Annotated in this window: 56 protein-coding genes and 2 pseudogenes (2 of these 58 running past the window's edge); 11 read left to right on the forward strand and 47 right to left on the reverse strand. The window is 63.4% G+C overall.

Annotation, left to right across the window (positions count from 1 at the left end; genetic code table 11):
• Both AC56K1_RS18330 and AC56K1_RS18335 read right to left on the reverse strand, forming a co-directional pair.
• Positions 1–79 carry the beginning of a hypothetical protein gene (locus AC56K1_RS18330; protein WP_497159232.1) on the reverse strand. It extends 323 nt beyond the left edge of the window, so the window shows 79 of its 402 coding nt (coding positions 1–79); its start codon is at positions 77–79; the stop codon falls past the left edge of the window.
• A 166-nt stretch (positions 80–245) separates the two neighbouring features.
• Entirely contained in the window at positions 246–578 is a 333-nt protein-coding gene (locus AC56K1_RS18335; protein ID WP_497159233.1) for a hypothetical protein, read from the reverse strand.
• Positions 579–1,215: 637 nt separating this feature from the next.
• Between AC56K1_RS18335 and AC56K1_RS18340 the strand changes: the two genes are divergently transcribed.
• A complete protein-coding gene (locus AC56K1_RS18340) occupies positions 1,216–1,479 on the forward strand; it encodes a hypothetical protein (protein ID WP_497159234.1) in 264 nt (87 codons plus the stop codon).
• On the opposite strand, the pseudogene AC56K1_RS18345 reads toward AC56K1_RS18340, so the two are convergent.
• The 4 genes and pseudogenes from AC56K1_RS18345 to AC56K1_RS18360 all read right to left on the reverse strand — a co-directional run bounded on the left by AC56K1_RS18345 (position 1,472) and on the right by AC56K1_RS18360 (position 5,233).
• Positions 1,472–2,647 (reverse strand): annotated as a pseudogene (locus AC56K1_RS18345) (IS3 family transposase). The gene AC56K1_RS18340 and the pseudogene AC56K1_RS18345 sit on opposite strands and share 8 nt — an antisense overlap.
• 230 nt (positions 2,648–2,877) lie before the next feature.
• Complete coding sequence (locus AC56K1_RS18350; RefSeq protein ID WP_497159235.1) at positions 2,878–3,207, reverse strand: SMR family transporter; 330 nt, start codon at positions 3,205–3,207, stop codon at positions 2,878–2,880.
• A gap of 134 nt (positions 3,208–3,341) precedes the next feature.
• Positions 3,342–3,734, reverse strand: a complete 393-nt coding sequence (locus AC56K1_RS18355) for a hypothetical protein (protein WP_497159236.1) — start codon at positions 3,732–3,734, stop codon at positions 3,342–3,344.
• Between the two features lie 416 nt (positions 3,735–4,150).
• Positions 4,151–5,233 carry a S41 family peptidase gene (locus tag AC56K1_RS18360; RefSeq protein ID WP_497159237.1) on the reverse strand — a complete coding sequence of 361 codons (1,083 nt, stop codon included), beginning with the start codon at positions 5,231–5,233 and terminating at the stop codon, positions 4,151–4,153.
• 434 nt (positions 5,234–5,667) lie between these two features.
• On the opposite strand from AC56K1_RS18360, the gene AC56K1_RS18365 reads away from it, so the two are divergent.
• On the forward strand, positions 5,668–6,690 hold the full coding sequence (locus AC56K1_RS18365) for an IS110 family RNA-guided transposase (protein WP_497159238.1): 1,023 nt from the start codon (positions 5,668–5,670) through the stop codon (positions 6,688–6,690).
• Positions 6,691–7,175: 485 nt separating this feature from the next.
• Here the strand turns inward: AC56K1_RS18365 and AC56K1_RS18370 are convergent, their stop codons facing one another.
• From AC56K1_RS18370 to AC56K1_RS18395, 6 genes and pseudogenes are all read right to left on the reverse strand, one after another.
• Positions 7,176–8,327 (reverse strand): sensor histidine kinase, encoded by a 1,152-nt coding sequence (locus AC56K1_RS18370; protein WP_497159239.1) that lies wholly within the window; start codon positions 8,325–8,327, stop codon positions 7,176–7,178.
• Positions 8,328–8,698: 371 nt separating this feature from the next.
• Positions 8,699–9,049, reverse strand: a pseudogene (locus AC56K1_RS18375) (transposase); the annotation flags it as partial.
• 162 nt (positions 9,050–9,211) lie between these two features.
• Positions 9,212–9,523 carry an antibiotic biosynthesis monooxygenase family protein gene (locus AC56K1_RS18380; protein WP_497159240.1) on the reverse strand — a complete coding sequence of 104 codons (312 nt, stop codon included), beginning with the start codon at positions 9,521–9,523 and terminating at the stop codon, positions 9,212–9,214.
• Positions 9,524–10,114: 591 nt separating this feature from the next.
• Positions 10,115–10,456: a YciI family protein gene (locus AC56K1_RS18385; RefSeq protein WP_497159241.1), complete on the reverse strand. Its 342-nt coding sequence runs from the start codon at positions 10,454–10,456 to the stop codon at positions 10,115–10,117.
• 225 nt (positions 10,457–10,681) lie between these two features.
• Positions 10,682–11,215 (reverse strand): DinB family protein, encoded by a 534-nt coding sequence (locus AC56K1_RS18390; RefSeq protein ID WP_497159242.1) that lies wholly within the window; start codon positions 11,213–11,215, stop codon positions 10,682–10,684.
• Positions 11,216–11,316: 101 nt separating this feature from the next.
• Positions 11,317–12,219 carry an alpha/beta fold hydrolase gene (locus AC56K1_RS18395; protein ID WP_497159243.1) on the reverse strand — a complete coding sequence of 301 codons (903 nt, stop codon included), beginning with the start codon at positions 12,217–12,219 and terminating at the stop codon, positions 11,317–11,319.
• Between the two features lie 260 nt (positions 12,220–12,479).
• Between AC56K1_RS18395 and AC56K1_RS18400 the strand changes: the two genes are divergently transcribed.
• Positions 12,480–13,316: an alpha/beta fold hydrolase gene (locus tag AC56K1_RS18400; RefSeq protein WP_497159244.1), complete on the forward strand. Its 837-nt coding sequence runs from the start codon at positions 12,480–12,482 to the stop codon at positions 13,314–13,316.
• A gap of 12 nt (positions 13,317–13,328) precedes the next feature.
• Here AC56K1_RS18400 and fliR read toward each other — a convergent pair whose 3' ends face one another.
• The 13 genes from fliR to fliF form a co-directional block, all read right to left on the reverse strand.
• On the reverse strand, positions 13,329–14,162 hold the full coding sequence (gene fliR, locus AC56K1_RS18405; RefSeq protein WP_497159245.1) for a flagellar biosynthetic protein FliR: 834 nt from the start codon (positions 14,160–14,162) through the stop codon (positions 13,329–13,331).
• A gap of 10 nt (positions 14,163–14,172) precedes the next feature.
• Positions 14,173–14,442, reverse strand: coding sequence for a flagellar biosynthesis protein FliQ (gene fliQ / locus AC56K1_RS18410; protein WP_171082344.1), 270 nt, complete (start codon positions 14,440–14,442; stop codon positions 14,173–14,175).
• A 9-nt stretch (positions 14,443–14,451) separates the two neighbouring features.
• A complete protein-coding gene (gene fliP, locus AC56K1_RS18415) occupies positions 14,452–15,201 on the reverse strand; it encodes a flagellar type III secretion system pore protein FliP (protein WP_489875958.1) in 750 nt (249 codons plus the stop codon).
• Positions 15,191–15,922: a flagellar biosynthetic protein FliO gene (gene fliO, locus AC56K1_RS18420; protein WP_497159246.1), complete on the reverse strand. Its 732-nt coding sequence runs from the start codon at positions 15,920–15,922 to the stop codon at positions 15,191–15,193. The genes fliP and fliO overlap by 11 nt, the downstream gene beginning before the upstream one ends.
• 125 nt (positions 15,923–16,047) lie before the next feature.
• Positions 16,048–16,485 carry a flagellar motor switch protein FliN gene (gene fliN, locus AC56K1_RS18425; RefSeq protein ID WP_497159247.1) on the reverse strand — a complete coding sequence of 146 codons (438 nt, stop codon included), beginning with the start codon at positions 16,483–16,485 and terminating at the stop codon, positions 16,048–16,050.
• Positions 16,486–16,576: 91 nt separating this feature from the next.
• Positions 16,577–17,560: a flagellar motor switch protein FliM gene (fliM, locus tag AC56K1_RS18430; protein ID WP_497130531.1), complete on the reverse strand. Its 984-nt coding sequence runs from the start codon at positions 17,558–17,560 to the stop codon at positions 16,577–16,579.
• 12 nt (positions 17,561–17,572) lie between these two features.
• Positions 17,573–18,094 (reverse strand): flagellar basal body-associated protein FliL, encoded by a 522-nt coding sequence (gene fliL / locus AC56K1_RS18435; RefSeq protein ID WP_497159248.1) that lies wholly within the window; start codon positions 18,092–18,094, stop codon positions 17,573–17,575.
• A gap of 134 nt (positions 18,095–18,228) precedes the next feature.
• The gene (locus AC56K1_RS18440) at positions 18,229–19,536 is read right to left on the reverse strand and encodes a flagellar hook-length control protein FliK (RefSeq protein WP_497159249.1); all 1,308 of its coding nucleotides are present in this window, start codon (positions 19,534–19,536) and stop codon (positions 18,229–18,231) included.
• A 35-nt stretch (positions 19,537–19,571) separates the two neighbouring features.
• Positions 19,572–20,015, reverse strand: coding sequence for a flagellar export protein FliJ (fliJ, locus tag AC56K1_RS18445; RefSeq protein ID WP_497159250.1), 444 nt, complete (start codon positions 20,013–20,015; stop codon positions 19,572–19,574).
• 40 nt (positions 20,016–20,055) lie between these two features.
• Positions 20,056–21,456, reverse strand: coding sequence for a flagellar protein export ATPase FliI (fliI, locus tag AC56K1_RS18450; RefSeq protein ID WP_497159251.1), 1,401 nt, complete (start codon positions 21,454–21,456; stop codon positions 20,056–20,058).
• The gene (locus AC56K1_RS18455) at positions 21,456–22,178 is read right to left on the reverse strand and encodes a flagellar assembly protein FliH (protein ID WP_497159252.1); all 723 of its coding nucleotides are present in this window, start codon (positions 22,176–22,178) and stop codon (positions 21,456–21,458) included. The genes fliI and AC56K1_RS18455 overlap by 1 nt, the downstream gene beginning before the upstream one ends.
• Positions 22,178–23,182 carry a flagellar motor switch protein FliG gene (gene fliG, locus AC56K1_RS18460; protein WP_497159253.1) on the reverse strand — a complete coding sequence of 335 codons (1,005 nt, stop codon included), beginning with the start codon at positions 23,180–23,182 and terminating at the stop codon, positions 22,178–22,180. The genes AC56K1_RS18455 and fliG overlap by 1 nt, the downstream gene beginning before the upstream one ends.
• A complete protein-coding gene (fliF, locus tag AC56K1_RS18465) occupies positions 23,175–24,860 on the reverse strand; it encodes a flagellar basal-body MS-ring/collar protein FliF (RefSeq protein WP_497159254.1) in 1,686 nt (561 codons plus the stop codon). The genes fliG and fliF overlap by 8 nt, the downstream gene beginning before the upstream one ends.
• Positions 24,861–25,033: 173 nt before the next feature.
• Here fliF and fliE point away from each other — a divergent pair, with 173 nt between their 5' ends.
• Together fliE and AC56K1_RS18475 are read left to right on the forward strand one after the other, a co-directional pair.
• Positions 25,034–25,402, forward strand: a complete 369-nt coding sequence (fliE, locus tag AC56K1_RS18470; RefSeq protein ID WP_497159313.1) for a flagellar hook-basal body complex protein FliE — start codon at positions 25,034–25,036, stop codon at positions 25,400–25,402.
• 238 nt (positions 25,403–25,640) lie between these two features.
• On the forward strand, positions 25,641–26,177 hold the full coding sequence (locus AC56K1_RS18475; RefSeq protein WP_497159255.1) for a hypothetical protein: 537 nt from the start codon (positions 25,641–25,643) through the stop codon (positions 26,175–26,177).
• Positions 26,178–26,343: 166 nt separating this feature from the next.
• Here AC56K1_RS18475 and AC56K1_RS18480 read toward each other — a convergent pair whose 3' ends face one another.
• From AC56K1_RS18480 to AC56K1_RS18490, 3 genes are all read right to left on the reverse strand, one after another.
• Positions 26,344–27,678, reverse strand: a complete 1,335-nt coding sequence (locus AC56K1_RS18480; protein ID WP_497159256.1) for a diguanylate cyclase domain-containing protein — start codon at positions 27,676–27,678, stop codon at positions 26,344–26,346.
• Positions 27,679–27,759: 81 nt separating this feature from the next.
• Positions 27,760–27,978, reverse strand: coding sequence for a hypothetical protein (locus AC56K1_RS18485; RefSeq protein ID WP_497159257.1), 219 nt, complete (start codon positions 27,976–27,978; stop codon positions 27,760–27,762).
• 306 nt (positions 27,979–28,284) lie between these two features.
• Positions 28,285–30,141: an ABC transporter ATP-binding protein/permease gene (locus tag AC56K1_RS18490; RefSeq protein WP_497159258.1), complete on the reverse strand. Its 1,857-nt coding sequence runs from the start codon at positions 30,139–30,141 to the stop codon at positions 28,285–28,287.
• A 186-nt stretch (positions 30,142–30,327) separates the two neighbouring features.
• Here AC56K1_RS18490 and AC56K1_RS18495 point away from each other — a divergent pair, with 186 nt between their 5' ends.
• Entirely contained in the window at positions 30,328–30,504 is a 177-nt protein-coding gene (locus AC56K1_RS18495) for a hypothetical protein (RefSeq protein WP_497159259.1), read from the forward strand.
• A gap of 57 nt (positions 30,505–30,561) precedes the next feature.
• On the opposite strand, the gene AC56K1_RS18500 is transcribed toward AC56K1_RS18495, so the two are convergent.
• Positions 30,562–31,023, reverse strand: coding sequence for an RrF2 family transcriptional regulator (locus AC56K1_RS18500; protein ID WP_497159260.1), 462 nt, complete (start codon positions 31,021–31,023; stop codon positions 30,562–30,564).
• Between the two features lie 162 nt (positions 31,024–31,185).
• Here AC56K1_RS18500 and AC56K1_RS18505 point away from each other — a divergent pair, with 162 nt between their 5' ends.
• On the forward strand, positions 31,186–31,818 hold the full coding sequence (locus tag AC56K1_RS18505) for a LuxR C-terminal-related transcriptional regulator (RefSeq protein ID WP_497159261.1): 633 nt from the start codon (positions 31,186–31,188) through the stop codon (positions 31,816–31,818).
• A gap of 34 nt (positions 31,819–31,852) precedes the next feature.
• Here AC56K1_RS18505 and AC56K1_RS18510 read toward each other — a convergent pair whose 3' ends face one another.
• The 9 genes from AC56K1_RS18510 to AC56K1_RS18550 form a co-directional block, all read right to left on the reverse strand.
• A complete protein-coding gene (locus tag AC56K1_RS18510) occupies positions 31,853–33,499 on the reverse strand; it encodes a PAS domain S-box protein (protein ID WP_497159262.1) in 1,647 nt (548 codons plus the stop codon).
• A 97-nt stretch (positions 33,500–33,596) separates the two neighbouring features.
• Entirely contained in the window at positions 33,597–34,346 is a 750-nt protein-coding gene (locus tag AC56K1_RS18515; protein WP_497159263.1) for a flagellar brake protein, read from the reverse strand.
• On the reverse strand, positions 34,339–34,698 hold the full coding sequence (locus AC56K1_RS18520; RefSeq protein ID WP_497159264.1) for an EscU/YscU/HrcU family type III secretion system export apparatus switch protein: 360 nt from the start codon (positions 34,696–34,698) through the stop codon (positions 34,339–34,341). Before AC56K1_RS18520 ends, AC56K1_RS18515 begins: the two co-directional genes overlap by 8 nt.
• Positions 34,695–35,858, reverse strand: coding sequence for a flagellar hook-length control protein FliK (fliK, locus tag AC56K1_RS18525; RefSeq protein ID WP_497159265.1), 1,164 nt, complete (start codon positions 35,856–35,858; stop codon positions 34,695–34,697). The genes AC56K1_RS18520 and fliK overlap by 4 nt, the downstream gene beginning before the upstream one ends.
• Positions 35,859–35,881: 23 nt before the next feature.
• Positions 35,882–36,211, reverse strand: a complete 330-nt coding sequence (locus AC56K1_RS18530) for a flagellar protein FliT (protein ID WP_497159266.1) — start codon at positions 36,209–36,211, stop codon at positions 35,882–35,884.
• A 3-nt stretch (positions 36,212–36,214) separates the two neighbouring features.
• The gene (gene fliS / locus AC56K1_RS18535; RefSeq protein ID WP_497159267.1) at positions 36,215–36,670 is read right to left on the reverse strand and encodes a flagellar export chaperone FliS; all 456 of its coding nucleotides are present in this window, start codon (positions 36,668–36,670) and stop codon (positions 36,215–36,217) included.
• Positions 36,671–36,693: 23 nt separating this feature from the next.
• Complete coding sequence (gene fliD / locus AC56K1_RS18540) at positions 36,694–39,351, reverse strand: flagellar filament capping protein FliD (protein WP_497159268.1); 2,658 nt, start codon at positions 39,349–39,351, stop codon at positions 36,694–36,696.
• A gap of 207 nt (positions 39,352–39,558) precedes the next feature.
• Positions 39,559–39,930, reverse strand: a complete 372-nt coding sequence (locus AC56K1_RS18545; RefSeq protein ID WP_497159269.1) for a flagellar protein FlaG — start codon at positions 39,928–39,930, stop codon at positions 39,559–39,561.
• Between the two features lie 88 nt (positions 39,931–40,018).
• The gene (locus tag AC56K1_RS18550; RefSeq protein ID WP_497159270.1) at positions 40,019–41,473 is read right to left on the reverse strand and encodes a flagellin N-terminal helical domain-containing protein; all 1,455 of its coding nucleotides are present in this window, start codon (positions 41,471–41,473) and stop codon (positions 40,019–40,021) included.
• A 430-nt stretch (positions 41,474–41,903) separates the two neighbouring features.
• Here AC56K1_RS18550 and AC56K1_RS18555 point away from each other — a divergent pair, with 430 nt between their 5' ends.
• A complete protein-coding gene (locus AC56K1_RS18555) occupies positions 41,904–42,164 on the forward strand; it encodes a hypothetical protein (RefSeq protein WP_497159271.1) in 261 nt (86 codons plus the stop codon).
• Between the two features lie 37 nt (positions 42,165–42,201).
• Here the strand turns inward: AC56K1_RS18555 and AC56K1_RS18560 are convergent, their stop codons facing one another.
• The 4 genes from AC56K1_RS18560 to AC56K1_RS18575 all read right to left on the reverse strand — a co-directional run bounded on the left by AC56K1_RS18560 (position 42,202) and on the right by AC56K1_RS18575 (position 46,655).
• Positions 42,202–43,770: a GGDEF domain-containing protein gene (locus AC56K1_RS18560; protein ID WP_497159272.1), complete on the reverse strand. Its 1,569-nt coding sequence runs from the start codon at positions 43,768–43,770 to the stop codon at positions 42,202–42,204.
• Positions 43,771–43,904: 134 nt separating this feature from the next.
• Positions 43,905–44,552 carry a response regulator gene (locus AC56K1_RS18565; protein ID WP_497159273.1) on the reverse strand — a complete coding sequence of 216 codons (648 nt, stop codon included), beginning with the start codon at positions 44,550–44,552 and terminating at the stop codon, positions 43,905–43,907.
• Positions 44,545–46,038 (reverse strand): sensor histidine kinase, encoded by a 1,494-nt coding sequence (locus tag AC56K1_RS18570; protein ID WP_497159274.1) that lies wholly within the window; start codon positions 46,036–46,038, stop codon positions 44,545–44,547. Before AC56K1_RS18570 ends, AC56K1_RS18565 begins: the two co-directional genes overlap by 8 nt.
• On the reverse strand, positions 46,035–46,655 hold the full coding sequence (locus AC56K1_RS18575; protein ID WP_497159275.1) for a hypothetical protein: 621 nt from the start codon (positions 46,653–46,655) through the stop codon (positions 46,035–46,037). Before AC56K1_RS18575 ends, AC56K1_RS18570 begins: the two co-directional genes overlap by 4 nt.
• 58 nt (positions 46,656–46,713) lie before the next feature.
• Here AC56K1_RS18575 and greB point away from each other — a divergent pair, with 58 nt between their 5' ends.
• From greB to AC56K1_RS18590, 3 genes are all read left to right on the forward strand, one after another.
• Positions 46,714–47,283: a transcription elongation factor GreB gene (greB, locus tag AC56K1_RS18580; protein ID WP_497159276.1), complete on the forward strand. Its 570-nt coding sequence runs from the start codon at positions 46,714–46,716 to the stop codon at positions 47,281–47,283.
• A gap of 104 nt (positions 47,284–47,387) precedes the next feature.
• Positions 47,388–47,978, forward strand: coding sequence for a biliverdin-producing heme oxygenase (locus tag AC56K1_RS18585; protein ID WP_497159277.1), 591 nt, complete (start codon positions 47,388–47,390; stop codon positions 47,976–47,978).
• Positions 47,979–48,084: 106 nt separating this feature from the next.
• On the forward strand, positions 48,085–48,510 hold the full coding sequence (locus AC56K1_RS18590) for a YciI family protein (protein ID WP_497159278.1): 426 nt from the start codon (positions 48,085–48,087) through the stop codon (positions 48,508–48,510).
• An 84-nt stretch (positions 48,511–48,594) separates the two neighbouring features.
• On the opposite strand, the gene AC56K1_RS18595 is transcribed toward AC56K1_RS18590, so the two are convergent.
• The 5 genes in view from AC56K1_RS18595 to AC56K1_RS18615 are tightly spaced (at most 25 nt apart) and all read right to left on the reverse strand, a layout consistent with a single transcriptional unit that may run on beyond the window.
• Positions 48,595–50,871, reverse strand: a complete 2,277-nt coding sequence (locus AC56K1_RS18595) for an Ig-like domain-containing protein (RefSeq protein ID WP_497159279.1) — start codon at positions 50,869–50,871, stop codon at positions 48,595–48,597.
• A 13-nt stretch (positions 50,872–50,884) separates the two neighbouring features.
• Positions 50,885–51,943, reverse strand: a complete 1,059-nt coding sequence (locus AC56K1_RS18600; RefSeq protein ID WP_497159280.1) for a tetratricopeptide repeat protein — start codon at positions 51,941–51,943, stop codon at positions 50,885–50,887.
• 12 nt (positions 51,944–51,955) lie between these two features.
• Complete coding sequence (locus AC56K1_RS18605) at positions 51,956–52,903, reverse strand: type II secretion system F family protein (RefSeq protein WP_497159281.1); 948 nt, start codon at positions 52,901–52,903, stop codon at positions 51,956–51,958.
• A gap of 25 nt (positions 52,904–52,928) precedes the next feature.
• Entirely contained in the window at positions 52,929–53,900 is a 972-nt protein-coding gene (locus tag AC56K1_RS18610; RefSeq protein WP_497159282.1) for a type II secretion system F family protein, read from the reverse strand.
• Between the two features lie 9 nt (positions 53,901–53,909).
• A protein-coding gene (locus AC56K1_RS18615) for a TadA family conjugal transfer-associated ATPase (RefSeq protein ID WP_497159283.1) crosses the window boundary here: on the reverse strand, positions 53,910–54,881 show its 3' portion. It continues 390 nt past the right edge of the window; the window shows 972 of its 1,362 coding nt (coding positions 391–1,362); its start codon lies beyond the right edge, outside the window — the gene reads right to left on this strand; the stop codon is at positions 53,910–53,912.

Consider the following 54,881-nt stretch of genomic DNA (forward strand, 5'->3'; position numbering starts at 1 on the left):
ACGCAATGGTATTGGTTTCTTGCAATGCACAAGCCGAAAACAAGGAAAGAATGGCAGCAGGTACTATAAAAATGCGCATTTTTGTTTCCTATACGACAAGATTCGACTTCAAGACAGCCGGGTCCAATGTCTGTTCTTGGCCGAACCCGGCCGTTGAGCTCAGCATAACCAGCTCGCCAGCACCGAAAAATTGCAGACTGTCACGGAGGACTGGATCCGACCCTAAGCGGACAGCCACGGGGCAATTATGGTGTCAACATGTAAACTGTGGCAGCGACAACTTGACCCAAAGAATATACGATGCCAAACCAGTGCCAGGCCTTCACAGTCACTCTTCCGTTCCGTGCTCCAAAGCCGAAGTAGAGAAGCCCTGCAATGCAACTTCCTAGGGCGAGCAGGTATGCGAAGTACATCATCATTACTACGCCGATGACGTCAAATCCAACATCCCGACCAGCGGCCCGGCCTTCCCTAAGCGCTGCCATTAGGTAGAGGGTTTGAACACCAGCCAGTGTGTATGGGATGCTGCCAACAATCATCCCTATGCCGAAAGCGGTCGTGGTTTTGCTGTTCTTCATCCGTTAAGTCACTTTTACATTCAGTGTAAAAGGTTCGCTTTTGGCCGAACCCGGTCGTTAGACTCAGGATAGCGCGTGACCAAGACGTAAAAATCGCAGACTGTCACGAAGGTCATAAACCAACCCAAAGTAGGCAGGACAGTGCTCTCGAGCTGACGTGACCGTAATGGTCTCAACAAATACATGCGTAACTTGTTGTTAGGCATGTACATCATTACTGAATCGGTCTATGCGGCCTACCGAACTGACGGGGTGAATAGAGCTGAGTAAAAGTGAGTAATAACAACAACGAATTGCATTATGCAAAAATGGCGTATCAGTTACATAGTGGCGAATCGTCCCAACAAAGAGATAATCGTAGAGTTTCCATTTTTACCAGTTACTACGCGAGAAGTAGCGAGAGCTATTATCAAATATGAGTTCGAGGAGGTAGTTGCACCATTTGGTCCAGGTGGGGGTTTCACCACGGAACAGGCACTGAGAAGGTTTGCGATTTCCGATGTACGCATATCAGCTTTCATTGCCGGCAACGGGCTAGGGTCCGATTGATTTAAAGTTACGAAGAAGTGGTGCAATGTTTTTCAGTCAATAACGAACGGTTGGACGATCAAAATTTTTGTGAATAGGAGAAACGCCAATGAAATTCGGTGTAGACGAACGAGAGTACCTGAACGAAATGCGAATACTAACAACCGACAATGCAGGAAATGAAATCTTTGTTGGTTTGACGGTTGCAGAATCTAGAGAGTACTACGAACTGACCCGGCTGGACCGCGGCGTTAAAGGGGATAGTGAGGCTCGTGACCGTCAGTTAGTTTTGAACGAGAAGCACGAGACGGAACGTATGGCGATACTAGGGGCAGAAGCTGCGGCCCGACAGGATACTGTGGTGGTCAAGTAAATTCGGACACGACGATAGGTTTTTTTGCTGCCATGTTCCGTTCATAGACGGAGGGCGGCAGGTTGCCCAGAACTGAATGCAGGCGTTCGGTATGTAGAAGCCGACGATGTAGGCCCCTATATCGAGCTTGGCTTCCGCGTGGTTGGCATATTCACGCTGCCAGACGCGTTCCATCTTCAGGTTCAGGAAGAAGCGTTCTGCGACGGCGTTGTCCCAACAGTTGCCTTTGCGGCTCATGCTGCAGACGAAGCCGTGACTGCCTAATAGCGCCTGGTACTGGGCACTTGCGTACTGGCTGCCACGGTCCGAGTGAACGACCAAGCCTGCACCGGGCCGTCGCTGCCGAACAGCCATGTGCAACGCGTCGCAGACGAGCTTTGCCGGCATACCCGGCGCCATGGCCCAGCCGACAACCTTGCGCGAGAACAGGTCGATCACGATTGCCAGGTATAGCCAGCCGGCGCCGGTCCGGACACAGGTGATATCTGAAACGTAGGCCTTGTTTGGCGCCGTTAGATTGAATTGGCGGGCCAGCACATTGGCGGCGACCGGCAAATCATGCCGGCTGTCGGTAGTGTGGACGAATTTGCGCTTCCAGAGCGGTTTTAAGCCCGCTTGGCGCATCAAACGGCGCACTTTGTAGCGACCGGCCATGACGCCGCGATCTGCCAGCGCCGCCACAATACGGCGGCTGCCCTAGCTTTGATGACTCGACGCGAAAGCAGCACGCATATGAACGCTGGCTGCGCAAACAATTGGAGTCGCCGCGCGGCGCTTCGCTTCGTAAACGCCGGATCGGCTAACGCCCAGCATGCGGCAGCTACGCGAGACAGGAATAGCCTTCGTTTGCAGATCGTCGATGAGCCGAAAGCTCATTTCAGCTCGCGGGCAAAGAAGGCCGATTTTTTTTTAAGATGGATACGTCTTCTCGCAACTGGCGGTTCTCTTGCTCCAACTGCCGGATCCGCTGTTGCCCGGGTGTCAGGGTTTTGCCAATGCCTTGCTGGCCGGACTGCTCGGCGTCGTACTGTTCCACCCAGCGACAGATGGCGCTCGGGCAAATGCTCATGCTCTCGCTTGCATGCTGAACACTGAGACCCTGTTCCTTGATCATTTTGACGACCTCAAGCTTGAAGCTGGGATCGAAACTACGGCGCTGCCTTGTTATGCAAATCTCCTCGGATGCTGGATTGTCCACCTATCGAGGTATCCTGACAAATTAAATCACTACACCAGCTTCGTTGCCTGACGCCCCATCTCGCAATCTCCGCATCTGCAAGCACTTACATCACGGTAGGCGATGAACCCCTTATGATCAAGGGAGTTTTTCAACGGAATAGACCCAGAGCGGACATTTCGCGAATGTGTTCAAAGCCTGCATCACGCCCAGGTCAGACGTTAGTGAGCAGATCTTGAGAAAACATTCATGACGACGACGCCAGAGATGATCAGGGCTATGCCAATCAATGCTGGACTGTCTAGCTTCTGTCCGAACAGCAGCCACCCAGCTAACGAGATTAGGACGATTCCGACGCCAGACCAGATGGCATAAGCTATTCCAACAGGAATCGATTTTAACGTTAATGACAGGAAATAGAACGCAATTCCATAGCCGATCAGTACCACGATAGAAGGGACGAGCTTCGTAAATCCCTCGCTGGATTTCATTGCTGACGTAGCGATCGTTTCCGCCACAATGGCGATGCCCAGGGCTATCCACTTGTTCATTTAATTCTCCGGTTGACATTGGAGTATGTATAGATATCGATAGCCCGTCTAGTCTATGCAAACGACGAAAGCTGTGAGCAAACCGAGCCATGACAGGGTCTAAAAGCCCAAGTTTGCACCGCTTCTTGTCTACTTCAGGCCGATCTCGGCCGTTCGCGGTACGGCTCCTGACCCGTAACAGACATCTGTTGATTGCTATCCGTTGACAGAACTAACGATCCGCGCATCCATTTGATGAGCGACGGATCAGCACATCCAGAAGCCTCCATAGTCCGCGCTAAATGCTCGTGGTTGGCGTTCATTTCGGGTATCAGCGACGCGAAAGCAAAGTCGTCATTGAAGGCCGGCTCAATGTTCAGTGATATGGCCTTACCTAAACGACGTATCGACGCAGTGACTTGTTCCAGCTCTGCCCCTATCCGGTCGTCGCTATCATCCTTGTTCAGAGATTCCGTGTACGCTTCTAAGCAACCCACCAGCCTTTGATGACCATAGATGCACTGCCCTAATATTTTGTAATCCATCATCCTCTCACTGGGTTAGCGGCACGGCTGAAGCTGCCTTCTCGGCACCGTCCGCTCTTCGCCGGGAGCAGTCTACCAGCGAAGGACCACAACCCATTGCAGACCTTCAACAGCAAGACTATCCGCCCTTCAACAGAGAGACTTTCGGTTGCGTGCGAGAGGGAGTCAGGGTTTCTTTGCCCAAATCGCGGTGGAAACTAGCACAACGGTTTTGAAACTCGACGGTGGGTTGAACATCCAGACCATGGGCCAGCAGTCGACGAAGGCTGCACTGCATACATCAACTCGCTATGCGCGTGTTTGACCCTCCAGGAGTGGGCACTGGTCGCAGGCGGCTGCGCGGTCGAGTTATACCTCTGTCCGCTCCGCCCTACCTGCGCTGGACGCACCGACCGGCGCAGGGCGGTGCGTTGCCGGCATCACTGTCCCGCGGCGGCTGGCGGGGTGTTGCCCTGAAGCTGGCGGTGCAGCAGGTCCCTGGCCATCGCAAGCGCATCGTCCGGTTTTGCCGCGACATCCGGAATGACGCCCAGACCCTCCCAGTTGGTCCGGGTAATCGGACTGATCGTCCGCCGGGCGGGTATCAAGGCAAGGAAATGTTCGCCAAGGCGATAAGGGCGCGTGGGGTGGGCGCCGCCCCAGGTCCGCTCACCGACCACCGTGGCGCGTTTCATGGCCTGCATCGTGTAGGTGAAGTCTTCCCCGGCGGACTTCGTGCCGGCGCCGGCTAGGATGATGACCGGCTTCTTGCCGCCATAGCGTTTGCCGTCGAGCTTGTCTTGCGTCCAATACTGCGTGGAGATGCCGGTATCGCGATCCCAGATGTCGTTGAGGCGCGTGCGCTGGTCGACGAAATAGCTGACCAGTAAGGCGACTGTGTCCGCCCCGCCGCCGCCGTTGTTGCGCAGGTCCACGATGAGGCCGTCGGTATCGGCGAGTTCGTTCATCGCCGCGGCGTACCTTTCTGCCATGAGGAAAGACGGCGGGAAGCCTGACAACTTCAGGTAGCCGATCCTGGGCGTCAGGTGTTCGACCTGTTCCACGCTGCGGTTTGCCATCTGGCGCATGAGCTGGCGCTTGTCGGCGGGCACGCGCTGCTCCCACTCAGCTTGCGACGCGGGTGGCGCTCCGCCTGCATCGTCGGCCGGGAGCGGTCTGGGACTGAAAAATACCGACATATGCAGGTCACGGACAACGGCGCGCACGTCGTCCGTGAGCTGTATTGCAAACTGTTTGCCGTCCGACATGGCGTCGTACTTGCCTTCCCGCTGGTGCTGGCGCACCGCCGTTTCGATCTGCTTGGCCTTGTCAGGGAAAACATAGTGGTCATTCAACTTTTTTACCAGCGTGTCGATCACTTCCAGCCGCGTTGCGTGATCGACCGCCAACGTAGATTCACGCCTGCTTCCTTCACCAGGAGACGGCGGCGTAAGTGGTGCGGCAACTGCGCCAGTGAGAGTCAGCACCAGCAAAGACGTTATGACAATCCATTTCTTTTTCATTTTTTCCTCTGATTGTGGCACGCAGGTTTCGATGTTGGGTAGGCGTATCGGAAACAATTACTTCTTCAATGAGGCATGGAACCGACTCAAGAATAGCATGACAATTGCTATTGAATAGCAATATTCAATGCTTATGCGATGAGCATGACTGTGGCTGATAGTGACGACGGTTCAACGTACTGACAGCAGATGAGTGAGCGGGCCAACAAGAAAAAAGCTTGATGAATGTTCGCGGGACCTTGCACTGGATCCCAATCCAAGGAATTGATGAGGCCACCCGAGGGTTCGTTCAACGATTCACGCCAGCGGCCAATCCGTTCGCGCGCATTTCAGCTGAGACCCCTTTCAATGGGATGGACGCCCCCACCTGTAACGGCATCAGATGTGCCAAAGTGAAAGTGTCAACCAACCACTGAGTCGAGGGGGGCGTCACCATGAAGATTACGACAATCGGCATCGATTTGGCAAAGAACGTGTTTCAGATTCATGGGGTCGATGCGCATGGCAAAGCAGTACTTAAGAAGCAGATTAAACGCGAGGAGATGGCGGTCTTCTTCGCTAACCTGGCACCGTGTCTGATCGGCATGGAAGCATGCGGCGGGGCTCATTACTGGGCCCGGAAGCTGCAAAGCCAGGGTCATACAGTCAAGCTCATGGCCCCGCAGTTTGTTAAGCCATACGTCAAGACCAACAAGCATGACGCGGCTGATGCCGAAGCTATTTGCGAAGCGGTAACCCGTCCGACGATGCGCTTTGTTCCAGTCAAGCATGTCGAACAGCAGTCGGTTCTAGCGTTGCACCGAGCTCGACAGGGTATGGTCAGAGCCCGTACTGCACAGGCAAACCAGATCCGCGGCCTAGTAGCCGAATTTGGACTAGTCATCCCTCAAGGCATTACGCATCTATATCAACGCGTACCGCTGCTGCTCGAGCAAGCGAAAGACGAGCTACCTGGCCTATTCCGACAACTAATACAGCGTCTCATGGCGCACCTGAAAGTACTCGACCGGCAAGTAGATGAGATGGAGCTCGAGATTCAGATGTGGCACCGTTCGAACCCATTGTCGCGCAAGCTAGAAAAGATTCCCGGCATTGGACCCCTCACAGCAAGCGCCATGGTTGCATCAGTAGGCGATGCGAAGAGCTTTGACAATGGGCGTCAGCTCGCAGCGTGGCTTGAACTGGTACCCAAACAGCATTCCAGCGGAGGTAGGCCAACATTGCTGGGGATGAGCAAGCGAGGAGATTGCTACCTTCGCATACTGCTAATTCACGGGGCCAGAGCGGTGATCTATGCGCTCAAGCGCAAACCACCAACGATAGGATGGCTTGCCAACTTACTGGCACGGCGCGATAAGAATATTGTCGCTGTCGCTTTGGCGAACAAGAATGCACGGATCATCTGGGCGCTTCTGGCCCAGGATCGAGAATTCCGATCTGATTACGCAAAACCGTAATCAGATCGGTGAGCGACGACGAAATTAAGGGGCTGTAGGCAGATCAAACCACCGATTGCTCAGGCAAACACGAAGTGATGGCAAGGCAGGTAAGACCGTAGTCGGCAAAGCACGTTTGGGTCGGAGCATGAAAAATGCGCGCTTTCGATTGGGGCGCCGACTAGCAAATCCCATCAGGGACCGCAGTTACTGCTGCACCAAAGTCCGGATGTACGGGTGCAATCTTTACCTTCTGCTGATCATGGAACGAATGCTTGGCAAACCGGGGGTGTCCGTGTACGAACCAAAGTGGATGTGGCGGCCGCAACATTCTATGTAAAGTTCGCCTCTTATCGACGCGCACTCGAGGCACAGTACTCATCTGAATACTCAGGTCCAGCCGTCCGGGCCAGTCAGCCAAAGGTCGAATGACATTAAGAATTGCGCATCGCTAGGCACAGATGAGCGGTCTAGCTTGCATAAAGCGCGCATCTTGGTCAAATCGGTTACGACACGGCGAGATGTTGGCTTGCTTCTTCGACGAAAGGGCGGCAGTCAACTGGAATATCGATGATAAATGTCGTACCCAGTTCTGGCGAGCTGTCTACCGAAACACTGCCGCCGTGGCTCTCCCCCACGGCCTTCACGAACGGCAGTCCAATGCCCCAGCCCGTTGCCGACAGCGGCCCCGGTTCGCGACGAAGGTATTCGAAGATTCGATCGTGCTGCTCCTCGGGGATCGCGTTCCCTTCATTGTGGACGCTGAGCATCAATCGGCCTCGCGTCTGGTGCGCCACGATCTTGATGATGTCTCGGTTGCCATACTTGATCGCGTTGTTGATCAAGTTTTCCAAAGCGCGCCGCAGCGAGGCGCGGCACCAATATCCCATGACTAAATCGCCAGAAATCTCAATGACGACATCGTTGTCTTGGCCATGAGAATATTGCTCTTGCGTTTCTCGCGCCAAGTCGAGGATGTCGAATCGGGTCAGATGCAGGGGAATTTTCGCCGCGCCTTGAAAGGTCAACGCGTCGAGCAGTTCCGCCATCATTTCTTCGAGCCTGTCCGTATTCGCTTCGATCTTGGCCGCGACATTTCGTATCATCGACCAGTCAGATGTGATCCTTAGGAGCTGGGCGCCATTGGCGACTACTGATAGTGGTGTGCGCATGTCATGGGAGAGGGCGGCGGCCACCTTGTGGCGCAGCTCCTCGTGAATGCGCGTGAAGGAGCGGATCGCCTCGCGCGTCGCGGCGTTAATTGACCGGTCGATAATTGCCCACTCGGCCTCGCCCAGTTCCACCCGGCCTTTGGCCACAATGGCGATCGACTCGCGAAGGATTTGATATTCGTGGACCACCTGGTCGGGCCCAAACGGAGTCATGCGCGCACGCTCACTGCCGTGGACGCCGGCCGCGTTCGTACAGCTTGATCCTTGTTCACGAGGATGATCGGGACTCAAGGCCTCCGCGATATTGTCGAAAAATGCTGGAAGCGTGTTGGTCAGCACCGGGCGCAGCAGGTTGCGAGCGCCCTCGACTCGCTCGCGCACTTCCTGCTCCCAATGATCCATGACCGCGTCGCGGATCGCGATGAACTGCAGTCCAGTCGGGGAAACGCCTCGCCCGTAGGAATTTTGGTCAGTTGCCAGTGTCATGCTCTTCTCTCAAAGGAGCCGTTCCAACGTCGCTTCGACGTCGTCTTTCTTGGGCATCGTTGTAAGGTCGCGCGCCGGGCGGCGCAATTTGTGGTGGAATCAACAGAAGTTGGCAGGAGATTGCTGCGCCTCAATTATATAGTGCGGGCCAGCGGCCATGAAATGGGCGATAGCTCATGCAAAGCAAAATCGTTTAACTGTGGCGCGACCGCAACTGGGCGTCATATGTTGACATGCAGAAAGATTTTTCGCTGGAGAGCGATCCATCTTGAGTCTAGCTCCTGGCGCGCTTGCTCGCCGAACCGGCGCTCATCCATGAATCAATGTGAGGGAATACTGGCGCCTTGGTTGAAACTTCGGGAATCCCTGTGTTTGCAGCCGAGTTTGCCACGGTCGGTCGGATTACGGCCCGTATGTTCGCCACCGGCAGGTGCCGGTACGCTAGCGGCGTCAGCGCTGGCTCGATCCCAGATGATCTGGGCGTGCTCGCGGAGCCGTCGCAGAAGCGCCTCATGGATACGCTGCCAAACGCCGGCTTGCATCCATTTGTGAAGTCGACGCCAGCATGTCATGCCACTGCCGCAGCCGAGTTCGCGCGGGAGATACTCCCACGGTATTCCAGTCTTGAGGACAAACCGGATCCCAGTCAGGGTCGCGCGATCTTTGATACGTCGCCGACCGCCCTTCAGCGATCCTCGGTGGGCCGGGAGATGGGCTGCTATGAGCGACCAAAGTCTTCAAGAAGAAGTGCTTGGGCCATGGCATCACTCCGTCTGCGAACACGGCCGCTATCTTAATGCTCGGACTGAGCCTGTGTACTCCGCTATCGACTGCGCATTCAACCGTCACTCGGGCCTGTCAATGCTATCACCAGCCTGTTCCCCTTAGTCGGGAGCTACTGGTATCAGGAGATCGGCAACGACGTCACCCCGAAGTGGGCCATCTACAAGTTCAGCGAATTCACGCATCTGGTTTCGCAGTTCGACCATGCGCGCAGTAGGCTCGGGTTGTGTAGACCAGAAGAGTTCGGACGGCCATTGGGCATACGCAAAATAGTGGCCGTCGGCGCACCGATGCAAACGCGACCCCAGACCGCCTCGCTCATCGCGTATAAGTTCGGTGAGTTCCAGCCAGGCGTGCTCGAAGTCTCGCTCACGACCAGAGGCTACTTTCCATTTAAAGTAAATCGCGTGCATAACATCCTGTCGGGATTGCGGCCGAACCCTGCCGGTGGAAGTGGATACCAGCTTGCCGTTGAGAGTTTAGGCAGCATGGCTCCTTGCTATGTTTACAGTTTACAGCCGCAAAGGACCGCTTCTGGCCGAAGGCGGCTGTTCAGCTCAGCATATCAGGTCGCCAGGGCCGGAAGATCGCAGATTGTCACGAAGGGGGAGCCGGATCCAAAGCGGACGCTCTAAAACCATCGAAAATCAGGGTCGAACAGACGTGGTAAGTGTCATCTCTGAAGCTTCAATAATGATGAGGTCGCCAGACTGCACCTCAATCTCGTAGTGGCCGCTACTCGGCATAGAAAACGAACTTATCGATACCGAACGTCCCTAGCTTTGCTTCCGTGGCAACGTTAGGTGCGACATTGCCGAGAACGTTACAAGGCAGATTCCCAACGTGCCATGGTCTACTTCGACGATACAAATCCCATCTGCCCAATTGACGCGCACGGCTACTAGTGTCGCATCGTGCAAATTCACATCTTCAGTCATAGGTTTCACTCAGCCCTTTCGGTTAGAACTGCATCCCGCTCTTGGCCGACTACAGACTGGGGGTAGTCAGCACTCGGGGTCAAAGTAGAACTCGCGGAGCTCTTGTGTACAGCGGCAGGCGGCAGCCAATTTAGCCGCCCAATGGACAGCGGCCTCCCTGGACGGCAGCTCGAGCAAACAAAACCCGCCGTCCAGCTCTCTCGTCTGCCGGTAAGTCGCGTTCGTACAATGTCTGTCAGCCGACACCATCAGCGGATCTACCTCGCTATTGATTCCGCCGCCGAACACATAAATCCCTGCGGCTTTTGCTTCTCGGATGAGGGCATGCGACGCCTCGCTGACAGCAGCCATGTCCTCGTCGGCTACCACCATCGCGCTTGCAGGAAAGGAGATAAGGAATGTGGTCATTGCCAAGGCCCCGATGACGTTTAATAAGAAAAGGCGTGTGAACTAGGCACGATCAATGCCACGTCAACATTCATATTGGACCTAACTGGCGATAGGCGCAGTTTGACCCGACTGGTTCCCTCTGATGCCGCATTCGCCCTGAAGCAACTCTGCATCCGCTCGGCGCGCGCACATCCTGCCTGACAAGCACCGGCGCTTTTTCCGCTCCGCGAGTGACACCACATGCTAAACGTATTCCGGTATCCACTCGACCAGGTCAGTCACGCCTATATCAATGCCTGATTGGGAAAGCAGCGTACTTGCCTGACCCCGGTGATGCGTCTGATGATTGAACAGGTGCAGCAGCAGGCTCCCAAAATTCTTCCGGAAGCTGCCGCGCGAGTTCTTATACGACAGGGGCTGTGCCAGGTCTTCGTTGCTGACTTCTGCCGCCAGGGCAGTGATGATTGCATCGAGCCGCACACGCAGTGCCAGTAGCAAAGCCAGTTCCTCGCCAAAGGCATGCGCAAGGCTGGTGGGAACAGGCATGTCGGCCATCGCGTTCAGGGACGCAAACTGCGATGGATGCCCTCTGAACCGGCGCAGCCAGATGATGTCCCCGGCGACGATATGGTTCAGGGTGCCAATGGCGGAGCCGAAAAAGGCGCCCCGGTCGGCGCTGAGCACCTCCTTCGGCAGCAGGGCCGCAGCGGCATACAGCTTGCTGTTCATCGACACGTTATAGGCCGCCAGTAGAACGATATCGTCGCGGGTGGGCATCCAGTTTTTCAGATTTGTCGAAACGGTGAAGGAGTGCCGCCATCGTCCGGCCCAGGCCGGACGATGGCAGCACAGGGATCAGGACTTCAGGCCGTGCAGCCTCAGCGCGCCGACAGGAACGCCGCCATCTCGGCCTGGAAGCGCTGTGGCTGGTCCCACATGATGAAGTGGGCGCTATCCGGAATGCGCTTGAGGGTCAGCTGCTTGACCGGCGCATACGCGCCCTTGTAGACGCCGTCGAACTGTTCCGGCGCCAGCGGCACGGTCCTGGGCTGGACGTACAGCACGGTGACCGGCACCGTAATCTTCGGCAGTTCGGGAATCAGGTTCGTGACGATCAGTTCCCGATAGGCGCGGATGCTCACGTCCGGGTCGCTGGCCGCGGAATCTTTGATCGCGACCGGGCGCATCGCCTCGGTGTCGATCATGCCGGCAATGGTGTTGCTGGTGTTCTTGGCGCGCTGCTCCGGCGTGGCGGCGCGCATGCCGGCGCTGATGCGGTCGGCCGCGGCGTCCACCTGGCTCGGGCTCGCGCCCGGACCGGCGAAGAAGGTGCCGAGGAAGGGGAACATGTCGACCACCATCAGGCGCGACAACCGCTGTGGATGGCGGCTTGCCAGCATCATGCCGATGGTGCCGCCCATCGAGTGGCCGATGACTGCCGGCTGCTTGAGGTTCGCCTCGCCGATGTATCGCGCGATCTCGTCGGCGACCGGAGCGGCCACGGTGCCTTCCTTGTTGCCGCCGGCTGGCTGCCCGGCGAATCCGGAGACCTGGACCAGATGGTAGCGGTAGCCCGGGAGCTTCTCGACGGCCGAAGACCACACGCGCGGCGACGAATTCAGGCCGGGGATCAGGACCACGTCCGGCCCGGTGCCTTCGGTACGCACGGTGATGCGCTCCGAGGAAAACGGTGCGGCAAATGCGCCGCTCAGTGGAAGTGCTGCCAGAACTGCTACTGCGCATGCGACAAAGCTGCGGCGCGACATCTTCGTTGAACTCATCCTGTCTCCTGTTGGATATGACATGGGCGCTGGTAGCGCATCGGGGCCGATCACAAGCCGGTCTGCTATCGGTAACCAGCCAGTATATTTGCTTATGCCGAGGCGATTCTCGCACATTGTCACAGGGTGCCGAGGCGATATCTCACGCAATCCCGCTGCCAGCAAACTACCGTTCATCACAGCTTGCGTCGGTCTGTCGCAAATCCGCTCCGCCTGCGCGGCCTTGGCGCGATGCTGGCGTTTTCTTCATGGAGACGCCCGTGTTCAAACCAGTCCTGATCCTGTCCACTCTGTGCCTGTCATTGTGTGGTGCTGCCGGCGTGGCCTGCGCCGCCGCGCCTGCGCCCGTCGTCGACACCATCGGCGGGCGCCAGGTCGAATCCTTGACCATTCGCCATCCCGCATCAAAAGAGGTGGTGGTGTTCGAAGGCGGCTCGCGCAATACGATCGACAAATGGGGCACGGTGCCGGAACTGCTCGGGCAGGATGCCACGGTGTTCGTCTACAACCGCCCCGGTTATGGCAACAGCGCCGTCGCCGCTACGCCGCGCGACGGCCGCACGATAGTCGAGGAACTGCGCGCGGTCCTGCGCCACAAGGGCCTGCGCCCGCCCTATGTGCTGGTCGGGCATTCGCTGGGCGGCCTGTACATGCAGCTGTTCGCGCGCGCCTATCCGGAAGAGGTCAAGGGACTGGTGCTGGTCGATTCGCTGTATCCGCGCATGGTCAAGCGGGTCGAAGACTTTCCGATGTGGTCGCGCCTGGCAGGGCAGCTGGGCTTCTCGCGCTCGGTCTGGCGCGAAATCGAGAAGATCGACGAGACCGGCGACATGGTGCTGGGCATGGGAAGCATCGACGACAAGCCGATCGTCCGCCTGGTCAACCGGCCCACCTCGGCGACGGCGATCCCGGTCGATTTCGGCGCCTTCCGGATGGACGAAGACACGCGCAACCAGGTCCGCGCGCTGTATCCGAATGCGAAGACGATCGTGGCCGATTCCAGCCACCAGATGGCGCTGACTTCTCCGGACGTCGTGAAGGCCGCGATCTTGCAGGTGATCGCAACCGGCGGCAAGCAGGCCGTGGCAGGGCGGTGAAGTGGGCTCCGGTCAGCCCGGAGCAGGTATGGTCGCGACTGGCGCGGTCACCGGCGCCGGCCGTTGCGCCCCGGCCCGCGGCACCGCGCGTCCGGCCTCGATTCCCTGGTTGAACAGGTTCACGATCGGCATGCCCAGGTAGGGCAGGGTCAGGCTCAGGGTCAGGAAGCCCACGCCCAGCGTGACCGGGAAGCCGATGCCGAAGATGTTCAGCTGCGGCGCGGCGCGCGTGAGGATGCCCAGCGCGACGTTGGTGATGAGAAGGGCGGCGACGATCGGCAGCGACAGCTGTAACCCGGCCGAGAAAATGCGGCCGCCCCAGCGCACCAGTTCCAGCGGGGCGTTGCCGGAGAACGGGGTGCTGGAGATCGGCAGCGTGACAAAACTTTCGGCCAGCGCCGCCAGCAGCACCAGGTGGGCGTTCACGGCCAGGAAGGCCATGGTCGCCACCAGCGCCAGGAACTGGCCGACCGCCGACGAGCGGCCGCGCGAATTCGGGTCGAAGAACATGGCGAAGCCCAGGCCCATGGTCATGCTGGCGACCTCGCCGGCGTACTCGATGGCGGCGAACACGATGCGCATCGCGAAGCCCATCGCCACGCCGATCAGGAGTTCCTTTACCAGGATCAGGATGCCGGCCCAGGAGCCCGGGTCGACGGCCGGCAGGTCGGGGACGGTGGGGGCAATGACGGCGGCCAGCAGCACGCCCAGCGCGACCTTGATCGATACCGGCACGCCGGCATTGCCGAACAGCGGCGCGGAGGCGACCAGGCCGAGGATGCGCGTGAGCGGCCAGATCAGCCCCGCGATCCAGGCGTTCATCTCGCCCGTGGTCAAGCTCAGCATCGCGGCCCGCTCAGCCGATCATGCCGGGAATGCCGGTGAAGACCTGGCGCATGTAGTCCAGCATCACCGACAGCATCCACGGGCCGGCCACTACCAGTGCGACGAAAATGCCGACCAGTTTCGGGATGAAGGAAAGCGTCGCTTCGTTGATCTGGGTGGCGGCCTGGAAGATGCTGATGATCAGGCCGATGATCAGCGCCACCAGCAGCAGCGGGGCCGAGACCATCAAGGTCACCTCCATCGCGTTGCGGCCCATGGTCATGACGGTTTCGGGTGTCATGCGGGCCTCCTAGTAGAAGCTCTGGGACAGTGAGCCCAGCAGCAGTTGCCAGCCATCGACCAGCACGAACAGCATCAGCTTGAAGGGCAGCGAGATCACGGCCGGCGACATCATCATCATACCCATCGCCATCAGCACCGAGGCCACCACCATGTCGATGATCAGGAAGGGTATGAAGATGGCGAAGCCGATCTGGAAGGCGGTCTTGAGTTCACTGGTGACGAACGCCGGAATCAGGACGCGCAGCGGGATGTCTTCGGGGCCCTGCAGGGCGGGCGAGCGCGAGATCTTCACGAACAGGGCCAGGTCGGACTGGCGCGTCTGCTTGATCATGAATTCCTTGAGCGGCACCACGCCACGGTCCAGCGCCTGGCTCATCTCCATCCGGTTCTCCTGCAATGGCAAGTAGGCCTCGGTGTAGATGCGATCGAACGTCGGGCCCATCACGAAGAAGGTCAGGAACAGCGCCAGGCCGACCATCACCTGGTTCGGCGGCGCGGTCTGGGTGCCGAGCGCCTGGCGCAGCAACGAGAGCACGATGATGATGCGGGTGAAGGCAGTCATCATCAGGAGCGCGGCCGGCAGGAAGGTCAGCGCCGTCATCAGGATCAGCGTCTGGACCGGCAGCGAGAAGGCGGTGCCGCCGCCCGGGGCGGGGCGCGAGGTGAAGGCCGGGATGCCGGGCTGGGCGAGGGCGGCGAGCGGCAGCAGCGCCAGTCCCGCCAATCCCACCCACAGCAGGAGTCGTTTATTTCGCATTACGTTTGTCGATCGTTTTCTTGAGCCAGTCGCCGAAGCTGGCGGCAGGCGTTGCATGTGCGGCGAGCTGCGCGTCATGTCCCAGCGCGCCTTCCTGGCGCGGCATGGTGGCCAGCGCATTCACGCGGCCGGGCGAGGCGCCGACGACGATCCACTGGTCGCCGACTTCGACCACCATGATCCGTTCGCGTCCGCCGATATTCAGAGCGCCCACCAGCCTGAGGTTTGCGCTTGCGCCCATGGCGCGCGGGCCGAAGCGCTTGAGCACCCAGGCCATGCCCAGCAGCAGCGCGAGCACCAGCACCAGGGCCAGGATGGTCTGTAGCAGGCTGCCGGCGCCGGGCGTGGCCGAGCCGGGCATGACCACTTGCGGCGGACGCTGGCCAGGGGCCGGTGTCGTGGCGGGGGCGGTGGTGGTGGCGGCAGGCGTATCAGCAACGGGCGCCGGCGCGGTATCGGTGGTGACGGCATCAGGGCCGGGGCCTTGCACCGGCGTCGAGATCGGGCCGGATGGAGCGGGGCGTGCCGGGGTGGCCGGGCGGCCGGCCGTGGTGGCGCCGCGGGGCAGGGGTTGGGTTTCGACGGACGCAGGGGGCGTGACCGGGATGGGGGCTGGAGCGGGTTCGGTGCGGGGAGCTGTCAGCGCTGTTGCAGGTGCGGTGACTTGTTGCTGGGGCGTTGGCGCCTGGTCGGCGACGACCGGCGCAGCGCACGCCGACAAGGGCAGCAACAGCGTCGCTACCGCAACCCGTAGGGCGCGCAGGTTCCCTGCCCACCCTACAACGTCGCCCGCCGCGGATTGCACAACAGGATTGAGAGAATGCGGTAAAGCGACGTTGCGCGAGGTCATTTATTCAGTTTTCTGATCCGTTCTGATGGCGTAATAATATCAGTGAGACGGATACCAAACTTGTCGTTCACGACGACCACCTCGCCCTGGGCGATCAGGCAGCCGTTGACGAGCACGTCCATCGGCTCGCCGGCCAGGCCGTCGAGCTCGACCACGGAGCCCTGAGCCAGTTGCAGCAGGTTCTTGATCGCGATCTTGGTGCGGCCGAGTTCCACGGTCAGCTGCACCGGGATGTCGAGGATGAAGTCGATGTCGTTCGGCGTTTCGTTGCGCGTGCCCTTGTTCGAGAAATCCTTGAACACGGCGGCCGTCGGGGCGGCTGCTGCTTGCTGCTGCTGGCGTTCGAGCGCCGCGGCTTCGGCCGCGGCCTGCTCGGCAATCGCCGCGCCCCAATCGTCGTCGAGACCGCCTTGGTCGTCCTGGGTATCAGACATCTTGCTCTCCTGTTGCCGGCAGGTTGCCGGCCCTATTCATTACCTGTTGCTATTAATCGCGGCCAGCATTGATGACTGCGCTATCTGGATATTACTTGTTGAAGCTGTCGCTGTTGGCCAGCAGTTTCTCGATCTTCAGCGCGTACTGGCCGTTGAAGACGCCGTAGGTGCAGTCCATCACCGGCACGCCGTCCACCGTGGCCTGCAGGGTTTCGGGCACCGTGATCGGGATGACGTCGCCGATCTTCATGTTCAGGATCTCGTCGAAATTGGCGCGGCCTTCGCCCAGCACCGCCACCAGCTCGACTTCTGCGACCTGGATCTGCTGCGTCATCAGGCGCACCCAGCGCTTGTCGACTTCCAGCGCCTCGCCCTGCAGGCTCGAGGTCAGCGCATCGCGGATCGGCTCGATCATCGAGTAGGGCATGCAGAAGTGGATCTGGCCCGACACAGAACCGAGCTCGATGGTGAAGGTGCACGACACCACGACCTCGTTCGGGGTCGCGATGTTGGCGAACTGCGTATTCATCTCGGAACGGATGTACTCGAACTCGACCGGATACACCGGCTCCCACGACTTGGTATAGGCCTCGAACACGATGTCCAGGATGCGCAGGATGATGCGCTGCTCGGTCTGGGTGAAGTCGCGGCCTTCCACGCGGGTGTGGAAGCGGCCATCGCCGCCGAACAGGTTGTCCACCAGCAGGAACACGAGGCCCGGATCGAACACCATCAGGGCCGTGCCGCGCAGCGGCTTCATGTGGATCAGGTTCAGGTTGGTCGGCACCACCAGGTTGCGGATGAATTCGCTGTACTTCGAGACCCGCACCGAGCCGACCGAGACCTCGGCGCTGCGGCGCAGGAAATTGAACAGGCCCACCCGCAGATACCTGGCGAAACGCTCGTTGATGATCTCGAGCGTCGGCATGCGGCCGCGGACGATCCGCTCCTGCGTTGCCAGGTTATAGGTGCGTACCCCCGAGGTGTCTTCAGGCGCGGCGATGTCGTCCTGGTCGCCGTTGACCCCCTTGAGGAGGGCATCGACTTCTTCCTGGGAGAGGAAATTATCGGCCATGGTGCATCAAGCCTACTGGATGATAAACGAGGTAAATAGTACGTCCGTTACTTCCTGCTCGTCGCCTTCTTTCTCGAAGGGCTCGCGGATGATGGCCTGGATCTCGGCGGCGAGCTGCTGCTTGCCCTGCACGGTGCTGATCTCCGACGCCTTCTTGCCCGACAGGAGCAGCAGCACGCGGTTGCGCACGATCGCCATGTTGTCCTTGATTAGGGTGCTCTGTTCGGCGCCCTCGACCTGCAGCGTGAACTGCACCTGCAGGTATTGCTCGCCGTTTTCCGGCTGCAGGTTGACGGTGAATTGCTCGACCGGCACGTATTCCGGCTTGACGCCGGTTTCCTTCTTCTTCTTCTTCTTGCCATCCTTGGCAGTCTCGTGGCTTTCCGCCGCGCCGTCGCCGGCTTGCATGAAATACCAGGCCGCACCGCCGCCGCCGCCGAGCAGCAGCACGGCCGCCGCGACGATCACGATCAGCTTCTTCTTGGAGCCGGCCGGGACGACTACGGCTGCGTCTGCTTTGGGGTCGGCCTTCATTTTCGGATTCGCTTTCAAGATGCCTTTACTGCCTAAAAGAATGGGTGCGTCATTATGGCATTATCGGTGGGAAGGCCAGCCCGGCAAGCCTCGAAAAGAGAGGATAACGGGTGGCAATCCCAACGATATCGTGCTTACGCGAAGGTATCGACCAACCCGCTGTCGCCCAAAATCACCGTGCGCGTCGCTGGACGGACATCCTCGGCAGCAATCACACTGCCGCCGTGATCGAAGCCCGCACGGCCGCCGTTACCATTGCGGCGCTCGCCATCCTGTGCCTGCTGCTGTTGCTGCGTCCCGGCGTCCACCGTCGCATTGCCCAGCGTGATGCCGCTCTCGCTCATCATCTCGCGCAGGCGGGGAAGGGCGTTTTCCAGGGCCTGGCGCACTTCCAGCTCGCTTGAGGAGAAGGCAATACTGGTGCCTTCGTTGCCCACGTTCAGCACGACCTGCACCGGGCCGAGGTCCGGCGGGTTGAGCGTCAGCGTCGCGGCCTGCTCCTTGCCCACCATGTAGACGATGCGCTGGCTGACCTGGTTGTCCCAGGCCGGGGTGCCGACGCGCGCCGGGATGCGGTCGGTCGGCACGGCAGCCGGGGCCAGCGCCTCGAGCTTGGCGGCCTGGGCCTGCAGCTGGGCCGGGCCTGGTGCCGGGGCCTCGACGATGGCGGCATCAACGCCAGCTTCGCGTCGGCCCTGCAGCGCCTTCGGATCGCTCTGCACGGCGGCCTGGGCGGTTTGCTGGAGCATGCGCAGGTCGGCGGTTTCTTGTGTCGTTGGCTGCACGCCGGTGGCCAGCGAGAACACGGCTTCACCCTCGGCCGCTGTCGCCAGGGCCGGATCGCCCGCGCTCACGGCGCCGTCCGTCGGCTCGAGCTTGGCAAACGCGGACTGCAGCGCGGCGAGCTGGACATCGGCGCCGGTTGCGGCAGCGGTGGCGGCTTCGGCGGCAACCGGTGCGGGGACGGCTGCTGCCGGCTGCGCCAGGCTGGCCATGAAGGCGAGCATGTCGGTCACCGGGCTGGTTGCGGCTTCGGCGGCAGCAACGGCCGCTGCGCTGGCCGACTCGGCGGCGGCTGCAGCATCTTCCGCGCCCTCGGCTTTGGCAACCGCATCCGCCTGCGCGGTCGCAGGCGCATCGGCTGCAGCTTCGTTCTGTTTCGCCGGTTCGCGCGCCGCTGCTTTCGGGCCTGGCGCGGCCGGCTTCTCGGCAGCCTGTTGTTTGGCAGGCGCTGCCGGCTTGTTGGCGGAGGCAGGGCCAGGCGCCGGCATCGGTGCGCCGGTGATCTTGCCAGGGGCCTGCTGGCGCTGGGCGATTTCGCGCGACAGCGTGGCGCCGAACTGGCCCGCATTGGGGGCCTGCACGCCTGCGGCGGCATTGCGCTGCGGCTGCGCCAGCGCGTTGGCGCCGGAGACCTGGAACGGAAGGGTTGTCGTCTGCATCGTCATATGCGTTTGAGCCTAAATTCAGCGGTGAATCAGCGTTGTTTGTAGCGGGCGCCACGGGCTGCGTGGTCGTCCATCAGTTTCTGGTCGCGCTTGTTCTCGATCGCCAGTGCCTCAAGAGCTGCGCGCTCGTTCAGGGTGCGGTAGGACAGGCGCTTGCGCTCGCTTTCCTGCCAGGCCTTCTTCTCAAGATCCGCCTTGTACTGCGCATGCTTGATCACTTCGCGCTGGCCGATGATCGCGTTGTCCAGCTTGCCGATGAAGGCGACGAAATTCTGGTACGAGAACGGGGTGATGCCTGCCATCTGCGCCGCGTCGAGCTTGCGCACGTATTCGTCGCGGTAGCCGTCCAGCATCACCAGCTTCTGCTCGCCTTCCTCGACTGCCTTCAGGGCGCTACCTAAACGCTTGGCAATCGCGTCGGAATCGCGCTGCGCAAGGTCAATGAGGGTATCGAGGGCGGATGCTTGGGCCATAGTGGATCAAATTATAGTTCCGCCCGGCATCCTTTCATCACTAGAACAGAGAGGTCAATTGCCCCAAGCTCTCCAGCATGCCGGCATTGTCGTGGATCTCCTGGCACAGGAAGTTTTCGATCTGCTCGTTCTTGGCGATCGCCTGGTCGAGCACAGGGTCGCTGCCGGCGGCATAGGCACCGACGCTGATCAGGTCGCGCGAGCGCTGGAAGCGCGAGTACAGCTGCTTGAGCTTGCGCGCCGCCAGCTGGTGCTCGTGCGTGGTGATGCCGTGCATGGCGCGCGAGATCGATTGCTCGATGTCGATCGCCGGATAGTGGCCGGCCTCGGCCAGGTGGCGGTTCAGCACGATGTGGCCGTCCAGAATACCGCGCGCGGCATCGGCGATCGGGTCTTGCTGGTCGTCGCCCTCGGACAGCACGGTGTAGAAGGCCGTAATCGATCCGCCGCCCTCGAGCCCGTTGCCGGCGCGTTCCACCAGCACCGGCAGCTTGGCGAACACCGACGGCGGATAGCCCTTGGTGGCCGGCGGCTCGCCGATCGCCAGCGCGATTTCGCGCTGGGCCATCGCGTATCGGGTGAGCGAATCCATGATCAGCAAGACATTCTTGCCCTGCTCGCGGAAGTGCTCGGCAATGGCGGTCGCGTAGGCGGCGCCCTGCAGGCGCATCAGGGGAGGGGAGTCGGCCGGCGCGGCCACCACGGCCGAGCGGGCGCGGCCTTCCGGCCCCAGGATCTGCTCGATGAATTCCTTCACTTCGCGTCCGCGTTCGCCGATCAGGCCGACCACGATCACGTCGGCCGTGGTGTAGCGCGCGATCATGCCCAGCAGGACCGATTTACCGACACCGGTACCGGCGAACAGGCCCAGGCGCTGGCCGCGGCCGACCGTCAGCATGGCGTTGATCGCCCGCACGCCCACGTCCAGGGTTTCGGTGATCGGCGCGCGGTCAAGCGGGTTGATCGGGCGGGCGTTCAGGGGCCCGACTTCGTCCGTGCTGAGTGGCCCCTTGCCGTCGAGCGGGCGGCCGGCGCCATCGACCACGCGGCCCAGCAACTGCATGCCCACCGGCAGGTGGCGCGTGCGGTCGCTCGGGCGGCGGCGCGGGTGCTGCACGCTGCCCGGTTTCGGCAGCGCCGACTCGACCGGGAACACGCGCGCGCCGGGCACCACGCCTTCGACATCGCTCTGCGGCATCAGGAACAGGCGCTCGCCTTCGAAGCCGACCACTTCAGCCTCGATCCGGGTACCGTTGGGCATCGGAATGGTGCAGGCGCTGCCCACGGCCAGTTTCAGGCCGACGCATTCCATGACGAGGCCGGCGACGCGCGTGATGCGGCCCGAGACTTGCATGGGTTCGGCGAAGCCGACCAGGGAATCGCAATCCTTGAGGAAGGCTTTCCAGCGGGCGGTGTGGCGGTCGGCGGCGTGCGTGGTCATTAATTGCCTAACCAATCAACATTGCTCTGCAACGCATGCGTCAAGCGCCCCCAACGCGCCGCGGCCTGCGCATCGATCTGGTTGCTGGCCGTATCCACCCGGCAGCCGCCGCGCGCCATGCCGATATCTTCGGCAATGCGCCAGCCGCCCTTGATCAGCTCCTGCCCCATGGCGTCGCGCACGATCTCGGCGTCCTGCGGGTTGAGCGTGAGCACGGCCGGCTGGGCCAGCACCGGCAGGTAGCCGATCGCTTCCTGCACCACCGGCAAAATCAGTTCGGGACGCACGTCGAAGGCCGTACGCACCATGCCGCGCGCCAGGCGCAGGGCCAGTTCCAGCACGTCGTGGGCGATGGTTTCATCGGCCTGCACCACGGCGTCGCTGAAGGTCGCGGCAATCGAACGCAGGTGTTCCAGCTCGGCGCTGGCCTCTAACTGGCCGGCGGCCGCGCCATCGGCATAGCCCTGGGCTTGGCCGGCAGCCTGGCCTTCAGCCAGACCTTCGGCATAACCCTCGGCCCGCGCCTGCTCGCGGATTGCTTCGAGTTCTTCGGCGGTCGGCATCGGCACGTTGTGCACGATTTCGCCCGGCTCCACGCTCGACGAAGCGGCCGGCGCAGCCGGCGCCATCGCGGCGCGGCGCGCAACCGTGCTCGGGCGCTCGTCGCCGAACGAGGTCATTTCCCAGCGCTGGTAGGCGCTTTGCTGTTCCTTTGGAATCATCAGACGAAGGAATCCTCACCCTTACCGCCCAGCACGATCTGGCCTTCGTCCGCCAGGCGGCGCACGATCTGCAGGATCTGCTTCTGCTGGGATTCGACTTCCGACAGGCGCACGGGGCCTTTCGACTCCAGGTCTTCGCGCATCATTTCGCCGGCACGCTGCGACATGTTCTTGAAGATCTTCTCGCGCAGGTCCTGCGATGCGCCCTTGAGTGCAATGATCAGCATCTCGGACTGCACTTCGCGCAGCAGCAGCTGGATGCCGCGGTCGTCGATGTCGATGATGTTGTCGAACACGAACATCTCGTCCATGATCTTTTGCGCCATGTCGTTGTCGTAGTTCTTGATGTTGTCCATGACGGCCGATTCCTGCTCGCCGCTCATGAAGTTCAGGATCTCGGCCGCGGTGCGTACGCCGCCCAGCGAGGACTTCTTGATGTTTTCGTTACCCGACAGCAGCTTGGTCAGCACGTCGTTCAGCTCGCGCAGGGCGGCCGGCTGCACGCCGTCGAGCGTGGCGATGCGCAGCACCACGTCGTTGCGCAGGCGTTCGGTAAAGTTTGCCAGGATCTCGCAAGCCTGGTCGCGCTCGAGGTGGACCAGGATGGTGGCGATGATCTGCGGGTGCTCGTTGCGGATCAGTTCGGCCACCGACGGCGAGTCCATCCACTTCAGGCTCTCGATGCCCGAGGCGTCCTTGCCGCCCAGGATGCGGTTGAGCAGCACGGCGGCCTTGTCGTCGCCCAGCGCCTTGGTCAGCACCTGGCGGATGTATTCGTCCGAATCCAGTCCCACGGTCGAATGCAGGTTGGTCTCGACGACAAAGGCTTCCAGCACCTTCACCACTTCGCCATGCTGCACGGCCTTCATCTGCGCCATCGCGCCGCCGAGCTTCAGCACTTCGCGCGGTCCGAGGAATTTCATCACTTCGGCCGCTTCCGCTTCGCCCAGGGCCAGCATCAGGATCGCTGCCTGCTGGATGCCGTCTTTATCCTTGTCACTCATTTGTACCCAACCATGCTTTGACGACGTTTGCCACGATACGTGGATCTTTTCTAGCCAGCTCCTGCGCCATTACCAGGTTGGCGCGGTAACCCTGGTTGCGGCGTTCCACTTCCTGCTCTTCCAGCTGTTCCTCGACCGCGTCGGCCAGGGCATCGGCTGCATCGATGCTTTCCGGCTCCGGTTCCGGCGGCAGGGCGACGGCCTGGTCGAACTTCTTGATCGCCGGGCGCATCAGCGGCAGCAGGATACGGTAATACAGGAAACCGAGGATGGCGAACAGCAGCAGGTATTTGCCGATTTCCTTGGCCAGCGGCAGGTTGGCCGGGTCGCGCCACCAGTCGATTTGCGCGATGGTATCGTCGGGGCGGTCGACGCCGTCGAACGGGGCATTGGTCACGTTCAGGGTGTCGCCCCTGGCCTGCGAATAGCCCATCGCCTGCTTTACCAGTTCATTGATCTGGGCCACTTCGGCGGCGGCCAGCGGACGCACGATGATCTTGCCGGTCTTCGGGTCCACCGTGCGGCGGTGATTCACCACCACGCCCACGGTCAGGCGCTTGATGCCGCCCATCGGACGCTGCTCGTAGCGGATGGTCTTGTCGACTTCGTAATTGGTGGTGGCGTCCTTGCGGGTCGGGCCGCCAGCCGACGCTGCGCCGGCGGCTGGCGCCTGGCCGTCGATCGGGGCGGTCGCCACGCCCGGCGGCTGGTTCGACAGCGCGCCCGGGACACCCGAAGCGCCGGCGCCCGGCTGGCTCGACTCGGAGGTCTGCTGGCTGCGGATGGCCTGCGGCTCCGGCGGCGAATTCGGCTTGTACATCTCGGCGGCGGTATCGACCTGCGCGAAATCGACTTCGGCGGTGGCTTCGGCGCGCACATTGCCCTTGCCGACCAGCGGCACGATGATCGATTCGACCTGCTTGATGATGTTCTGCTGCACCTGCTCGACATACTTGAGCTGGGTCGCATCCAGGCCCTTGGCGCCCGGACCCTTGTTCGAGGTATCCGACAGCAAATTGCCGTTCTGGTCGACGACGGTGACGTTACCGACCGTCAGTTCCGGCACGCTGGAAGCGACCAGGTGGACGATGGCGCTGACCTGGCCCGGGTCGAGGGCGCGGCCCGGCTGCAGGTTCAGCAGTACCGAGGCGGTGGGCTTTTGCTGGTCGCGCACGAAGACCGACGGCTTTGGCAGCGCCAGGTGGACGCGCGCGGCGCTGACCGAGCCGAGCGACTGGATCGAGCGCGCCAGCTCGCCTTCCAGCGAACGCTGGTAGTTGACTTGTTCGAGGAACTGGGAGACACCGAGTTTTTGATTTTCCATCAGCTCGAAGCCGACGTTGCCGCCTTTGGGCAGGCCCTGCGACGCCAGCTTCAGGCGCAAATCGTGGATCTGTTCGCTAGGGACCAGGATCGCGCTGCCGCCTTCGGAAAATTTGTATTTCACGCCCATCTGGTCGAGCGAAGCGGTGATCGCTCCACCGTCGCGGTCGCTGTAGTTCGAGAACAGCACGCGGTACTCCGGGGCCTGGCTCCACATCCACAGCGCGATCATGATGGCAACGACAAGCGCGATGCCGCCGCCAAGGGCGACGCGGCGCCCCATCGTGCTCTGGAAAAAGCCCTGGCGCTGACCTGCGGCCGGGGTATCGATCAAGTCTTCAGCTACTGCTGCCATGGTGGGTTGGTGTCCGGGATGGAGGGATTGGATGCATTATGAAGCCGCAGAGCAACATTCAAACCCTGAAACAGGGGTGGAAACCCGTGCTTCTTCGAAGGAGGAACTTGTCGGGAGACTGATATTCTGGAAGCCTGAATAAAGCGCTTCACGCTAACGAGCAGGAGAACATGATGAGTATTGGCGGCATCGGCGGTATCGACCCCAGCCGGATCCAGGCGATGATGGAGCAATTGAAAGCTGCGGCGACCAAGCCGGCAGCGAGCCCGGTTGCGCCCGTCGGACTGGGCGCGCCCGGCGCCAGCCCCGGCGTTGCCAAGCTCGACTTCGCCGACGCGCTCAAGACCTCGCTGCAGGGCGTGAGCAATACCCAGAAAGCGGCGGGAGAACTGGGCCAGCGGTTCGCGATGGGGGACGATACCGTGAGTTTGTCCGACACCATGATCGCCATGCAGAAATCCAGCATCGCTTTCCAGAGTACGGTGCAAGTACGCAACAAACTGGTGTCAGCCTATCATGACATCATGAATATGCAGGTGTAAGGCGGCTGTTCCTGCTGACAAACTGGTGGCATCAACCGGCCTTTTTGGCCGGTTGTGCATTGTGGCCTGAGCAATGTGAGGGTAGCTGCGGTCGGGCGCAGCTTGCCATGGCCGGCCGCCTGGCGTGTCACCAGCATGCTGGTCTCCCGGTTAAAATCGGGCTGCATCGTCTCGTTCGCCATGCGTCATTCCCGCCCGGGCGAGAGTGGCGAGCTCATCCTTATCCGAAAGGAACACCATGAAGTTTGCAGTTCAAGCCCTGCTCGGCGTATCGCTTGTTTTCGTGAATCCCGCATTTGCCGCTACCACGGCGCCATCAAGCCAGGCTGCGGCGATGACGCCCGTCCACATCAAGGCAGTGCAAGACCTGCTCGGCGCCATGCAGGTCGAAAAGGTCGTGCGCGGCGTCGCCGCCCGCAGCCGTTACCAGAGCGAAGCGCAGCGCAAGGCCGTGTTTGCCAAGCTCGACAAAACGCCGCCTGTAGTGGTGTACCAGCGCATGGCGGCGCCGCTCGCGTCCGTGATCTCCGCGGAGACGGCGACGGAAATGACCCGCTTCTACAACACGCCCTATGGCAAGAAAGTCATCCACGGCAAATACAACAGCAGCTCGCAGATCATGATGCCGGGGATGAAACCGGTCGTGCCGCCGGAAGAAAAGAAGGAGCGCAAGCGCGCGGCGTATGTCCAGGCGAGCAAGCAACTGGGGGAGGCGGAACCTGCGATCGAGCGTGAGGCGTTCAAGGTTCTGCAGATGATCAACAGAGAAAAATGATGAAGACGGTTTGTTAATGGGGCTTTGGGTACGGAGCAGGGCCCGGAAGCCGATTGCCGGCTTGGCTGGAATTCGATCGGTTTGATCCTGGCCCTAGAGGTGACGAGCGCGCGCTAGACACTCTTGTTACAGGCCGTGTATTCATGCGAACCGAGCCTTAGGAGAGTCACGGCGCGTCGGGCCGCGTAGCGGTCCTGGCAAACTTGAACTGATTGCGCCCGGCATTCTTGGACGCGTACATCGCTTCGTCGGCTTTGCTCACGAGCTCGTCGGGCGTATCACCGTCCCCGGGGTAGAACGCAATACCCATGCTGGCCGAAATGGTCGCATCGCCGGCCGCCAGCGTGAACGGACGGCTTAGCTCGCCGATGATTTCAGCAGCAATCACGTCGATGTGGGTCGGATCAGTGACATCGGTGAGGATCACTGTAAATTCGTCGCCGCCCAGCCGCGCGACCGTGTCGGTGTCGCGCACGCAGGTATTGATGCGCATGGCTACCTGCTGCAGCAACTGGTCGCCAGCGGCGTGTCCGAGCATGTCGTTGACTTCCTTGAAGCCGTCAAGGTCGAGGAACAGGAGGCTCAAGGGCAGCCTGGTTCGCGCGGCATGCTTGATTTCGTGCTGGAGCCGCTCGTGGAACAGGCTGCGGTTCGGCAAGTCGGTCAGGGAATCATGGTTGGCGCTGCGGCGAATGCGCTCTTCGGATGCTTTGCGCTCCGTGATGTCGCGCGCGCTGCCTGCGATCGCTTCGCAGCGCCCCGCCTTGTTGAGCACCGGCACCAGCAAGTAGTCGAAGGCGCGGCCGTCACCAAAACCCTGCACGCCGCACATTTCGGCTCGGTAGGTCTTGCGACTCGCGACGACCTGCCGGATGCGCATGCCGATATCGTTAACGCAGGGCGCGCATAACGAAGGAAAATCAACTCCGGCCAATTCGCCGGGCGTCTTGCCAAAGAATTCGGCGAAGGCATTATTCGCGTAGAGCAGTTTTCCGTCGGACTCGATGATGTAATTCAGGTCAGGAGAGCTCGACAGCAACACTTCAAACAGCCGGGTCTCGCGGTTCTTCAGTTCGGTGAAGCAAGCCAAGGACTCGGCCATGGCTTGGTCGATCGCCTCGTTGAAGCGCGTAATGTCCTCGGCCTCGACCGGCGGCACCTTGACGGAATCGCCCCACAGGCGCATCACACAGGCGCGCAGGGCGCGAAACTCCGCTATCATCTGGTTGACATCGAAACCCTCGCCGAAGCGTGACGAACCGTGCAACTCGGCCTGGGTTGTCCGAGGTGCATGCGGTCCCATGCCTTGCGACTTTTCTTGCTGCTGAAGCTCGCTCTGAAAACTCTCGAGGTCGGACGCTATTGCATCGAGCATGCCGCGGGCATGGTCGCGTGCGGCTGCCGAGTCCAGAATATCGGTGGGATAGACATGCTTGGCGAACTTGTCCCACTCGGCGAGTATGAGTTCGCTGTTGCTACGCAAAAAGTCGACAAGGCGCACGACTGAGCCCTCGAATTGAACGAACCATCACGGGTTACAAAGTTCGTGAACACCCATTTTTGTCAGCAAGACGCCCGTAGATTAATCTGAAGGGCAACTTGTGAATTTCAAGGAAAAAGTTTGAAAAATCTGATCGAGTGCTAATCTCATCCTAGCATGTTCTACGATCCATTCTTCATTACGAAATTCTAATCTTTCAGCTTTCCGCGCCGTTGCACGCTTTTGGCCTAAAGGCCGGCCCCAAGCTTTAATGGCGGCCCCGATCACGGCCTCGCCCGCCATGATGGTGCCGCCTGTCATGCCTGTGCCTGTCCCGGCGGTAGTCCCCATGGCGGCTGCCGTCGTAGTAGCCGAGACCCAGGTTCAGCTCCACGGGCGAACCGTAATAGCCGGAATAGCCCCCGTTTCCATAATACGGATCATAGCCGGCGGAGGGTGGCCCATACACCGCACATCCCCCAAGCCCGGCAGCCAGCAGTAGTCCCGCTGCACACCGCTTCAGAATACGCACGCTTCGAATAGTCATGTCCATCCCCATCAGCTTAGCCTCAGCCCAGTCTAGGCTTGTGCGATGGGGTTTCAATCGAAGTTACGTTTGCTAACGCATCACGCTCTCGCAACCACGACCACACGCGCTTCCCGGGCACGCGGCACATCCTGCTCGCCAGCGTGCACTGCGGCTACCTGCCCATCGAACTGGTATCCGCCCGCCTCATGCACCTCCCACGCCCCATCGCCCAGCAAGCGCAGCACATGGGTATGGTGGCGCAGCACGGCCGGCCGGTGTGCAATGCTGATCAGGGTGGTGCCGCTTTCGCGCAGGCGCGCATACAGCGAGGCTTCGTTGCTGCTGTCGAGCGCGCTGGTGGCTTCGTCCAGGATCACGATGCGCGGCGCATGCACCAGCACGCGGCCGAAGGCCAGGCGCTGCTGCTCGCCGACCGACAACAGCTTTTCCCAGTCCTGCTCGGCACCCAGGCCACCCACGCGCCCGGCGAGGTGGGGCAGGTGGACCTGCTCCAGGATGCTCAACAACTCGTCATCACTCAGGTTCGACTGCGCGCTCGGATAGATCAGCTGGCTGCGCAGGCTGCCGTGCTGCAGATACGGCTGCTGGGGCAGGAAGAAGAAATCTTCCGCGGGCGGATGGTGGATCGCGCCGCTGCCGGTATGCCACAGCCCCGCGATCGCGCGCAGCAGGGAACTCTTGCCGCAGCCGCTGTCGCCGGTGATCAGGAGCGCATCGCCCGGCTTCAGCACCAGGCTCAGTTCCTTGATCAGGACGCGTTCCGAGCGCGGCGGATGCAGGGTGAGGGCTTCCAGCGCCAGGTGCTCGCCGGGACGCCGCTGGATGCGCGGATGCTTCGCCTCCAGGTCAGGCGGGGTTTCCGTGTCGGGCAGCACCAGCCTGGACAATCCCTGCAGGCGGTCGATGCCCGCCACGAAGCGGCTCAGGCTTTCGAAGTTATCGACAATCACGCCCACCGCCGCGAGCACGGCGGTAAATGCGCCGGCGGCCTGGATCGCCCGGCCCACTTCGAGCTCGCCCGACAGGACGCCCTGGGCCAGGATCACGAAGGGCAGCACCAGAGTCAGCTGGCTGAAGGTGCGCTGGAACAAATTGAGGTTGCGCTGCTTCTTGATCAGGCGGGCAAAATTCTGGATCACCTTGTCGAACTTGCTGTCGATGTGGGCGCGTTCCTGCGTTTCGCCGCGGTAGAAGGCAATCGATTCGGCATTTTCGCGCACGCGCATCAGGCTGAAGCGAAAGTCCGCCTCGAGCCGCAGTTGCCAGAAATTCAGGCGGATCAGCGGATTACCGAAGACCCACAAGGCAATCGCGGTGCCCATCAGCGCGTACACCGCCAGCACGCCCACCAGCACATGCGAAATCGACCACAGCACGGCGCTGAAGGCCACCAGCTGCATGATCGAACCTAAAAAGATCAGCAGGAAGTGGATCGACCTGCCGGTAAAGGTGTTGATGTCTTCACTGATACGCTGGTCGGGGTTGTCGATCTCGCTGTTCGAGCCCAGCTCGTAGTATTTGCGCCCCTTCAGGTAGCTGTCGAGGAAACGGCTGGTGAGCCAGCGCCGCCAGTGGTTGGCGAACAGGTCGCGCATGTAGTAATAGAAGGCATAGATCGGTATCGCGAAGGCCAGGATGAACAGGCAGGCCCGCACCGACTTCCAGAAGCGGCCGCCATCCTTGCCGGCCAGCGCCGAGGTCATCTCGCCGGTCTCGTTGTTGAGCATGACCGCGAACTTGGTCTCGACCAGCATCAGGGCGATCAGGAGGAAGAGCAGGAACCAGGCCTTCTTTCTTTCTTCTTCCAGCCAATACGGTTTGGCCACATTGACGAATTGTTTCCAGGCAGCGAGCGACAAGGGCGCCCGGCGTCGATTCTTGGGTGTTGCCGGATGCTCGTTCGTCGCGGCGTTGGTGCTGGCAGAGGAGGGCATGGTTCAGTTTCAGTAAGCTGCAGTAATCGGCCAGAGGTCGAACTCGTGGATTGAGCAACATAGTGCCAATCACACCTGGAGCATATGCCCCGTTAAGAGATCGTTCAGTGCGGAAACGGACATAGCGGGCATTGCCCTTTTGGGACAAAGCCTGTACGCAGCGTCATTGACGTCGAAAAGAAGAAGATGGTCGATTTCCAGACCTTCATGCAGTCGGCCGAGGGCATGGAGAACGAAACGAAGAAGGGGCGTTATATCCAGGCATGTGCGCACGCTGAACAGATGCGTTCATCGATGCAGGCGATCCTCGCCTGCAACAACGTGCGATATCCACCGATGATGGCTGCGGTCACGCCGAAGTAAGCCAGGCAAGCGTAAGCCGCCCGCGCCTGCCAGGATGAGGGATGAGGCCGGCGCAGCTTACGCCGCTACCTGTTCCTTGCGATGGAAGGTCATCGGGATGCTGCCGTCGCGCGGCGCCGGTTCCGGCAGCAGCATGGCCAGGGTATGGCGGTCGAGTTCGGCGAGGTAGGCGGCGGTGGCGTTGGTCAGCACGCCCTTGAGGCTGCAGGCCTTGACCAGGCCGCAGGGATTGCCGCCCGGGTCGAAGCACTCGGCCATGTAGAAATCGCTCTCGCTCTGGCGCACCACGGCACCGATATTGATTTTGTCGGGGCGGTGCGCCAGGCGGAAGCCGCCGTTGCGGCCGCGGATGGTCTCGATCACGCCGTTGCGGCCCAGCTCGTGCACCACCTTCATGAGATGGTTCTTCGAGATGCTGTGCAGGTCCGCGATTTCCTGGATCGTCACGAGCCGGCCTGGATTGCTGCCGAGGTGGAGCAGGGTCCGCAAGGTGTAATCGGTGAAGGAAGTCAGGCGCATAGTCAGGCAAGTATATCGCATACGCCCTGTTGCGGCGGGGGCCTCTGACGCCGGAGAGACACTTTAACCAGTTTTTACATATCATTACTTGCCTTGTCGGCGTTGTCGTTTCAATATGGGAGCTGGCCGCGTCATTGCGCTGCCCCCATCTGGAGCATGCCCATGCAACTGATACCAACTGCCGTCCATATCATGCACGCCGACCCGATCATGACCGTCGGCATGCAGGCTGTCCTGGCCGGGCATCCCGGCTTGCGTGTGACCACCCACCTGGGCCAGCCGGAGGCGCAGCGGGTCGCGCGGGTGCTGGTGACCGACTACGACGCCGGCGTCGCCGTGGCGCGCCAGCCGGCCAGCCAGTTGGCCGCGGCCGGCCAGCCGCCCGGCGTGCTGGTGGTGACGCAGTTCGAGAAGGAATGGGAAGTGCGCCTGGCCATGGATGCCGGGGTGTCGGGCTACCTGCTGCAGTCCTGCGCGCCCGACGAACTCTCGCATGCCGTGAACATGCTGGCGCGCGGCCAGCGCTACCTGAGCGAATCGATGACGCGCAGCGTCGCCGACAGCCTTACGCGCGAGGCCCTCACCGGGCGCGAGACCGACGTGCTGGAGCTGCTGGCGCAGGGCTGCTGCAATAAATCCATCGCGCGCAAGCTCGGCATCGGGGTCGGCACCGTGAAAACCCACGTCAAGGGCGTGATGAGCAAGCTCGATGCGACGGCGCGCACGCATGCGGTGGTGGTCGCTACCCAGCGCGGGCTGATCCGGCCGGGTGGCGGGCCCTCGGCGGGGATATAAACCCCTCGGCTGGACACTGTCCACGCGGTGAAAATCAGCTGCTCACCACCCACTCCCCATCGCGCAAATACGCAACGCGGCTCTTGCCCGCATTCTTGGCCACATACATGGCGCCGTCGGCGCGCGAGAGCAGGGTGTCGGCGGTATCGCCCTGCAGGTAGTGTGCTACGCCGACGCTGGCGCCCAGCTCCAGGCGCCCGGCGATCTCGGCATACGGCTGGCCGGCGGCTTCCAGGATCTTGCGGCTGACTTCCACGGCGTCGTGCGCCGGGTCCGGCACGTGGTCGAGCAGCACCACGAACTCGTCGCCCGCCAGCCGCGCCACCAGGTCGGTGCGCCGCACCACATGATCCAGCCGCCTGCCGAACTCGATCAGCACGGCGTCGCCGGTTTCGTGGCCGCACAGGTCGTTGACCGGCTTGAAGCCGTCAAGGTCGATGAACAGCAGGGCAAGCGGGCGCGGAATGCGGGCCGCGGCGTTGATGGCGCGTCCCAGGCGGCCCATGAATTCATAGCGGTTGGGCAAGCCGGTGAGGAAATCGTGGGTAGCCCGGTAGTGCAGTTGTTCCGACATGCGGCGCTGCTCGGAGACGTCGCGCAGGAAGGCGTGGAAATACTGCTCGCCCGCGAAGGGCACCACCCCGACCGTGATCTCGACCAGGATTTCGGAACCGTCCTTGCGCAGGGCCGGCACCTCGACCCGCTTCTGGCAAACCTGGTCGCGGCCGTGGCGCAGGAAGGCGCTGAGGCCGTCGAGATGGCGCTGGCGCAGCCGCTCCGGCGCCAGCAGCACGCTCATCGGCTGGCCGATGGCTTCCTGCGCGGTCCAGCCGAAGGTGGTTTCGGCCTGCTTGTTCCATTCGGTGATGACGCCCTGTTCGTTCATGCCGAGGAAGGCGTCGTTGGCGTTGTCGATCAGGAGCCGGATCTTCTGCTCCTGGGCGCGCAGGCGCTCCTCGTTCTCGATCTGGGCGGTCACTTCGCGCACCGAGCAGTAGAGCAGTCCGTTGTCGAGCGCGCGCGTGCTCCATTCAAGCCAGCGGTAGCCGCCGTCGGCATGGCGGTAGCGGTTGCGGAAACCCTTGATCACGCCGCCCTGGTAGATCTTTTTGGCTTCGGCCATCGTGCGCGAGACGTCGTCCGGATGGACGAACTCCAGGAAGGGGCGCGCGGTCAGGTCATCCGTGGTCCAGCCCAGCGTGTCGGACCAGGCGGGATTGACCTGCCGCAGGTAGCCGTCGGTGCCGGCGATCGCCAGCAGGTCGGGCGACAGGGTGAAGAAGGCCTCGCGGTCTTTGACGGCCTTTTTCTGCTCGGTGATGTCGACCAGCTGCGAAATGAAGCATTCCGCGCGGCCACTGGCGTCGCGGCTGAGCGAGACCGTCAGCAGACCCCAGACCACCCGGCCGTCAGCGTGGCGGTAGCGCTTTTCCAGGTTGTACGAGTCGATGTCGCCGGCGAGCAGGCGTTCCAGCAGGCGCAGGTCGGCGGCCAGGTCGTCTGGATGGGTGACATCCTGGAAGGTGCGCGTCAGCAGTTCCTCGCGGCGGTAGCCCAGGATGCGGCATAGCGCCGGATTCACCTCGAGCCAGTTCCCGTTTAATCCGACGAGGGCCATCCCCACCGACGAGTCGGCGAAGGCGGTAAAGAAAAAGTCGGTGGTTTGGGAACGTGTCGGCATCGGGGCACCACCATGTCGGGATGCCCCAAGTGTAACGTGTTTACTAACACTTTGGTAACTGGAAGGAGGCCTTAAATTTTGCCAGCTGGTAAAATTTTCAGGCGAGTCCCGCCAGGCGCGCGTTGCGCTCGCGTTCGAGCTTGGTGATGTAGCGTTGCACGCCCGCCATGCCGCCGCGCGAGATGTCGATGAACTGCAGTCCCAGGCGCCGGTTGGCCTTGTTGTTCAGCAGGGTCACGTCCAGCGAATTGCGCACCTGCAGCGTCACCGTGACCGGACCGATCTCGGGCAGTTCAATGCGGCAGTTGGGGAAATCCTCGCCGATCGTGGTGCCGAGCTGGAGCTTGTTGTCGAGGATGGCGATCCCGCCGCAGCTGATGTCGTGCAGCGGGAAGACGCCGGTACCCGCGCCGAGTTCGGGCGGCAGCGGGATGATCGCGCGCACCGGGTTCGACACCGGCGTCTCCATCCGGTAATACTCGCGCCGCTGCAGGCGGATCAGGGTCGGCGGGATGTCGGCGCGCAGCGCGGCATTGCCCTCGAACTCGATCGGGCGCAGCTCGTCGGCGGAAAACAAAATGCGGATCTTGTCGAGCGAGGTTTCGCAGCGCACCTCTCCGGCCGCGACGATGCGCTCGTTCTGGCTGCGGTCGATCGAGCGGTCCAGCACCATGGTGTTGGTCTCGGGATCGACGTCGAGGATGGAGGTGACGCAGACATCGGCCTCGCCCTTGACCAGCATGCGGATCAGCTGGTGCTTCTCGCTGATCTGGCGCAGCAGCGCCACGATTTCACGGCGCGACTCCACCTCGTAGTCGTGCCAGTTATCCAGTTCCTGATTATTCATTGCTTATACCAGCGTTCGCCGCGTCGTCCAGGTTGAGGTGGGGCGTCGGATCCGGCGGGGGCATTTTTGCCGCCCCATGCTTTTGCGCCGACTCAATATGATATAGCCATGCCAACAGTTCCGCAATTGCCCGATACAAGGCAGGGGGGATCTCCCGGTCGAGGTCCACGCCCATCAGCAGCTGGACCAGTTCTTTCGACTCGTGCACGAAGACGCCGGCCTCGTTTGCGCGGCGCATGATCTGCTCGGCGACCAGTCCCTGGCCCTTGGCCACCACCTTTGGCGCGGCGTCGCCGCTGCCATAGGCGATCGCGACGGCGTTCTGGCGCCGCTTCTTCTCAAGCCCGCTCATTCGGCCTGCTGTTCCGGCGGGGAGCCGGGCCCGGCCTCGACGCTATGCGCACGCACCTCGAAGCCGGCCAGCTGGGTGCCGGCCGCATCGAGCGCGCCGGCCAGGCTGCCCATGTGCTGGCGCAATAGAAGAGCGGTGGATTCGCTGCCGGCGGCAAACTGCACTTGCAGGCGCCCGCCGCTGAAGCTCAGGCACGCATCGAGCTCGCCGAGTTCGGGGAAGCGCAAGCGCAGGCGGCTGTGCCAGGACTGCTCCGCCTCGCCGGCTTCCTCTTGGCCTTCGCGCGTATCGCGTGCTACTTCCAGCCGCATTGGCTGCCCCGGCCACAAATTGCCCTGCCAGGTCAGCTGGGCCTGTTCCTGGGTGGCCAGCTGCAGGTTGATGAACTGGGCGGTGGCCGGGTCGAGCGGCGACTGGCGCACGCCTTCGCGCGCCAGCTGCTGCTGCGGCTCGGCGTTGAGCTCGGCAAGTCCGCGGGCGCCCTGCGCCCATTCGGCCACGTGCGATTCGTAGAACAGGCCGCTCTTGCCGACCGCCTGTTCCAGGCCCCTGGCGATGCTGGCCGCATCGGCGCTGGTTGACGCCACCAGCGGGGTGCGGCCGACCAGCGCCGTCATGGGGTTCTCGGCCTTCTGCGCGGCGGCCAGCACGCTGCCGATGGTCTTGCCGGCCTGGCTCAGGGTGGTGGTGTTGGTCTCAAAGCCTCCCAGCAGCGCGCCGGCGCCGGCGGCGGTGGCCTGCAGCAGGGCGGCGGCGCGATTGATCGCGGCGCCGGCCTGGGGCGCGGCGCCTTCGCGCATGGCCAGCGGGGCCTTGCTGGGGTCGGCGCCTTGCGGCAGCGGCGGGCCGGCTTCGGAAAACACCGGGGTACTGCCGCTGCCGACCTGGAAGGTGGGGCGAGGGGAGACCGACAGCAGGGTCAAGGGCACGTCGGCGCCGACCCGGGCGCCTGCGGGCAACTGCATGCGGGCGGGGATGTTGGCGACCTTGACGACGAAACTGCCGTCGGCCAGCTTGGCGAGGATTTCACCGTGCAGCGCCTTGCCCAGCTGGGGGGCGAGGGCGCGCGCAAAGGCTTGCTGGCGCGGGTCGGCGAGCTGCTCGGCCCCGACCACCGGCCCGGTGCGCACGACTGCAGAGACGAGCTCGCGCGGCAGCATGCTCTATAAAGGGCCTTGCGGCCTCAGACGCCGTAGGCGCGGGCGACGCGGCGTTCGGTCGAGGTGTTGCTGATCAGGGCCGACAGGCGCGCCATCCACGGGGTGGCGAGGTCGCGGATCTGGCGGTCGGCGGCGAGCATGCGGCGGATCGCGTCGACCTTCTTGACGCGCGCGGCGCCGGCCAGCGCATCCTGCTCGTGGTCCTTCAACTGGCGCACATGCAGGGCGCACTGCTGCTCGAGCTCGGTCAGGCGGTCCCAATCGTTGTCATTGGCAGCGCGCAGCATCTGGTCGGTGATTACCGCCATGGTCTCGTACACGTCGACGATATCTTCGCTGGTCATCAGGGGCATGGCTCAGGCACTCATCAGGGTCGGGGCGCGCAGGGGCGCGGGGGCGGCGGCCGGCAGGTTCCCGGCGGCCAGCGGATCGATCGCATTCCATGCATCGCGCAGATCGGACAGCAAGGCATGGACTTCCTCCAGGATCGCCGGGTCGTTGGTCAGGTTCGCCTTGAGCATGCGCGCGCTGACGTATTCGTACAGGGCGTCCAGGTTCTGGGCAATCTCGCCGCCGACTTTCTTGTCGAGCGCGGCGCGCAGGCCGTTGTCGACGATGTTGATGGCTTTCGAAATCGCGGCGCCCTTGGCGGCGACATTGCCGGCCTTCATATTGGTGATGCCGCTCAGGATCGACACCAGGGCGCCGTCGTACAGCATGACGATGAGTTTGTGTGGCGAAGCCGAGGCGACGCCGGTCTCGAGACCGACTTTCGCGTAGGCGCCAACGCCGCGTTGCATGGTTCCAAACATCTTGTTCTCCAGGTACTGTGAGATTAGCCTGCGTTCGCGTTAAGCGCCGCAAGCTGCTGGGTCAGGTAAGCCGAGGTCGATTGCATCGACATCAGGGCGCTGTCGAGCGCGGTGAACTGGGCGCGGTAGCGTTTTTCAATCGTTTCCAGGCGCGCGCTGAACTGGTTGCGCGCCGTGGCGATGGACTTGAGCGTGATATTCAGGCCGTCGGTTTTGTTGGTAAGCAGGCTGCCCTTGCCGGTGAAGCCGGCGGTCAGGTTGGTCAGCTCGAAGGCGAAGCCCTTGGAAAAACTGACGGTGCCGCGCTCGCCAACCAGGCCGCCGGTGATCGAGAGCTGGATGCCTGCCGCGGGCGAGCCCGCGGCAGCGGTGAGCGCCTGGCCGTTGCCGGTGGCGGCGACGCCGCCGATCGTGCCCTGGACGTCCGTGCCGGCCACCGGAGTGGCGCCCCCGAACAGGGCGGCGGGGTCGCTGCCGCTGACGCTGGCAATCGACAGATTCGAGGTGGCGCCATACTTGCTCGACGAAACCGACAGGCGTCCGCTGTCGTCGATTTTGGTCTCGACCGTGTCGCCGGCGCCGGCAAAGACGGTATTGCCGTTCACCGCCGCGCGCAGCATGGCCACCAGCTGCGCATTGGTATAGGTGCCGGCTGCCAGCGCGATCTCCTGGGTCTTGCTCTCGGTGACCGGATCGGTCTGGTTGAGCGTGACGCGCCAGGTCGTGTTCGGGCTGATCGTGGTCGGGCCCGCCAGCGCGGCGGCGCCGGTCAGCGTGCCCTGGCTGGCCAGGCTGGCGATGTTGACGCCATAGGTGCCGGGCTTGGTGGCGGCGGTCGACTTGTCGAACTTGACCATGCCGTCGGTGGCGCTGCCCATCGCGGCGAACAGGCCGCCGATCTCGCCGTAATTGTCCTTGACGGCTTTGTTGAGCTTGGTCGTATCCACCGCCAGGCTGCCGTCGCGCTGGAAGGCGATGCCGACCTGGCCGAGCGTGGTCAGCTTGCCGCCCAGGCCTTCGACCGCGGCCCCGAGCTGGCGCCGCAGCTGGCTCTGGATCGAGCGCACCGCCGGGTCGCCCTGCAGCACGCCGGCGGTCTTGGTTTCGGCGTTGTAGCCGGTCAGGCTCGAGATCGTCTTGCTCAGGTCGTTATAGGCCTTGACGAAATTGTTGACGGCGGTCGAGACGCTCGCGGTGTCGCGGGTAATGTTCAGGCTGGTGCTGCCGGTCGCGGTGATGTCCAGCGACACACCTTGCACGGCGTCGGTGACGGTCGTGCTGCTGCTGCGGATGTCGATCCCGTTCATGTTGAGCAGGGTGTCCTGGGCCGCGCTGGTCTGGGTCAGGCCCTGCGTGCCGCCGGGATCGTGGCCGAGCAGGGCGGCGATGGCCGGGTCGGGCGGCTGGCCGTCGGCCCCGTCGACGCCGATCTTCATCGACGACTTGGCGCCGGTCTTGTTCGAGGTCAGCACCAGGTGGTAGGGGGTGTCGCCGCCGTCGGACACGATGGTCGCCGTCACCCCGATGTTGGCCTTGTTGATGGCGTCGCGGATGCCCTGCAGCGACTGGCTGCCGGCCTCGAGGGTCACGGTGCCGCTGGCCTGCGCGCCATCCTGGGCGAACGCCGCGCCCGCCAGGTAGCTGCCGGCGCTGCCGGCGACCAGGCCGGCGGCGGCCGGGTTGGTGCCGCCGACCAGGATCTGGTTGCCGTCGCGCGAGCTCAGGGTCACGCCGGCGGTGGTGGTGACGCTGGTGCCGGTGTTGGCGACGCCGTCGCCTCCCAAGCCGCCCGTGACGGCGCCGCTGCCGCCAATGGCTTCGAGCACGGTCAGGTTGGAACCGTCGGCCGCGGTGAATTGCAGACTGCCGTCCAGGGCGTTGCCGCTGAAGGTGATGTTGGCGGCCGCCAGCGCCGCGCTGACGGTGCCGCTGGCCAGCGCCGCGTCGACGCCGGCGGCGTCGAGCGAGGCGCCGCTGCCGGCCTGGCTCGCGATCGACACGCCGCCGACCGACAGCGTGTAGCTGGCAGTGGCCGCGGTGGTGACCGTGCCGAAGTTGGCGAACAGGGTCGCCGCGCTGGTGGCGGTCCCGGCCTTGGCGGTCACGCCCGTGGTGTCGCTCTTGGCGTTGATCGCTTCGGCCAGCTGGGCCGCGCTGCGGGTGGCCGCGCTGGTGGTGATGGGGGCGCCGTTGAGCGTCAGCGAACCGTTGCTGATGCCGCCGGTGGCGGTCGATGCGCCCAGCGCCGTGCCGGCCACGCCGAAGCTGCCGCCGCCGATGCTGCCGAACTGGAAGGTCAGGGTGGTCTTGGCGCCGCTGCCGATGGTCGCGCTCATGCTGGCCCTGCCGGCGGTGGTCAGGCTCTGGGCCGACGCCAGTTTCGACACGTTGATGCTGTATTTGCCCGGCACCGCGCCGGTCCCTGCGGTGGCGCTGAGCAGGTCCTTGTTGCTCGACGCGGTATTCAGGGCGCTGAAGGTCGAGGGAGAATTGAGCGCGGTCAGGGCGCCCTGGAAGCTGCCGACCGCGGCGCCGACTTTGCCGAGCGCGCCCATGCGCGCCTGCAGCGCGGCTGCCTTCTTGTCGAAGCTGGCGAGCGGGGCTGCTTCGGCCTGCATCAGCTTGCTGATGATGCCGTCGACGTCGAGGCCGGAGCCGATGCCGGATGAACTGATGCCCACTTTGTTTCTCCCGTGAAAGCGATAATGTAAGTCATTATCGACAGAAGCAAACCGGACTTAAGAGCGGGAAAGGTATCCCAATTCAAATAGTTAAAAACAGGGATGACAGGAAGGCATCATTCGCGTATGCGCGCGCCGGCAACGGGCGTGGAAGCGCAGCGCACGCCCTTGGGGAACGTGCGCCGGCGGTAGTAAGGTAGAACCGGGTCAGGCAGTCTGGCTGATCAGGAGGCCGCGCATCTTGTCGATGGACTTGGCGATCTCGAGCGCTTCGACCGACGGGATCTGGCGCACCACTTCGCGGGTGCCCTGGTCGATGATCTTGACAACGATTTCCTTGCTGTCATCGTCGATCGCGAATTCCAGACTTTGCAAGGTGGAGGCCATGCCTTCGTTGATCTTGCGGACGGCATCGTCGACCTGCTCGCGCGAAGGCTGCTCGCGCGACGCCGGGGTCGCCCCGGGGGCCTCGGCAGGCTTCACCGCCTTGGCCGGCTCCGTCTTCTGTTGCTCGATTGGAGCGGGCGTGCGCTCCTCCAGCCGCGATGCCACGGGTGAACCAAGAGATTGGATGTTCATGTGACTCCCTAGCAAAAATTCCCCGGCTGAATTTCTTCAGCCGAGGAACCGTTTTACAGCACGGATGGACTAGTTAGTCCGTCGATGATTAACCACGCAGCAGCGACAGGACACCGTTCGGCAGCGAGTTGGCCTGGGCCAGCATCGAGGTGCCGGCCTGTTGCAGGATCTGGCCGCGGGTCATTTTCGCGGTTTCAGCAGCGAAGTCGGTATCGACGATGCGGCTGCGCGATGCCGACAGGTTCTCGGTGGTCGACGACAGGTTCGAGATCGCCGATTCGAAGCGCGACTGCAGTGCGCCGTACGAAGCGCGCTGGCTGTTGACCGACGACAGGGCGGCGTCAGCGGCCTTGATCGCGGCTTGTGCGCCGTCGAAGGTGCCGATGTCGATGTTGGCGACCGACTTCAGGCTCGAGCTGCCGGCCAGCGCGAAGCCGGTGGCGGTGGTTTCGGCAACAGAGAAGCTCTTTTCCGAGTCCATCGTCACGCGGCCGTTGGCGGTGCCGACGCCGGTGTTGGCAACGACCGAGAAACCGGCGTTGGTGGTGCCGTCGGCCTTGTAGCTGGCCATGGTCATGGCAGCGCCGGCAGCCGCGTTCTTGTTCTCGAGCTTGATATCGTTGCCCGAAGCATTGGTCAGCTTGATGCCGCCGCCGTTGGCCGAGTCGAACGATGCGGTCACGCCGGTCTTGGCGGTCTGGGCATTGATTGCGCTGATGCCCGATGCGAAGTCGTCAGCCGTGGCGCCGGCGCCGCCGATCGAGAACGAGACGCGCACTGCGGTCGAGTTGTCCGAGGTCAGGTCCAGTGCGTACGAGCCGGCTGCGCCGTCGATCTGCACGTCGGTGGTGGCCGAGGCGGTGACACCGGTCTTCGACGTTTCGGCGTTGATCTTCGAAGCGATCGACTTGGCGGTGTCGGTGGCGGTGGTGGCGACGTTGGCGCTGCCCAGGAAACCCGAGACGGCTGCGGTGCCGGCGGCAGCGGTAGTTGCCGCGACGACAGCTTTCGCGTCGTTGCCGACGTTGTTGTTGCCGTAGGTCGAGGTGGTGAAATTCGAGCCGGTCATCGAGATCAGCTGGCCCGCATTGGCGCCGACCTGGAAGTTCGCGGTGCCCATCGAGCCGTCCAGCAGCTTCTGGCCGTTGAACTCGGTGGTGTTGGCGATACGGTTCAGTTCCGAGGTCAGTTCGGTCACTTCGGTCTGCAGGGCCTTGCGGTCACCGGCCGAGTTCGACGAGTTCGACGACTGCACTGCCAGTTCGCGGACACGCTGCAGGATTTCGCCGGAGCTCGACAGGGCGCCTTCAGCCGTCTGGGCCATCGACACGCCGTCGTTCGCATTGCGGGTTGCTTGGTTCATGCCGCGGATCTGCGAGCTCATGCGGTCCGAGATTGCCAGGCCGGCAGCGTCGTCCTTGGCGCTGTTGATGCGCAGACCCGACGACAGGCGCTGGATCGAGGTGTTCAGGGATGCTTGCGAGGTCGACAGGTTACGCTGCGAGTTCAGGGATGCGACGTTGGTATTGATTACGGATGCCATGGTGTTTCTCCAGACTAGGTCTTTCAGGGGTGGGCTGCCTTGCCCTGTTCACTTTGGTGCGCCACGCTGTTCCGTGACGATCACACCGCTGTTGTTGCTGGTAACGTGCTTTGTGGCAAGAACTTGAGGGCCGACATCGAAATTAATTCCGCGTTTTTTCGCTCAAGTTTCCTGTGGCGGCGCGTCTAAACGACCGTGGAATGACGAACTTTAGGGCAAAAAAAGATTTATTTTTTTGCTCAAGGGGCAAAAAGATCCAGCCAGACAGGGCCAGGCAGGCTTGAGAGCATGGCGATTCGACAAGAAAAACTACCCGTTCAGAATAATTTGTCGCCGGATGCGCCGGGATGATGCATAACTGTTACGATTTTGGCGGGCACGGCCCAGATGGCTACGAACGAACCAACGCATTTCTTGTCCGGAGAAAAAAATGAAGACGATTGCTACTGCATGCGCCGTGCTGGCGCTGGCATTGACGGGATGCGCCTCGGCGCCCGATACCGATCCGACCCCGACCATGGCCGAAGTGGCGGCCGACGTATCCAACACGGCCGGCCAGGACGGGCATACGATGACCGGCAGCCGATTGGCCAAGCGTACCTCGACCGACCGCATGCTCAAGGCGGTGGGCTCCCAGGGCGCAAAGGACGAGATGCGCAATGCACCGCGCCCGGGTGCGCTCACTCAATAAGAAGGGCTAATCCAGCGAAGGAATGGGTAATCGTGGCTTAATTCGCCACGACTACCCGGTTCTTGCCGGTCTGCTTGGCCTGGTACATGGCGCGGTCGGCCCGCGCCATCAGGCTCTCCTGGCCCTCATTCGGCACCCGCAGGGCCACGCCGCAGGAGAAGGTGATCAGCATCCTCTCGTTCTCGTGCATGAAGAAATGGCGGGTCAGCTCGCGCTGCACCCGCACCATCGCCGCCGCTGCCGCTTCGACCGTGGTCTCGGGCAGCAGGATCAGGAATTCCTCGCCGCCGAAGCGGGCGATCACGTCCATCGAGCGCAGCGTGTCGCGCACCACCGTCACCAGGTGCTTCAGGGCGCCGTCGCCGGCCAGGTGGCCGTAGGTATCGTTGAGTTTCTTGAAATTGTCGAGGTCGAGCATGGCCACGCACAGCGGCGTGTTGCGGCGGTCGGCGCGCGCGCTTTCGCGCTCGTACACTTCTTCCAGGCCACGCCGGTTCAGGCTGCCCGTCAACTGGTCTTCGCGCACCAGCTCGCTCATATGCCGGAGCTCCGCTTCCAGCAGACGGATGCGGTCCTCGGCTTCCTGCACTTCGCGGTGCACGGCCACCATGCGGTCGCGCGAGGCCAAGGCCTCGTCCTGCGCCTGGCGGGTCTCGCGCAGCACTTCTTCCAGCACGTCGTTGAGTTCGTCGATGTTGGCGGCCCCGCTGATGCGCGTCGAGAAGGTGCCCAGCTTGGCATGGTAGTCGCCGGTCGAGGCCGCCACCGAACCGAGGCGGTCGATGAAGGTCATCATCATGTTCTTGACGGTGGCGCGCACGTCCGAGATGCTGTGCTTGAGCTGGCCCTGCTTGAGGATCACATCCTTCAGGCTGCGAGTCGCGTCTTCCAGCGAGCGGGTATCGAGCGGTCCCGCGATCAGGTCCTGGACGGCGGCGATCTGGCCGCGCATCCAGCTGTCGTCGTCGAGCAGTTCGTTGACGTTATCCAGCAGCAGGCGGAACAGGCGCAGCAGCAGTTCGCGCTGCTCGGCCTGGTCGCCGCTGTGCAGTTCGACCTGGTAGCACAGCTGCTTCAGGCGGCTTGATAGCTCACCGAGTTCGTCGCCGCGCGCCAGCTTGACGGCGCCGCCCAGGGTTTCGGCCTCGAGCACCAGGCCCTTGCTGCCGGCCAGCAGGGTCGCCAGGGCAAAGGCCAGCGACCGGCCCAGCATCTCGCGCAGGTGGCGCACGTCCGGGTCCTCGTCGCCCATCGCCATCACCGGCGTGTTGCGGCGCAGGTGGCGCTCGGCCATCTGGCCCAGTGCCTGGGCATAGCCCGCCCAGTCGGCCGCTTTGGCGGCGCGCAGCAGGCGGCGGCCGTATTCGGACACCTCGCCCGGCGTATCGGCCAGGCGGCGCGCGAAGGATTCCAGCACGTCGGCAGCCGGGTTGGCGGCCGGCGCCGCCGGGGCAGGTGGTACGCCGGTGATCTCGTCATAGATGGCACGGTAGGCATCCGGTGTCGGCGCAATGCGGCGCGTCGCGAGGCGCCGGAAGGCTTCGCGGGCAATATCGGCAGGATTCTGGCCGGGGACGACGGGGGAGGAGGACGACGTGATGGACATGGCTGTAATGACGCGGATTGCGGATTGCGGTGTGGCGTAATGATAAGCAGCTTTCTTGCCAACCATCAATTAAAAAAAAGTAACAAATCTTTCTTCGGCTACATTAGACGGGTGGGCGGCTTCAGCCGCCCTCCCTACGACACCAACTGGTTGCGAATCGCATAATGCGTCAACTCCGCACTGTTCTTGAGCTTCATCTTCACCAGCAAACGGGCGCGATATTCGCTCACGGTCTTCACCGACAGCGACAGTTCGCGGGCGATGTCGCTGACCGACATGCCGGAGGCGATCATGGTCAGGGTCTGGTATTCGCGGTCCGACAAGCTGTCGTGCAGCGGCGCGTCGTGGTCTTCGCCGACCTGGGCGGCGAGGGTCTGGGCCAGCGCGGCGCTGACGTATTTCTGGCCGGCCGCCACCTGGCGGATTGCCGTGACCAGCTCGCGCGGCGCGCTCTGCTTGGTCATGTAGCCGGAGGCCCCGGCCTTGAGCGAACGGATCGCATACTGGTCTTCGCGGTGCATCGACAGCATCAGCACGGCCAGGTCGGGCCGGTCCTTGCGCACCTGTTTCAGCACTTCGATACCGTTGCGGTCGGGCAAGGAGATGTCGAGCAGCATCACATGGGGGCGCGACTTGCCGACCAGCTTGATGGCGTCGAGCCCGGTTTCCGCTTCGCCGGCCACGATGATGTCGCCCTGCTCGGCCAGGATCTGCTTCAGGCCTTCGCGGACGATGGCATGGTCGTCGGCAATGAATACACGGATTGTTGCTTTGTCAGTCATTCTGTCCTGCGCTGTTGCTGAACTCATGGTGGGCGGCCGCCTCGCGCGGAGCGTGCGGGGCAGCCAGCCTGGTCTTGATAGTCACCATCGTGCCACCTCCGGGCGCTGACGACAAGGCCAGCGTGCCGCCCAGCGCCTTGGCCCGCTCGCTCATCCCGCGCAGTCCGAAGGACTGCGGCTTGAGGCGGTCGGCCGGCTCGATGCCGCGCCCATTGTCGGCGATGACCAGGGTCAGGTGGGCGCGCTGCCGGCGCAGCGACACCGTCACGCGGGTGGCGCCCGCGTGCTTGGCGATATTCGTCAGCGCCTCCTGGAAGATCCGGAACAGGGCGGTGGCGTGGTCGTCGTCCAGAAGAATGTCCTTGTCGGGACAGCGGAAGGTGCAGGCGATGCCCATCTGCTTCTCGAATTCCCTCGCCTGCCATTCCAGCGCGGCCACGATGCCCAGGTCGAGCATGGTCGGGCGCAGGTCAAGCGAAATCCGGTGCACGGCCTCGATGGTGCGGTCCACCAGGTCGTCGAGGTAGTTGGCTTTTTCCAGCAGCACCGGCTGCTCGGGCAGGCGCGCGGCCAGCATCGCCAGGGCCATCTTGATGGCGGTGAGGTTGCCGCCCAGGTCGTCGTGGATCTCGCGCGCGATGCGGGCCCGTTCCTGTTCCTTGACCTGCTCGATGTGGTCGGTGAGCTCGGCCAGCCGCGAGCGCGAGCGCACCACCTCGTGCTGCTCCTGCTTGCTGTCGCTGATATTGGTCATGATGCCGTCCCACTGCACCGCACCGCCGTCGACCGGATGCGGGGTCGCGCGCAGGTTGATCCATTTCACGTCTTTCCAGGCGTCGATCCAGATCCGGCCTTCCCAGTTCCAGGCGGCCAGCTGGTTGCGCGACGCCCCCATGCAGTCCAGGTAGCCCTTGCGGTCGTCAAGCAGGATCAGGCCTTCGAAAAGAGAAGCGTCGCGCTGCAATTCGAGCACCGACAGGCCGAGCAGGGCCTGGCAACCCTCGCTCAGCCACGGGAATGCCAGGCGCCCGTCCGGGTAGTGCACCAGCTGGAACACCAGCCCCGGGGTATTGCGCACGATGGCGTCGAAACGCGCCTGCGACTGCGCCAGCGCCTGGGCGGCAGCCTGCTCGAGCGTCAGGTCATCGGCGATCGCCAGCAGCAGCGAGCGGCCGTCGCGCACGATGCGCAGGAAGCACAGCTTGACCGGATAGCTGCTGCCGTCGCCCCGCAGCAGGCGGGTGCGGATGCCCACCTGGGCGCCGATTTCCTCGCCCAGACCGGCCAGCAGGCTGGAGAGCACGCCTGGATCGAGCCTGGGGGCAATGGCGTGCACGTCCATCGTCCCCAGGCTTGCCGCGTCGTATCCGAGGTTCAGGCGCGCGGCCTGGTTGGCGTCGACGATGGCGAGCGTGGCGGCGTCGAGCAGGTAGATCTCGGAGGCGGCCGCCTGCATTTCGGCGGCAAGGATGGGATTGGGACTCATGACTGTTCGGTTTCGGTCTTTTCCTGGCGCTGCGCCCCCTGGCGCGCCCTGGCGCGCGCGTTGAAGCGGCGCAGCACGCGCGACAGGTGGCTGGGCTGGCGCCCGGCCCGGCGCAGCAGGCGGCGCAGGCCGCGGCGCGCGGCATTGACGGCGACGCGCGTGCGGCGCCACAAGCTGCTGGTGCACAGCGCCCCCAGCCAGCGGTTTTTGAGGGCGATGAAGCCACCATGGCAGCGTGCGAACCAGCCCAGGGTGAGCAGGGTCGGCAAGGTCAATAGGTAGATGCGCGCCACCACCACCGCGCCGCCCAGCTTGGCGACGACGTAGGCGGCCACGCCGGCCAGGGCATGGCCCTTGGCGATGGCGACCAGGGCCAGCAGCTTGACCGGCAGCAGCAACAGCCCCGGCAGCACGAACACGCTCAGGGCCGCCCACGGCGGCAGAGTGCGGATGTGTGCTTCCAGCCAGCGTAGCGGCGGCCAGGCGGCCATCCGTGCGGCGGCGCGGCTGCCGACCTGCCAGGTCCAGGTTTCGGCCAGCAGTACCAGCGCCGCCAGGTGGACCAGGGGCGCGAGCAGCCGGGAGCGCGAATGCGTTCGCGAATGTTGTCCATTCATAAGCGCATGATACGGCAACAAAGGCCATCCCGGCGCCGCTGCCGTTACAATAAGAACCATGAACAAGGCATTTGTAAAAGAGTCCGACAACGACGACGATGACGGCGAAGCGCTGGCGCTCGCCCAGGCCATTCCTGCCGGGGCCAAGAACTACATCACCCCGGCCGGCTACCAGGCCATCAAGGACGAATTGCTGCAGCTGATCGACGTCGACCGTCCTGAAGTCGTGCGCATCGTGCACTGGGCCGCGTCGAATGGCGACCGCTCCGAGAACGGCGACTACATCTATGGCAAGCGCCGCCTCCGCGAGATCGACCGCCGCATCCGCTTCCTCACCAAGCGCCTCGATTCAGCCGCCGTGGTCGACCCCTCTGTCCACCATGGCAACGACCAGGTTTTTTTTGGCGCCACCGTCGCCTACCTGAACAAGGCGGGCGAGGAGCACACCGTCACCATCGTCGGCATCGACGAACTCGACCCGCTCAAGGGCAAGATCAGCTGGGTCTCGCCCGTGGCGCGTGCCCTGACCAAGGGCAGGGAAGGCGATGTGATCACCCTGCAGACCCCGCTGGGAGCCGAAGAGCTCGAGATTCTTTCCGTCGAGTATCCAGAGCCGATCGCGGATTGACCGGGTCACGTTGACCGGGTCACGTTGACCGGGTCACGCTGACCGGGTCACGTTGACCGGGTCACGCTGGTAAGATGAACGATTCGCCGATTGTCCCGTCTTTCATGAACCGTTCCCACGACGCCATGCGCGAGGCCGATGTCCTCGCCGCGCTGCGCACCGCCACCGCCGCCCGCCACGAGCGGCTCGACGGCGGCCTGCCCCTGTCCGCCGCCGAGCCTTCGCTGCCCGACTACGCCGGGCACTTGTTGATGGTGCGCGACTGGCTGCTGCCCCTGCAGGCCTGGCTGGACGGCTACGCCGACGGCCCGCAGGCCGAAGCGAGCCTGCCGGCTACCAGGCGCCTTGAATTGATGGAGGCCGACCTGCTGGAGCCCGGCATGCCGGCGCCGCAAGCGGTGCGGCCGGCCGCTGCCTGGCCCCCTGGCGCCAGTGCGGCCTACCGCTGGGGCGTGGCCTATGTGATCGAGGGATCGCAGCTGGGCGGCGCCGTGCTCCACAGTCGCCTGGCCCAGCGCTTCGCACCGCATCCGCTGCGCTACCTGCGCGGCGAAGCCGGTGGCCCGGGTCCGCGCTGGCGCGCCTTCATGCTGGCGCTGCGCGCGAACGTGCGCACGCCGGAGGAGATTGCCGAGGCCTGCGCCGGGGCCTGCGCAGCGTTTGACCGCATCCTGGAACTCACGCCGCAAAAATAATGCAAAAATAGTCCGCGCCGGTGTCGATTTCGCTTCACGCCGATCGTCGTACCGTCAACGGCAGGCGAGAAGCTGCCGTATTCAACCCAAACACACGGAGGATGCGATGCGATTCATGATTTTGCTGAAGGCGGACAAGGACACCGAAGCGGGCGTGATGCCGAGCGAAGAACTGCTCACTGCCATGGGCAATTTCAACGACGAACTGGTCAAGGCCGGGGTGATGCTGGCGGGCGAAGGCCTGCAGCCGTCCTCGAAGGGCGCACGCGTCCATTTCACCAAGGACGGCAGCGTGCGCGTGGTCGACGGGCCCTTCGCCGACACCAAGGAATTGCTGGCGGGCTTCTGGATCTGGCGGGTGAACTCCAGGCAGGAAGCCATCGACTGGGTCAAGCGCGTGCCGATGCCGATGGCGAGCGGCGAAGCGGAGATCGAAATCCGCCAGATTTTCGAGATGGAAGACTTCGGCGACACCATGACGCCGGAACTGCGCGAGCAGGAAGAGCGCCAGCGGTCCGTGCTGGCGCAATAAAAATGGCCGGGCAAAAGGCGCCCGCGGCCTTCCGCTCCGGCCAACGCCGCGCCGCTGGCGCACTCCAGCGGTGTGGCGAGGGGCTCAGTCGGTCACTGGATAAGATTTGCTTGTGACCATGCCTGAAGGCGACGTGACCTTGATGGTGAGGGCGCCGTTGGTGACGGAATTAGAACAGTACAGAGGCGGAGCGGAGGCTGGAGAGCTTTGGCTCGCGTCGCTCTGCATCTGCACCGTATAGATCCATACCTGTGCGCTCGGCTCGCTGGTATTGGGCACGGTATAGCTGCGTTCGCCGAGGATGGTGCCGTTCGATGCCGAGAACTCGATCTTTGTACCCGCCGCAAGGATATTTCCCGGCAGGTCGAACGGCAGGCGCAGCGGTTCTTTGCCAGCGCGGTTCAGCTCGAACACGGTCGGATTGGTATCGCGGATTGCCAGCTGCATCGTGACCGCCGTGTTGACGAAGGGCGTGCCATTCACGCAATGGCTCAGCGCGATCGACTCCGGCCCGAGCGAGGTGATGGCGGCCGTGCTGGTCGACATCACCTGGACCAACGCTCCGCGCGCATGAGTTACCAGGCGCGTAGCGCCGCCGTTCTGCTTGAGCACACCGTTATAGGTTCCATCGCCTCCGCTGTCCCAGCTGCCGTTGACGTTCGAATCGATGAAGATTTCGCCCGGGACACGTACCGCATTTCCGCTCGACCAGCCGTCGTCCGGACCGAGCGTTGTACGGGCCGGCTTCCAGTTGGCATCCGTCGCCCAGTTGGCCTGGGCGTTACGGTGGGTGATGGCGCGGTCGTTGCGGAACGGTTCGCCCAGGTCCTGGAAGGCATCGGAGTCCTGGAAATAGATATTGGTGCCGTTGGTGTCGACGAAGCTCTCTTCGCCCAGGGCATAGGCCAGCACGGTCACTCGGCCATCGGCTGGACGTGGATTGGCGGAGCAGAAGCGCACCGTGCACGCCCCCGGAATGCCTTTCTGCTGGATCACGGTGCCGTCCGTCAGCGTGGTGTTGACCAGCCCGGTCAGGCAGGAACCGTCGATGGTACCTCCTTCGGTGGTGAAGCTGACCGCTGTGCCGTCCGGCGCCGGATTGTTGAAGTGGTCGGCAAGACGCACCGTGACGAGCGATCCGGTCGGGGCGGGGCAGCCGCTGAAATTCATGCCTTCGACATTGAAGATCTCGGTCGCGATGGTGAAGCTGTTCTGGTCCGGCACGCCAGTGGACACGACCAGCTGGTCGGACATGGTCGTGATCGCCGTTCCGGGAATCGTCGCGATAATGCGCACCGGGGTGTTCACCGTGCCTCCGGCCACGGTCGTGCTTGCGGTGCCGTCCGCCCCCGTGGTGGACGAGGTGGGGTTGAGCGTCAGGCCGCCGACTGTCGTGGTGAGCGAGAAATCGATGCGCTGGCCCGATATCGGGTTGCCGTTGCGGTCGCGCAGCTTGAACACCACCGTGGACGATTCCTGGCGCCCGGCGCCACCCGTACCCTTGAGCGAGATGTTCTGCGGCAGTGCGGACACGAAGGCGAGCTGGCCAGGAATCGCAGCTTCGACGTTCACGGTGGCGGACTGGGTGGTGGTAGCGCCCGCCAGCACGGTCGAGGCCGTAACGACATCGGGCGCGCCGCAGCCCTTGTCGACATACGAGGTGGTCGCCACCCCGGCGATGGTCGTGACGGGCGAACTGATCTCCGCCTTCCCGGCGGCGGCGCAGGGCGACGTGAAGGTGACGGATTGGGCCGGCGCAAACGGCGTCGTGCCGTCGAGCAGGGTGACCGACAGGCGCGCGGTGCCGCCGGCGGGTAGGGGTGAGGGGCTGACGGCCAGGGTGCTCATCTTCAGCGCCGGGAAGCTCACGGCATAGCTCGTGCTGCCGCTGGCGCTGGCGCCGTCGCGCTTGGCGCTGGCGGTTAGCGTAAAGGCGCCGGCCTGCTTGCCGGCCGCAACGCCGATGCTGGCCACGCCGTTGGCGTCAGTGAGGGCGCTGCCGGTGACGGGCACCAGTACCGCGCTGCTATCGGTGCTCGTGAAGGTCACCGCAAGACCGGCCACCGGCTTGCCGACGCCGTCGCGTACCACTGCCTTGGCCACGCCCGGCGTCTTCGGCGACACCATGGTCGTCGGCGCGCCGTTGGCGTCGCTCAGCGTCACCGCCAGCGGCGCCAGCGCGGCCGTCGCGCCCGGCGCGGGCGCTGCCGACAGGGTGCAGGACGGCAGGCTGGGATCGCGGCTCGGGTCGAGGTTCTTGCAGGTGTCGTTGCTGCCGCCTCCGCCGCCGCACGCCGCCAGCAGGCAGGCGAGCAGGCTGGTGGAGGTGGCGGCGACTGCGCGGCGTGTCGTTGTTCTCATTGGCGCTCCTGGTCTATTGCATTGAATTGGTGGAAATGGGTGCCGCGGATGTGGCCAGTAGCGGCTTTGCCTGCGCGAGTGCGAGATGCGCGTCCTTGCCGAGCACGAGACGCATGCCGCCTGGAACCGCACTGCGGTCCGCCAGGCGCAGGGGCGGCTTGCCGCCCAGCGCCGCCTGCAGCGTGCGCGCCGCCGGTTCCTGGCCCGGCGCGAATTCAATGCGGGTCGCGGCCTGGTTGAACGGCGTCATGTTGGTCAGCCTGGTGGCGACGATGCCGCGCAGCGCGAGGGTTTTCTGGAAGCGCCGGGCCAGGCCGTCGGCGCCATGGCCGTTGGCGATTTCGAGCTTCGCCAATGCCGGTGTGGGCGCTGCCGCGCGCACCCGGCCGGGCGCCGCGATCGCAGGCGCCATCCGCAATTCGTACACGTTCGGCGCTGTCCTGACCAGTTGCATGCCGCTGTCGGCCGTCACCGGCGCGGCCGCCGGTGCCGCCGCCTCCGGGACGGGCTGCGGTGCCCCTGGGACCACTGGTGTCACTGGTGCCGGCAAGGCCGCGATCGTTTCAAGCGCCACCACCCCGCGTACCGCTGTCCCTTCCGCTAACCGTAGATTGTTGCGGGTGCGCTCGCTGCCCGGTTCGCGCGCCAGCGCCGCGCGGAAGGCCTGGGTGGCGGCCGCGTAATCGCCCTCGAGGTAGTACACATAGCCGAGGTTGTTCAGCGGCTGGGCCAGCGCCGGATAGTCGGCGCAGACGGCCAGCAGCATCGCCTTGGCCTGCGCCAGCCGTCCTTGCTGGGCGTGGATGACGGCGGCGGCGATGCGCGCCTCGGGCGCCTTTGGATCGCGCGCGCTGGCATAGGTGTAGGCGGTCAGGGCCAGCCCCAGGTCGCCCGCGTCCTGGTGGTAGCGCCCCAGCCGGTAGTAGGCGGAGGCGAGGTCGTTGGCGCCATGGCGTACCTGCTCGGCGGGCTGGAACATCAGCCGCATCTGCGGCGCGACGCCGGCGCACGACGAGAGCAGCGCAGCGGTCAGCAGCGTGGCAAGCGCAGGGGCGACGGGACGGATCGGCATGGTAGTGTCCTTTCAGTTGGCGCTGGCGCCGTTGAAGGTCGGCAGCAAGACGCGGTAGATCTGGATGAAGGCGGGGCCCATCAGCACCACCAGCAGGCAGGGGAAGATGAAGAAGATCAGCGGGAACAGCAGCTTGAGCGCGATCTTGGCCGCCTGTTCTTCGGCGCGCTGGCGGCGCTTGGTGCGCAGCTGTTCCGATTGCACGCGCAGCGAGTCCGCGATGCTGGTGCCGAAGCGCTCGGCCTGGATCAGCATCGCCACCAGCGCATCGACGTCCTCGACCCCGGTCCGCGTGGCCAGGCCGCGCAAGGCCTTGTCCTTCCCGCTGCCGGCGCGCAGTTCGAGCGTCACCAGGTTCAGCTCCTCGCTCAGAACCCGGCTTTTCAGGCCGATCTCGCCGGCCACGCGCGCCAGTGCCGCGTCCATGCCCAGGCCCGCCTCGACACAGATCGTCATCAGGTCGAGCGCGTCGGGAAAACTCTCGAAGATTTCGCGCTGGCGCCGCCCGATCATCCTTTTGAGGACGAAGTTCGGCAGGTAGTAGCCAAGGGCGGCGGCCGTCAGCACATAGAACAGCATGCCGGTCGTGCCCGTGTTGGTACCCCTGACGCTCAGGCCGAAGAAAACCGCCAGCGGCAGCCCGAGCGAGAGCACGGTCTTGGCGGCGAAGAAGACCACGGGCGCCCACGGATGGCGATAGCCCGCGTTCATGAAGCGCACGCGCACCGCCGAGTTCCCGGCCTCGTCGTCGGGCAGCGACAGGCGCGCGACTGGCGTGGCGGCCGCGACCATCTTTTCCAGCCAGGGCGGCGGGCCGGAGCCCGGCGCGTCCGCATTCACCCCGACCGCGTCCAGCCGCTCCTGCAGGGGCGTGGTGGAGAAGGTGCGCATGCCGAGCAGGGCGATGCCGAAGACGGCAACGAAGACCAGCCCGACGAAGCCAAGTTCGAGAATTGTCATTGCATGCTCCTTGCGTCGTGGCCGCTCATACGCGGATCCTGACGATCCGGCGCATCACGAATACGCCGATGACCATCATGGTCAATGCGAAGCCCAGCATTTTTTGTCCGAACGGGTCCGTGAACAGCAATGCCAGGAATTGCGGACTGGTCAGCTGGATGAGCGCAGCCGCGGCAAAGGGCAGCAGGCCCAGCACCCAGGCCGACATCTTGCCCTCGGCCGAAAGCACCCTGACCTGGCCCAGCAGCTTGATGCGGTCGCGGATGATCTTGCTGATGCTGCCGAGCAGTTCAGACAGGTTGCCGCCGGTATCGCGCTGGATCAGCACGGCGACGACGAAGTAGCGCAGGTCGGTACTGGGTACCCGGTTGGCCATGTTCATCAGGGCATCCGGCATCGAGACACCGAAGTTGACCTCGTCGAAGACGGTGGCGAATTCGCCGGCGATCGGGTTGCGCATCTCTTCGCTGACCATCTTCAGGGCGTTCGGGAAGGCATGACCGGCGCGCAGTGCGCGGCTCATCAGGTCCAGGGCGTCGGGCAACTGGTTCTCGATCTTGTTCAGGCGGGCATTGCGAGCGCGCAGCGCCAGTTGCAGTGGCAGGGTTGTCGCGGCGGCGGCGGCGGCGAGCTGGAGCGGAAAGGGCAGCGCGAACGAGTAGGCAAGCGTCCAGGCCAGCATGCCGAGGGCGAGCGAGACCCCCGAGAACCCGGCCACCGTCCACTGTTTCCCCGACTGCATCAACAGGCGGTCGAGCGTGGCCATGTGCGGCACGGCCGACAGCAACTTTTGCAGGACCGGATGGCTGCTCAGCGCACGCTTCTTGGCGAGGGAGACGCTGCGCTCGGCGTCGCGCGTGGACAAGTTGCGCACGCGGCGCGACAGGCGCTGCGCTTCCGGCCCCCGGCTCGCGTTCCAGGCCAGGTAGGCGCCCTCGATCAGGAACACCACGGCCACGAAGATCAGGATCGCGAAGACGAAGAACATGTAGTCCATGGCGGTTCCTCAGGCAAACTGGCGGGAGGGATCGAACACGCTCTCCGGGATGTTGACCCCGTAGTTGCGCAGCCGGTCGAGAAAGCGCGGGCGGATGCCGGTGGCGCAGAAGTGGCCGAGCACGGCGCCATTCTCGCCCAGGCCCGTCTGGCGGAAGGTAAAGATCTCCTGCATGGTGATGACGTCGCCTTCCATGCCGGTGATCTCCTGCAGCGACACGAGCTTGCGCTTGCCGTCGGTCAGGCGCGACACCTGCAGCACCACGCTGACGGCGGAGCTGATCTGCTGGCGCATCGCCTTGCTCGGCAGCGAGGCGGCCGCCATGCTGATCATGTTTTCCAGGCGGGTCAGGGCGTCGCGCGGCGTGTTCGCGTGGATGGTCGCCATCGATCCTTCGTGGCCGGTGTTCATCGCCTGCAGCATGTCGAGCGCCTCGCCGCCGCGCACCTCGCCCAGGATGATGCGGTCGGGACGCATCCGCAGCGCATTCCTCACCAGCGCGCGCTGGGTCACCTCGCCCTGGCCCTCGATGTTGGCGGGGCGGGTCTCGAGGCGCACCACGTGCGGCTGCTGCAGTTGCAGCTCGGCCGCGTCCTCGATCGTGACGATCCGCTCCTCGGGGCTGATGAAGCCCGAGATGACGTTCAGCATCGTGGTCTTGCCGCTGCCGGTGCCGCCCGAGATCAGGATATTGATTTCGGCCTTGCCCAGGCCCTGCAGGATCTCGCCCATCCCGGGCGTCATGCTCTTGTAGGCGACCAGGTCCGACAGGCGCAGCGGATCGGCGGAGAAGCGCCGGATCGACAGGATGGCACCGTCGATTGCCAGCGGCGGGATGATCGCGTTTACGCGCGAGCCGTCGGGCAGGCGCGCATCGACCATCGGGCACGACTCGTCGATGCGGCGGCCCACGCGCGAGACGATCTTGTCGATGATCTTCATCAGGTGCGCCTCGTCGGCGAAGCGTACGTCGGTGAGCTC

The sequence above is a fragment of the Telluria sp. ZB4P37 genome (genome assembly GCF_059685855.1).

What these genes read in the sequence shown, in the direction of transcription:
- AC56K1_RS18560 (WP_497159272.1), bottom strand. Translation starts at nt 43,770, where the DNA reads ATGTCCATCACGTCGTCCTCCTCCCCCGTCGTCCCCGGCCAGAATCCT.
- AC56K1_RS18575 (WP_497159275.1), bottom strand. Translation starts at nt 46,655, where the DNA reads ATGAATGGACAACATTCGCGAACGCATTCGCGCTCCCGGCTGCTCGCG.
- AC56K1_RS18455 (WP_497159252.1), bottom strand. Translation starts at nt 22,178, where the DNA reads ATGATTCCAAAGGAACAGCAAAGCGCCTACCAGCGCTGGGAAATGACC.
- AC56K1_RS18520 (WP_497159264.1), bottom strand. Translation starts at nt 34,698, where the DNA reads ATGAGCGGGCTTGAGAAGAAGCGGCGCCAGAACGCCGTCGCGATCGCC.
- AC56K1_RS18600 (WP_497159280.1), bottom strand. Translation starts at nt 51,943, where the DNA reads ATGCCGATCCGTCCCGTCGCCCCTGCGCTTGCCACGCTGCTGACCGCT.
- fliS (WP_497159267.1), bottom strand. Translation starts at nt 36,670, where the DNA reads ATGTTTGGAACCATGCAACGCGGCGTTGGCGCCTACGCGAAAGTCGGT.
- AC56K1_RS18490 (WP_497159258.1), bottom strand. Translation starts at nt 30,141, where the DNA reads ATGCCCTCCTCTGCCAGCACCAACGCCGCGACGAACGAGCATCCGGCA.
- fliK (WP_497159265.1), bottom strand. Translation starts at nt 35,858, where the DNA reads ATGCTGCCGCGCGAGCTCGTCTCTGCAGTCGTGCGCACCGGGCCGGTG.
- AC56K1_RS18380 (WP_497159240.1), bottom strand. Translation starts at nt 9,523, where the DNA reads ATGCACGCGATTTACTTTAAATGGAAAGTAGCCTCTGGTCGTGAGCGA.
- fliE (WP_497159313.1), top strand. Translation starts at nt 25,034, where the DNA reads ATGAGTATTGGCGGCATCGGCGGTATCGACCCCAGCCGGATCCAGGCG.
- fliM (WP_497130531.1), bottom strand. Translation starts at nt 17,560, where the DNA reads ATGGCCGATAATTTCCTCTCCCAGGAAGAAGTCGATGCCCTCCTCAAG.
- AC56K1_RS18350 (WP_497159235.1), bottom strand. Translation starts at nt 3,207, where the DNA reads ATGAACAAGTGGATAGCCCTGGGCATCGCCATTGTGGCGGAAACGATC.
- AC56K1_RS18390 (WP_497159242.1), bottom strand. Translation starts at nt 11,215, where the DNA reads ATGCCCACCCGCGACGATATCGTTCTACTGGCGGCCTATAACGTGTCG.
- fliJ (WP_497159250.1), bottom strand. Translation starts at nt 20,015, where the DNA reads ATGGCCCAAGCATCCGCCCTCGATACCCTCATTGACCTTGCGCAGCGC.
- AC56K1_RS18385 (WP_497159241.1), bottom strand. Translation starts at nt 10,456, where the DNA reads ATGACCACATTCCTTATCTCCTTTCCTGCAAGCGCGATGGTGGTAGCC.
- AC56K1_RS18545 (WP_497159269.1), bottom strand. Translation starts at nt 39,930, where the DNA reads ATGAACATCCAATCTCTTGGTTCACCCGTGGCATCGCGGCTGGAGGAG.
- AC56K1_RS18510 (WP_497159262.1), bottom strand. Translation starts at nt 33,499, where the DNA reads ATGCCGACACGTTCCCAAACCACCGACTTTTTCTTTACCGCCTTCGCC.
- AC56K1_RS18585 (WP_497159277.1), top strand. Translation starts at nt 47,388, where the DNA reads ATGAACCGTTCCCACGACGCCATGCGCGAGGCCGATGTCCTCGCCGCG.
- AC56K1_RS18500 (WP_497159260.1), bottom strand. Translation starts at nt 31,023, where the DNA reads ATGCGCCTGACTTCCTTCACCGATTACACCTTGCGGACCCTGCTCCAC.
- fliI (WP_497159251.1), bottom strand. Translation starts at nt 21,456, where the DNA reads ATGACCACGCACGCCGCCGACCGCCACACCGCCCGCTGGAAAGCCTTC.
- AC56K1_RS18530 (WP_497159266.1), bottom strand. Translation starts at nt 36,211, where the DNA reads ATGCCCCTGATGACCAGCGAAGATATCGTCGACGTGTACGAGACCATG.
- fliP (WP_489875958.1), bottom strand. Translation starts at nt 15,201, where the DNA reads ATGCGAAATAAACGACTCCTGCTGTGGGTGGGATTGGCGGGACTGGCG.
- fliN (WP_497159247.1), bottom strand. Translation starts at nt 16,485, where the DNA reads ATGTCTGATACCCAGGACGACCAAGGCGGTCTCGACGACGATTGGGGC.
- fliL (WP_497159248.1), bottom strand. Translation starts at nt 18,094, where the DNA reads ATGAAGGCCGACCCCAAAGCAGACGCAGCCGTAGTCGTCCCGGCCGGC.
- AC56K1_RS18505 (WP_497159261.1), top strand. Translation starts at nt 31,186, where the DNA reads ATGCAACTGATACCAACTGCCGTCCATATCATGCACGCCGACCCGATC.
- AC56K1_RS18555 (WP_497159271.1), top strand. Translation starts at nt 41,904, where the DNA reads ATGAAGACGATTGCTACTGCATGCGCCGTGCTGGCGCTGGCATTGACG.
- fliF (WP_497159254.1), bottom strand. Translation starts at nt 24,860, where the DNA reads ATGGCAGCAGTAGCTGAAGACTTGATCGATACCCCGGCCGCAGGTCAG.
- greB (WP_497159276.1), top strand. Translation starts at nt 46,714, where the DNA reads ATGAACAAGGCATTTGTAAAAGAGTCCGACAACGACGACGATGACGGC.
- AC56K1_RS18485 (WP_497159257.1), bottom strand. Translation starts at nt 27,978, where the DNA reads ATGACAGGCGGCACCATCATGGCGGGCGAGGCCGTGATCGGGGCCGCC.
- AC56K1_RS18570 (WP_497159274.1), bottom strand. Translation starts at nt 46,038, where the DNA reads ATGAGTCCCAATCCCATCCTTGCCGCCGAAATGCAGGCGGCCGCCTCC.
- AC56K1_RS18515 (WP_497159263.1), bottom strand. Translation starts at nt 34,346, where the DNA reads ATGAATAATCAGGAACTGGATAACTGGCACGACTACGAGGTGGAGTCG.
- AC56K1_RS18550 (WP_497159270.1), bottom strand. Translation starts at nt 41,473, where the DNA reads ATGGCATCCGTAATCAATACCAACGTCGCATCCCTGAACTCGCAGCGT.
- fliG (WP_497159253.1), bottom strand. Translation starts at nt 23,182, where the DNA reads ATGAGTGACAAGGATAAAGACGGCATCCAGCAGGCAGCGATCCTGATG.
- fliQ (WP_171082344.1), bottom strand. Translation starts at nt 14,442, where the DNA reads ATGACACCCGAAACCGTCATGACCATGGGCCGCAACGCGATGGAGGTG.
- AC56K1_RS18360 (WP_497159237.1), bottom strand. Translation starts at nt 5,233, where the DNA reads ATGAAAAAGAAATGGATTGTCATAACGTCTTTGCTGGTGCTGACTCTC.
- AC56K1_RS18365 (WP_497159238.1), top strand. Translation starts at nt 5,668, where the DNA reads ATGAAGATTACGACAATCGGCATCGATTTGGCAAAGAACGTGTTTCAG.
- AC56K1_RS18610 (WP_497159282.1), bottom strand. Translation starts at nt 53,900, where the DNA reads ATGGACTACATGTTCTTCGTCTTCGCGATCCTGATCTTCGTGGCCGTG.
- AC56K1_RS18565 (WP_497159273.1), bottom strand. Translation starts at nt 44,552, where the DNA reads ATGACTGACAAAGCAACAATCCGTGTATTCATTGCCGACGACCATGCC.
- AC56K1_RS18335 (WP_497159233.1), bottom strand. Translation starts at nt 578, where the DNA reads ATGAAGAACAGCAAAACCACGACCGCTTTCGGCATAGGGATGATTGTT.
- AC56K1_RS18370 (WP_497159239.1), bottom strand. Translation starts at nt 8,327, where the DNA reads ATGACACTGGCAACTGACCAAAATTCCTACGGGCGAGGCGTTTCCCCG.
- AC56K1_RS18495 (WP_497159259.1), top strand. Translation starts at nt 30,328, where the DNA reads ATGGTCGATTTCCAGACCTTCATGCAGTCGGCCGAGGGCATGGAGAAC.
- AC56K1_RS18605 (WP_497159281.1), bottom strand. Translation starts at nt 52,903, where the DNA reads ATGACAATTCTCGAACTTGGCTTCGTCGGGCTGGTCTTCGTTGCCGTC.
- AC56K1_RS18440 (WP_497159249.1), bottom strand. Translation starts at nt 19,536, where the DNA reads ATGCAGACGACAACCCTTCCGTTCCAGGTCTCCGGCGCCAACGCGCTG.
- AC56K1_RS18590 (WP_497159278.1), top strand. Translation starts at nt 48,085, where the DNA reads ATGCGATTCATGATTTTGCTGAAGGCGGACAAGGACACCGAAGCGGGC.
- AC56K1_RS18475 (WP_497159255.1), top strand. Translation starts at nt 25,641, where the DNA reads ATGAAGTTTGCAGTTCAAGCCCTGCTCGGCGTATCGCTTGTTTTCGTG.
- fliR (WP_497159245.1), bottom strand. Translation starts at nt 14,162, where the DNA reads ATGCTGAGCTTGACCACGGGCGAGATGAACGCCTGGATCGCGGGGCTG.
- AC56K1_RS18340 (WP_497159234.1), top strand. Translation starts at nt 1,216, where the DNA reads ATGAAATTCGGTGTAGACGAACGAGAGTACCTGAACGAAATGCGAATA.
- AC56K1_RS18595 (WP_497159279.1), bottom strand. Translation starts at nt 50,871, where the DNA reads ATGAGAACAACGACACGCCGCGCAGTCGCCGCCACCTCCACCAGCCTG.
- AC56K1_RS18355 (WP_497159236.1), bottom strand. Translation starts at nt 3,734, where the DNA reads ATGATGGATTACAAAATATTAGGGCAGTGCATCTATGGTCATCAAAGG.
- AC56K1_RS18395 (WP_497159243.1), bottom strand. Translation starts at nt 12,219, where the DNA reads ATGAGTTCAACGAAGATGTCGCGCCGCAGCTTTGTCGCATGCGCAGTA.